The following is a 57,671-nucleotide window of genomic DNA, read 5'->3' as shown; positions in this document are numbered from 1 at the left end:
GACGTGCAGCCGGACCCAACGATACTTTAGCAACGTCCTTAATTTTTATAGGCGTAAAATCTTTTGAAGTCACCACGGCGTCTTCGATATCGGCAATAGACTTCACATAGCCCAAACCACGCACTAAATATTCAGCTTGATTAATTTCTAAAGTCTGAGCTCCAATATCTCTGTTACTTTCTTTAACGGCTTTTACAAGCCGCTGTAATCCGATATTATATTGGCGCATTAATTCTGGATTAACATCCACCTGATATTCCTGAACATAACCCCCAATAGAAGCGACTTCGGAGACTCCACTCGCTGATGACAAGGCATATTTCACGTAATAATCCTGAATGCTTCTTAATTCCTGTAAATCCCAACCGGCGGTAACATTACCCTCCTGATCGCGACCTTCAAGCGTATACCAGAATATTTGCCCTAAACCAGTAGCATCAGGGCCTAAAGCCGGACTAACACCTTCTGGTAACAAACCGCTTGGTAAGGCGTTTAATTTCTCCAGAATACGACTTCGACTCCAGTAAAACTCAATATCTTCTTCAAAAATGATGTAGATACTTGAAAACCCAAACATAGACGAACTACGAATAGTTTTCACTCCGGGAATTCCCAATAAAGATGTGGTTAAAGGATAGGTAATCTGATCTTCAATATCCTGTGGCGAACGGCCGTCCCACTTGGTAAATACGATTTGTTGATTCTCTCCAATATCAGGTATAGCATCGACTGCAACTGGATTACTTGGCAAAAATCCTGTATTCCAGTTAAAAGGTGCATTTACTGTACCCCAACCTATAAAAAGGACGAGTAACAGAACGGCTACCAGTTTATTTTCTATTAAAAACTTAATGCTTTTATTCAGCATGGTTTTGAAATTTTAGTAATTAAAATAGTGTATACAAAAACGTTGAGCCTTTTTAAAAAATGCTCAAAAACACGACAAGGCTACAACACCAAAAGGTATTATAACCGTTTTACTAAAATCAAATTAAATAGGTCTCGACCAGCTTGTAGATTTGCCTGCTGACGAGTGGTGGCTTGTAAGCCGTATAAAAATTATCAAGTTGTTCTTCCCCTTCAAAAAGATTGATATAGGTGTAAACAAAAGAGGTTACAAACAATTGTTGATGGAATGCTATTTTTTCTAAAGTTTGCTGAAGTTCGTCTTGCCCCTCAACAACCACCTGTTTATCATCACAACAATTTTTCTTTGTAATCGTACATGCATCAGTTGATGGCATATCCATTTGCATTCCGCAATCTTTAGCGTCATGAAATACCGCCATATCTACTAAAGTATCTCCGCAATAATGCATATCAACAGTAAACGACATTGTTGTGAATAACACGACAAATGCCATTGAAATTGCCATTATTTTTAGAAATATACTTTTCATGATTAAAACAAAGTTACAAAATTTTAATTATGAGTATTCTATTTAACAGAAGTTTAGATTATTCTTCATACAATTCTAACACAAAACAAAAAAGGTTCCTAAAACAGGAACCTTTTATCTATTATTATTTTTCTTCTGCTAGACTATGCTTAGCATAATTTAAATTCATGGCTTTATAGCGTTCTATTAAATTAGGAAGTCTTAATTCAAAATCACTCCAGTCTCGCTGGTCTTGGGCTGACCAAACCACCTCACTTAAAGCAGTCATTCTTGGCAAAATCATGTACTCCACATAATCGGTTGTTTCCATGTATTCTGTCCATACATTTCCCTGAGCACCTAAAATATACTTCTTCTCTTCTGCTGTTAATTCTTCCGGCTCCGGATTATAAAAATACACCTTTTCCACAGTTGTAAAACCACCAATAGCCAAAGGTTCACTGTCTTTATCTTTAGACTGATAATGGTCGAAATAACAATGAGAACCCGGTGTCATAATGACATCATGATGTTGTTTTGCAGCTTCAATGCCGCCTTTAGTTCCTCGCCATGACATTACGGTCGCATTTGGTGCTAAACCGCCTTCCAAAATTTCATCCCAACCAATAATTTGTTTGCCTTTTGCATTAACAAACTTTTCTATACGTTGAATAAAATAACTCTGCAACTCATGCTCATCATGCAAACCAAGAGCCTTGATTTTACTTTGACAATTTGAACAACGTTTCCAGTTTCCTTTCGGACATTCATCTCCACCAATATGAATATATTTTGAAGGGAATAATGGCAATACTTCAGATAATACATCTTCTAAAAACTTAAAGGTATGTTCTTGACCTGCACAATACACATCGCCAGTTACACCCCAAGTTTCATAAACCACTTTAGCCGTTCCGTTAGCTTGAAGCTCCTTGCTTTTTTCAGACATTGGACTTTTACCTAAATCGGTTGGCTCCTCAGGAAAACAGCTTAATTCAGGATAGGCTGCAATGGCCGCTGCACTATGACCTGGCAATTCTATTTCAGGAACAACTGTAACATGTTTACTTGCTGCATACGCAACAACTTCTTTAATTTCCTCTTGAGTATAAAATCCGCCATAAACTTTCTGGTCGTTAGATGTTCCCGGATGATGCCCAACAATAGTTCCGTTTCTGAAAGCCCCTACTTCTGTAAGTTTTGGGTATTTTTTAATTTCAATTCTCCACCCTTGATCTTCGGTTAAATGCCAATGGAAAGTATTCATTTTATGCATCGCAATTAAATCGATGTATTGTTTGATGAAACTTACTGGAAAGAAATGACGCCCAACATCAAGATGCATTCCTCTGTAAACAAACCGTGGTTGATCTTTTACAATAACCGCAGGAATCGTGAAAGCACTTGCTATTTTGGCAGCTATTTCAATTTCAGAAGGCATTAACTGTTTCAACGTTTGAATACCATAAAATACCCCCGTGCTAGTTTTTCCTGAAATAACAATTTCATTAGTATTAACCACCAATTCGTAACCTTCAGCATTCTCAATAGCATCATCTAATTTTAAAACAATAGCTCCCTTTTCGGCTTTAGTTTCAATTTTTAATGTTTTCCCTATTGCAGCACCTAAAATCTCAGACAAATAACTAGCTTCCTTATTAAGTTCTTCATTATAAACTATTTTTGTTTTTTTATCAACCTTAAATGTTCCCTCTAAAATTTCCTGAAAAGCAGGCTTGGGAATGATTTGATAATCGCTTGCCTTGTTTGCTGTTTGACCAAAAAGACTGGTATTGAACAAGATTAAGATAACAAATAGCATTAATGCTGAAGATTGAAGTTTCATGTTTTATGTTTTAGTTTGACCGACAAGGTATTTGAATTCTCCAATTTTCAAAAAAAGTTTAGACGGAAGTAGTTATTTTAATAATGAACGACATGTTTTCATAAAAAAAGGCCTCCAATTACCTAAACTGAAAGCCTTTTAAACAACTAATTACACTATTCGAGCAAACGTTTTTGTTTACCTTCTTTTATGACACCTTTTACAAGTTCGAACAACTCTTTTTTAAGTGCACGATACTCATTTAAAAAGGCGTTTACTTTTATAATAAGCTTACGATGTTCGTCTCGATAGGCTTCCTCTTCTTCGTATTGATCTAATCCGTCGACCATAATTTCCAATCCATTTTCATGACGTTTTACTTCTTCAAGTAAATCGGTAATTTCATTATGAACTTTACTAATTTCCTCAGACATTTTTTTACCATCTTCAAAATGTTTGGATTCAATTAACTGAAGGGTGTATGACTTGATTAAATCATTAAAAAACAATTGTTCGTCTTTTGCAAATTCTAACTCAGACACCCATTTAAGAGTACTTTCATGCATATTTTCGGAGTTTAGCCATATGCGATACCCTTTAACTTCTTGTGTTTTCATCTTTAATGCTGTTTTTATATCTCTTATTTAGTTTTTAGTTTAAATATTTCTCCTTCTATTCTGAAAGAGAATACATTTCAATTATTTCTTCATCAAACAACTTTGGAATCGTGGCATTCCAACCAAAAGTGCTCTTTAATTTTAGTCGTAAGGCATCTAAAGCTGTAGGTTCGCCATGTATTAAAAACACCTTTTCAGGAACATTCATAATATTGTTCATCCAGTCCAGTAATTCATATTGGTCGGCATGTGCCGATAGACTATCTATACTTTTTACGGTCGCTTTTACCGGATAGTATTTCCCGTAGAATTTTAGTTCGTGTGCCCCTTCTTTTAAAAGACGCCCACGAGTACCTTCAGCCTGATAGCCTACCAATAAAATAGTTGTTGAACGCTGATCGATAAGTTGCTGCAAATACGTTAGTACGCGACCACCGGTTACCATACCACTACCGGCAATAATTATTTTAGGCCGATTATCATCAATGGTTTCCCAGGTTTCTTTGTACGACTGAATAATATTCACATGATTACACATGGCTTCGTACTCTGCATCAGATAGTTTATGCCACTTGTTGTATTGCTTAAAGACCTTGAGCACGTTGGTTCCCATAGGGCTATCAACAAAAATGGGAATGTTAGGAATTTTGTTTTTCTTGTACAGTTTCCAAAGTAAAAACACCAAGGTTTGTAACCGTTCTACCGCAAAGCTTGGAATAATTAAATTGCCATTTTTGCGAATGGTTTCATTAATAATTTCAGACAGTTCCTCTTCAACATCATCTTTTGGATGCAGTTTATCGCCATAAGTACTTTCAACAAATAAATAGTCGGCCCACTCCGGTTTTTTAGGTGGTTCCAACAAATAATCTTTAATTCGCCCCACATCGCCAGAGAAGACAAAACGTTTACCATTAATATCTATTTCTATAAAAGTTGACCCTAAAATATGGCCATTAGATTGAAAACGATACGAGATGTTATCGGACAGGTAAATCCATTTGTTTGGCATTTCAACCTGAAACTTTCTAATAATGCGTTCAACATCTAATTTGGTATAAAACGGCAAGGCCGGATGGTGCTCGGTATAATCTTCCTTGTTCGCCTTTTCGGCATCTTCTTCATGTATTTTGGCGCTATCTAAAAGCACAATTTCAGCAATAGATAAAGTAGGTGCTGTTCCAACAATTGTTCCTTTAAAACCTTGTTTTAACAGTCTTGGTAAATAACCCACATGATCGAAATGTCCGTGGGTAAGTAAAATAACATCTACAGTACTTAAATCTATAGGTAAATCGTTCCAGTTTTGTAACCTTAACTCTTTTAAACCTTGAAACATTCCGCAATCTACCATGATATTTTTTTCGGCTGTTTCAATAAAAAATTTTGAGCCTGTAACGGTTCCTGATGCACCTAAAAATGTTATTTTAACAGAATCGTCCATAATTATTGATGACATAACATGTTTATTTCGTTTAATATTTTTTCTTTTCTTTTTTCTGAAATCCCTAAATGGTCGAGATAAAAGGCATCTCCAACCAATTGCCGGCATAACACCACATCGCGACTCAACAAAAATTGCTTTTCTCGTTGCGTTAATAAAGTAGAAACGGTTATGGGATACAACCCCAATCGATCAATCCGGTCCTTTAACCCATTATTTCCAGGATAATCCCAACTTAGCAAATACAAATTGACACATTGTCCATATTTTAGGGCATCCTCTGTAAACCGGGTATTTGTAACCACCCAGCCTTCGGTTAAATCAGAGGTGTTTTTGGGATTTTTATCCCAATGCGTTTTTATATCGTTATATCGGGAATTGATATACAGAGGCACTTTTACATTGCATTTAAAATTCTTCTCGCTATGAAACTTACACTCTACAATAGTGGTTGAATTATTCTTTGTCGCAACAACATCTACCTCATGTGAAATGCAATGTCCCTGCAGTACTTTATCGACTTCGGTAGTGTAACCCGAATACATTAAAATTGCACTTATGAATCGTTCAAACGGAAAACCAGTTGGACCCAATTCATAAATGGCGCGTTTCAGTTTATACTTTGAAGCCAAATAACTTTTCTCCTTTCTCAGCAAAGCAAAAGCTCTATTATAAATTTCCTTGGTAGAAATATTTTCATATAACTCCCCAACTACAATATCAACAATCTCATCTACCGTGGCCTGTTTAGCTCCACTTCTAAGCAAAGATTTCCTTAATTTATCTATTGAAAACTTCACCTTTTCACCAGAAGATTTTATGATATCGACAGTCGTTTTCATATTTTAATAGTTAGCTTCGAACTTTTAAAATTAAAAAACCTGTTACCCTCTTGCTATGATATTTATCAGTTTACTTTCTTCTTAAAAAGTCTTTTCATTTTTACTATCTTAGGTTCTTAACTTGTTACAAACACTTTCATGAAACTTCTAATATCCAAATCATTATCATGTTGCTTCATCATTTTTTCTTATTTCAACGTTTATGCGCAAACCTATGCTAAAAACGGCATGGTGGTATCGAGCAGTAAAATAGCTTCGGCTGTTGGTGTGGATATTTTAAAACAAGGAGGAAATGCTGTAGATGCTTCCGTTGCTACGGCTTTTGCTTTAGCGGTAACACACCCATCTGCAGGCAATATTGGTGGTGGTGGTTTTTTAGTTTATTTAGACACAACCGGCTTCTCTACAGCCATCGATTTCCGAGAAAAAGCGCCTTTAAAAGCAGGTCCTGAAATGTTTTTGACCAAAGAAGGTGACTTACCTAAAGGGATAAATTTATATGGAAAAGAATCAACAATAAATCACATCGGATTAAAGTCTGTTGGAGTTCCGGGAACCGTTTCCGGTTTATATCTGGCACATGGTAAATATGGAAAATTACCTTGGAAAAAATTGGTACAACCAGCCATTGATCTGGCCGAAAACGGCTTTGCTCTTCCTTATTCCATTGCTCAGTTTGCCATTTACACTAATGATAATTCTGATATTCAGTTTTTAAAAGATTATTTTAAAAATGAAAAAGGTGAACTGGTAAAGTTTGGTGAACTTTGGAAACAACCTGCTTTAGCGCATACTTTAAAATTAATTAGAGACAAAGGTAAAGACGGATTTTACAAAGGAGAAGTTGCCAACGACATTGAAAATTTCATGAAAAACAATGGTGGCATCATCACTAAAAAGGATTTAAAAAAGTACGAAGCTATAGAGCGAAAACCTGTAAAAGGAACTTTTAAAGGATACGAAATCTATTCCATGCCGCCGCCAAGTTCAGGTGGGGTTGCCCTTCTTGAAATGATGAATATAATGGAACAGGCCAATTTAGAAACCATTGAATTTAACTCAACCGAATACATACATCTTTTAGCTGAAGTCATGCGCCGAACCTTTGCAGATCGCGCCGAATTTCTTGGTGATCCAGACTTTAACCCGGATATTCCTTTAGATAAACTAACTTCTAAAACATTTGCAAAAACACGTTTTGAAAATATTGATATGACGCATGCTTCACCCAGTAATCCTGCTCAATTCGGACAAATTTACGACGGAGAAAACACAACCCATTTTTCGGTGGTAGATAAAGACGGAAATGCTGTTGCCCTAACCTACACACTTGAACATTCTTATGGTTCTGGGATGGGTTCAAAAAAACTTGGTTTTATATTCAACAATGAAATGGGCGATTTTAATGCGAAACCCAATGTTACAAACGAAGAAGGTTTAATCGGTTCTAACCCAAACATCATACAACCTGAAAAACGTATGTTGTCGAGCATGACACCAACAATTGTTGCTAAAAACGGTAAACCTTATTTACTTATTGGAAGTCCCGGAGGAAAAACGATTATTAATACTGTTTTTCAAACCGTATTAAATGTTTTAGGATACAATATGCCTGTGGACAAAGCTATTGAAGCGATGAAAATTCATCACCAGTGGTTACCCGACAGCATTACTTACGAAGCCGATAAATTATCTCCCGATACCAAGAAAAATCTTGAATTCATGGGACACCGATTAACACCAACTAATCGTTTGGGTGAATTAATGGGTATTCAAATAGATAACGAAAACCACATTCTTATAGGCGCATCAGATTCATCGAGTGCTGAAGGTGCTGCTGTAGGCTACTAATAGCTTAAGGCACAAAATACTTTAAACAAAAAAGAGCAACGTGTAGTTGCTCTTTTTTGTTTATTATCAATAATCTTAATTTCCTTTTTTTATCAGTTCTGTAAGCGCTGAAACAGGAATGGTAGCTTTCAATACCATTTGTGTTTTAGTTGCATCGTCGGAATGCTGAAGTGTTTTTGTATAAGACACGGTTCCTATAACATTTCCAAATTGATCAATAATGGCCGAGCCACTTGAACCAGCAGCAAAATCGGCAGAAATAGCCATAATATTTCTATAACCTCCAATATTAATTTCACTAAACTTATCGGTTACCATTCCCGAAGAAAAGGCATAATAATACCCTTTAGGATGACTAACAATAAAAACCGGATCACCAATTTCAGCATCTTTAGTTGCTATTGGTAATACAGGAAGTTCTCTACCTTTAGTATCTATTTTTAAAATCGCCAAATCGTTTTTTTGATCTGCAGATAATATAGCTTCGACAGGAAAAATTGTACCATCTTTAAGCATTACCACCATAACATCTCTGGCATCTTTGTTATACTTCGTTATATAACTATTAGCAACATGATAGTTGGTTACGATAATTCCTTTTGAATCGATAATATAACCCGATGCTGGGTAGGTATGCACCTTATCACATGCTTTACCCTTCTCATCAACCTCGCCACATCGACCTGCAGGAGAAACAATAACAATAGATTCAGAAACACGATTATACAGTTCACTTGGTTTCAGACTTTTTTTCTTTGGTGATTTCAGGTTTACTTCTACCGGAGCATACCCCTTATTTTTAAAAGAAGGACTAAGAGAATCGGCTGAAATCACATGACCTGCATCAATGAGTTTCCCTGCCTTTATTGCTAATGGCACTTTATAATGACGAATGTTACTTTTATAATTCTGAGCCTGAACTGCTACTGTAAACGCACATAATACCAAAACAATTTTCAATACGTATTTCATGATATAAAATGATAATTTGTCTGAATTCGACAACTAATAATAATTAAAGTTTAAGAGCTCAAAGGTACATTTTTAGTACTAAAGCTTTCTTAGAGCTTTGTTAAAACTGAATTTTAAAACTAATATCACTAAATTAAAGAATAAAAAAGAGAACCTATTTCTAGATTCTCTTGCTTCGTCGCGGGAACAGGACTCGAACCTATGACCTTCAGGTTAAGAGTTCATCATCAAACTTATTCACAACACAAAATAAGGGCTTCCCCGATGCTATATTTTAAATTCGTGTTCCAAAACGTGTTCAGTTTTGTGTTCACTTTGTTATTTAAATTTCTAATGCAATAGAACAAAAAATGAAATACTCAATTTTAGAATTTTGAATCCAAAGTTTTGCCCCACTTTTCTATTAATATTTTCGTTTCCAATTCTGTAATTGGAATAACTGTTCCATGTCTTGGGTGAAAATCCATTGAAACACTTTCATCTACAATTTTGAAATTGATTAGGTCTTTGGTTTTTGTAAATTGGTATTTACCCTGATTATAAACATCGTACATTAAAATATAGTCATCAGAACCAATTAACTTAAATATACTTGAGCCTTCTACAGCTTCATCGGTTTGATCCATAAAACCATCTACCTCTTCATATCCTTCTGTTAAACTATTGGAAACTGCCTGCATAATACCCTTTTTTCCTTCATCTTCATTTTTAAAAAACAAGTGATATTTACCATCTTTATATATAATATCTCCATCGATACAAGCACTATTTGTAGGACTGAAATATAATTGTTCTGGCGTCGTTTCTAAACCTGTAAAATCTGCATTAGCATAGGCATAATATATTTTATCTGGCCCAGATTCACCTAACATAGACCAATAAATCATATACTTTTTAGCCTTATTATCATAAATGGTTTGCGGCGCCCACACTCTTACAATATCTACAAACTCATTTGGAAAAGTCCTTGGAATATTAACCACTGTCGATGTCCAATGAATTAAGTCTGTAGATTTCATTAAAACCATAGCTCGGTTAGAACTCCATCCATTAGCTGAAACCATATCGGTTACAACCATATAGAACGTTTTCCCATCATGGCCACGTAATATATGAGGATCACGAACACCACCTGTAGAGCTTATGTCTCCAGAATCTATAATAGGTTCATTATTGTTAAGTGCATAGTAATTAAAACCATCACGACTTAGTGCAAATCTTATAGACTCCTCTTCTGGACCATTACCCACAAAATATGCAAATAGGTAATTTTTAAACTCACTTTGAGTTTCTAAATTTTCATTACAAGAAACAAGTATCACAAAAAAGCAAGCTATCAATAACCTATATATCTTTTCAATATTTTTCATTCTTTGTTCTTATTTATTATAATACTGTTCATCTGTAACAAATTTTACAATTAATGATTAACTATAATTTTTTTAGTAATATTTCCTGTATCGCTTGTCATTTTAAGAATATATAACCCCGACGTTAAACCCGAAACATCTAATTGTAGATTATTTGAAAAGTGGGACTGTTTTTCAATTAACAGCTTTCCATTCAAACTATACAAAAACAATTTATAATTTGCCAAATGTGATTTTTCTGAAGTCGTAATATTTAAAAAGTCATCTGCAGGTACAGGCCACAAGTTAATCTTGTTAGCTATTAGTTTATCATCTTCTACAGACAGCGCATTATAAATTGCACCAACTGTACCCGGAGTCATTTGATAATTATAAATTCTGAAATCATCAACAAGTCCTTCAAAATATTTTTTATTACCTGTGTTTACACCTAAATAATTCAAAAAAGGCATAATATCAATCGGTCGTATGGAAGCGATTTCTGATTGTGCAACCACTTGCCCATTTATGTAAAGAAACATTCCTAAATCTCCTATCGTTATAGCAACATGAGCCCATTCTCCTGCTGGCAATGCAGCCGCATTTAATTTTTGTTCCACGCCATTGTGCTTTATTGCAAATTCGGTAAACCCGGAAATAGAAGGAGATAAATAAAAATACTCATCACTACCATTACTAAACTCAAATAGATACTGTCCCACATTAAACCCCGCCCATTTTACCCAAGTTGAAATGGTTAATTCTTCATAACTAGCTATATCTGAAGACAATTGCATAAAATCTGAACTTCCGTTTAAAGACACGGCTCCTTCGCCGTTTATTCCTGAAACAAAGCTCCCTCCATTAATAGCTGCATGATTTAAATTTACAGTACTATCCTTAGTGTCACTATCTAAATTAAGACGAACAACCATATCATTTGCGCCGTTTACACTTGTAGTGACCTCATTTGAAAAATTTGACTGATTTAAAGATTGGTCAACTGCCTTTATTACATAAAAATAAGTTTCTCCCGCAAGCACTGTATTATCTACAAACTCGGTTGTAACCACGCTTCTTGATATGGTATTGTAAGCACCTCCCATTGTTTGAGATCGAAGAATATCATAGCCTAAAACATCAGATTCCGGACTCGCACTCCAACTAAGTTTTACCGATGTCGGTCGACTTTCTGCAACTAAATTGGTTGGTATGCTGGGTGCATCGAATTCTATAGGAGCATCAACAGGAAGAAAACGCCACTGCTGGTTTTGTGAATTAGATTTTTCTCCTTGAACCAAATTACCAGAACCATTTATTTCTGCGCAATAAGAACTTTCTCTGCTTCTAATATAAAACCATCCATCTTCAGCGTAATCTAAATACCATTGCTGATTTCCATAGGGCCCATTATCCCAAATACTAACCTTCCCTCCTGGCTCTAATGAATACCCGTACAAATCCAATCTTCTATTGGCACTTGACACAGGTTTAATTCGATAGTAACTAAAATCGCCTCCTACTCTGGAGTCTACAGGAAACACTTCCCACTGCTGTGTTAGTTTCCCTGAATAATTACCTTGATAAACACCTGCTTCGTTAAAATCGCCTGCAACTTCAAGTACTTGTCCTGTAGCTCTGTTTACCAATTTATAGGTTCCGTTTATTACTGGTTGTATATCGTCTCCCCAAGAGATGTTTATAACGCGCTCTGCATTGGTTTGACCTTGACCGTATCCTGTGCCTCCTGGCAACTCCAAAACAAAGCTTCGTTGTGGCCCATAACCATCATAATAAACTACCCTATCTTTTGATAAATAATTATATGTTGTCGTTACGGCCTGGCGTTCTGATGTTCCTCCGAAGGCCTGAACTTTCCCTTCTGGATTTCTGTACACGGCTGCTGCTGTCCAGTTAGATCGATGTTCTGAATACCCTAATCGCTCGCCATCAAAAGCCTTCACCATTTCCCCACTGGCCAGATCGATATCTGCCCACCAAATACCAGTTTGCATACCATATTCATAGCCAACCAAAGCTTCTACAATATTATGAAGTTCATCAAGTGTTGCATGATGTCCATTGGCTCTAACATTTTGAAGAAAGCTGGCAAACCCATTAAAACTGCCAGCTAACTGATGTGTATTCCCCTCATCAACACCCGCAGGCACTAAATAATCATACCATCCCTGAGCTTCATCACAATTTAAAGTATTACCTCCGGAAAGCCTAATCGCATCATAAAATGAATTATTGTTCATTAGATTAGTAATATCATACATATCTTGAGCAGATCCCTGACCCCAGCCATAATCCGGCTCATTAAATGCTCCTATGGTAACGATAGAATGCCCTGCATCGATAAACTTTTGCGCCGTAGTTCTAATTAATTGTTCCCAACGTGCCGGATTCCCGACATACCAATTATCTACCCAAGGATGATCGCAATTAAGCGCCAGGTTTGTTTTAGGCCCCACATAAGTATTAATCAAATTCAACCGATTATTAAGATCGTTAATTTGCTCTGTTGTAAGATCTGTCTCGTTGACCAAAGGATAGGTTGGCTGAAAAGATGCTCGAACAATATCAATTTGATCCAACCCCATAAAAAGGATATTACGACGAAAGTTTTGCATATCGGCCCAAGCTAAATCAGGACCAAATTCTATAGTTTTTGAAATTCCGTTTGCGGACAAATTAAAAGGTACTTTTCTATCAGCGATTGGCACGACTACCAAATTATCACTTGCACTAGCTATTTGCGCATATATACATTGTATTTCAATACTAGAAAGTAATATCAATACAATTAAAAGTTTAGTTGTTTTCATGATTTGCAATTAAAAGTTTCTATGCTCTTTTACTCTGCAAGGTTTACTATTAAAGACGCTTCAGTTAAACCAGAAGAAATGGCTTTAAGTTTAATTTCACCAGCTTCCTTTCCTCCTTTTATAACGACTAAAGCTCTCCCTTTCCAAACTTTATGAGTATGTACATTATATGCTGTTTCGTCCTTTAAATTTGCATTACCAACCCCTATAATTTTACCAGGACCAGTTATAGTAAATGATACACTATTATCTGCATTGGACACCAATTGACCATCGCTATCTGTTACCTCAACGGTTACGAATGTTAAATCCTGACCATTTGATTTTATAGTATTTCTGTCTGCAGTTAACTTTATTTGTGAAGCCTCTTTTTCAGTTTTAAGTATACACGATTCTAATTCCTGATTATCCTGAACTCCAACTGCTTTTAAAATTCCTTTTTTATAAGGTAATGTAAAGACCGCTTTATACTCTTGATCTAGTCCTGTTTTTTGCTCTGCAATTAGTTCATTGTCTAGGTAAAGACGTACACTTGGATATTTAGAATAGACCTCAACTTCAATAGGCTTTCCTTCATATCCAGGCCAATTCCAGCTTTCCCAAGTTGGCCACACAGCCCACATGGTTGTTTTTATTTCGCCTTCACTTGGATTTGGCTCACGAACTGCCATATAAATCTTTTCGGTATTATTCCAAAGAAGATCTCTATAGTGAGAAATAGGTTTACGCCATCCTATTAAATCAATATCACCACAATAAGCCCCGTGCCAAGGGTAAAAATCCTGCTTCCAATGTTGTCCTTCAGGTTCTCCTGGATAATAGTAGCGTCCAATACTTGATTCCCCTAAATAATCCATAGCTGTCCAGACAAAATCTCCTATAATGTAAGAGTGATCTTGAACCATTTTCCAATTATAAAAGGCATCTTTAGGGTAAGACTCGGTTTGAACGATAACCCGTGAAGGATCTCTTTCATGATCGCCCTCTGATTCATGCATCATATAATTATACCCGCAAATATCATGCTCGGCCATTAATGGATCGAAAATATCCCAACCCTGATCCCATGACGTCATAGCCGAAGTTACAGGTCTTGTTGGATCAAGTTCTCTAATATAGCTATTAAGCAGTCTAGCTGTTTCTACGGCTTCGGGTTTTGTTCGCTCTATAATTTCATTACCACTACTCCACATAACAATTGATGGATGATTACGATCACGTAAAACCATAGCCTCTATATCTCGTTGCCACCATTCATCAAAAATACTAGCATAATCGTGTGTTGTTTTTTTCTCACGCCACCCATCAAACGCCTCATCAATAACCAATAAACCCAGTCGATCACAAGCTTCTAAAAAGGCTTCTGAGGGCGGATTATGTGCAGTTCTAACCGAATTATATCCAGCAGCTTTTAATAATTCAACTTTTCGTTCTTCAGCTCTATCGTATGCTGCCGCACCTAAAATTCCATTATCATGATGAACACAACCTCCATTTAATTTAATAGACTCTCCATTTAAGATAAAGCCCTTATCGGCTGAATATTCAATTGATCGTATACCAAAGCTATTTTCCTCTTGATCAATATTTTCTCCTCTCTTTTTTAATGTAGATGTTGCTACATATAAATCTGGGTAATCAGGGCTCCATAACTTCGGATTGGTCACCTCTACATTTTGTGTAACCACTTGTTTGCCATTAGGCTTGAGCTCTATCTCCTGTTCTTCTTTTCCTGCAATTTCTCCGCTAGAATTTGAAATTTCAGTAATCAACTGAAGACTTTGTGTTTTATTCGTTTCGTTTTGAATGGTCGTATTAACTTGAACAGTGGCCTTTTCGCTGGAAATCTCAGGTGTTGATATTCCTACGCCCCAATTAGCTATATGCAAAGGCGAATTAACTTTTAACCAAACATGACGGTAAATTCCCGAACCACTATACCAGCGACAATTTTTTTGCTGTGAATTATCTACGCGAACAGCTAATGTATTTTTATTTCCATATTGAATGTAAGGACTTAAATCATGTTCAAAAGAGGTATACCCATATGGATGAACACCCAAAGACTTTCCGTTGATAAAGACTTCTGCATTCATATAAACACCTTCAAAATATATGCTTATTTTATTTCCTTCTAGTTCTTTTGAGATATCGAAATCTTTACGATACCAACCTATGCCAGCGGGAAAATACCCACCGTCATTTCCAGTAGCGTTTTCTGGACTGATCTGACCTTCAATACTCCAGTCATGAGGTATATCAAGAGTTCTCCAATTTTCATCGTCAAAATTTAAATTGGCAGCCATGGGAAAGTCTCCCAATTTAAATTTCCAATTGAAATCGAAATTTTGTTTTCCAAATACATTCTCATTTTGTTGTTCTTTGTTGTAAGAACAAGCGAATATTGAAATACTTAAAAGAACAAGAAAATTGATTTTTAAATAGTGTTTCATGATAGTTAAGCTCTAAATTTTAATCTTTTATTTGATTATTTTACTTTAAATGTATTTAAGGAATGTGGTGGCAATGCTACATTTAAAAATTTTCCCTCTAATTTTACTGATATGGTTTTACTTTGCTCATTAAAGTTACCTGCAAAAACTAAATCTTCTCCATTGGGGTTCGTAGCTAACATTACCGGCAACCTATCTTCCTTACCTGGTTTAAATGCTTTTATTATACTACCAGGAGTTAGGTACCGGGTATAATGCTTTACTGCAAAATATTCTGGTGTATAAGTTGCTTTTCGTGTTTTAGAATCGACACGAATTAATGCATTTTGCTTCCACCCCCAGCCACTTACACCTTCATCGTATAAAATAGCATTCCAAAACGTATATTCCTCACAACCATTACCTAAGTAATGATTTATTAAATTAAAGGTGTATTCAGCTGCGCCCCAATCAAAAGCGCCCCAACCACATTCACTTTCTGTTTGAACATATTTATATTTTGGATATTTTTCACGAATGCGTGATAAAATTTGCCCGCCTTCCCATTGAAAACCAATTCCGCTAAATGTTTCTGGTTGAGTTAAATTGGACAAAACCTCATCAATTACTTCATAATGATTAGTATTTATTGTTCCAAAATATAAATCTACATTAGGATGCTGTTCTTTTAATGTTGGCCCCAAATACTCCTCGTTAAAACGAATTATCCCTTCGGGTGTCCAAGCACAACCTGGATAAGGCGTATAACTCCAAGGTTCATTTTGAAACATAACCATTTTAATAGGAATCCCTTCCTCTTGATAAGCTGTTATGAACTTACTAAAATAATTGGCATAGGTTTGTAAATAGCGTGGATCTTGAATAAAATAGTCATTAACTGCCAATTTCTGAGGAAACTGATTTTCATATTTTTTATCATTTCCTTCAAATAGCAAATAATCTAACTTTGGGTTTAGCTCATTATACTCTTCATTACTAACAACCGAATAATAATTATTAATTTTCATCCAAGATGGAGGTGACCAAGGCGAAATCCAAAACATTAAATCAGGATTGTATTCCTGTGCTGCCTTTATAAAAGGGATTAAAGTTGTTTTATCTCGATCTATATTAAAGTATTTTAGCTGAAAATCACCATTAACTTCATCGCAGCTATACCAATCGCGAGCATAATCGTTTGCATTCATAGAAAAACGTCCCATAGTAAATCTTAAATCACCTTCCGGAGAAAACAACTGACTTAAAATTTTTTCCTGATTAGTACGTGATAACATATTAATTGCATCCCATCCACGCTCATTAAAACAAGTTCCCCAAGCTTTAAAAACTAAACCCTTATAATCATCGTTAATCTCCAGAGTAGGAGTTTTTGTTCCTGTTTTTTCCAACTTAGAAGTTAAGTATTCATACATATTTTCTTCTGTGCTGCATACCCACTCCACTGCTTGCCCATTCATTTTAATCGTGGATATCACAAAAAACACAAGCATAAAACATTTAAAATACATCTATTTATTTTTTTTCAATTTGAGGATTAACTTTTATTCTAATTTAAAAGAAAGACGTAGGGACACCAACTCCTACGTCCTTCCAACTACAATAAAACTAAATAATAATCTATTTTGCCATTAATACAATATCATCAAATCCGGTCCAGCCATCACCTCCATCAGCAGCTGCCGTATTAATTTCTATTCCTAATCTTGCTCCTACAGATTCTGCTGTAGCAGACGCACTTAATTCGATAGGGTTCCATTGAGATGAGACAAGATCTACTGTTTGTGTTTCAATAACATTTCGAACGCCATCGCCATTATTATAATACAGCGTTACTGTAAACTTGGCTCCATTCCAAATATCAAAAGCATCGACAGTTAATAGAAACTCTTCTCCCTCTGAAATAATATGATTCGTTAAATTATAAACCGGTGCATCTCCACTAAACTTATACCCCGCATAATCACTATTATCTGAGCTCATCCACCAAGCAGATGCTTCTACTCCAGAATCTACTGCCCCAGTATCACTACTCCATCCTGGAACATTTGCCCAATTCGTATATTTCGAATCACCTGGTAATTCAAAATCTGAATTTTCAACAACTACCGCCTCAAAAACAGGAGCATTAAACTCTACCATAATGTCTTTTGAGACCATAGCAGGTGTAGAACCTTCCATTCCATTTACTGTTAATGACACTGTATAAGTCCCATAATCGGTATAAGTATGGACAGGGTTTTCTTCGGTAGACGTTTGACCATCCCCAAAATCCCAAGAAAATGATTCTGAAGCGGTAGTTGTACTTGTAAACATTACCGTTAAATCTTCAATAGTTGCTGTGAATTTTGCCGTTGGATTTTCAATAACCGTTACTGATTTTGTAACTACAGCAGGCGTAGATCCTTCTTCTCCATAAACTGTTAACTTTACCGAATATGTTCCTGCAGAAGGAAATGTATAATCTGCACTTTTAGCAATTGATAATCCCCCATCTCCAAACTCCCATGACAGTGTTTTTCCATTCGTAGCTGTAGCTTCGAAAGAAACCAATAACGGATTCTCTGAATCAACTTCATAAGTAAAATCTGCTGTTGGATCCATAACATTTTCGTCACTACACCCCACAACAAACACAGACATTAGCATAGCTAAAGCTAAAAATCTTAAATTATATCTATTAATTATTTTCATTTTTAATTCGTTTAAAAATTATCTTATCTATGTTAGATTTGGCAGCCCTCTTCACTTTGTTATGCTCCAAGGGCCTACCAACTAAAATTTAGTAACCAGGATTCTGGATCAACTCATTATTTCTATTCAACTCATCCAATAAAATTGGAAGGAAATACGATTTATTATCATTCCATGCTCTCCCTTGAACATTATCAAGAACAGAATATGTTGGGGTGCTACTTCCGTAAGGATATACAATTTTAATACCCTCGGCTGGAGTAATTACATCTGGAGCAATCATCCATCGTCTTATATCAAAATAACGATGTTGTTCGTATGATAACTCGATACGGCGTTCGTTTCTGTAACGTTCCATTAAATCTACTCCTGTTTCACTTACCGGAACATCTGGCATGCCTGCGCGGTTACGTATCATGTTTAAATACGTTTTAGCCTCACCTTCTTCTCCTAACTCTATACATGCCTCAGCATAATTCAATAATACTTCGGCATATCGCATTTGTCTCCAAGGATATTTTTGCATGTTGGTAGCCGTATGATTTACTGCAGGATCTATAAACTTTCTCAAGTAATATCCCGTATACGTACCATTCCAGTCTTGCACCGGTCCCTGACGGGTATCTAGACCCGGGATGGTTGTGCCATCTGCCTGAACATATGATCCTGTTTGTACTCTTCCGGTAGGATCAGTTCCTGCTGTAGACTCCGGACGTGGTTTCCAATATGCGCCATCGTAAAGAATATTAGCATAAAATCTTGGATCTCGATTTTCATAAGGTGCAGCTGCCTGATCTGGATTGCTCCAATCAAAATAAGTTCCGTCTGCCATCTCATAATCGTCAACCAATTGTCCAATTGGTGTATTTCCTCCCCAGTTTTCCCAGCCGTTAGGTCCGTTAAACAAACCAACGTTTGGATTATCCCAGTTATTAGCATTATTAGCGTGATCAAAGAAGCTTAAGAAAATATCTTCTTCATTTCCATTGTTCAAGAAAATATTGATGTAATTCTGTGTAGCTGCCTCTTGAGAATCAAAACTTGTACCCCCATAAAGACTATACACTCCCAGGTTAATAACAGCTTTAGCAGCATCTTTAGCCGCTTTCCAACGATCCATTTGACTTCCACTGGTATAACTGATTAATTCAGGATTTCCATAACCATTAGTCCATGATGCTGAAGCAAACAAATCACTAGCTGCGTATAATAAAATCTTAGACTTTAAAGTTAAAGCAGCTCCTTTTGTAGCTCTTGCTTTATCTCCAGATGCAGGCAACATCGCTGCAGCTGCATCGCAATCTGCAACAATGAAATTCACAGTCTCTTCCAGCGTATTTCGAGGCACTAAAAACTCATCTGTTGGTGTATATGCCTTATCTATTATTGGAACACCTCCGTAAAAGCTCATTAACCACCCATAGAAATAACCTCTTAAAAAGTGAACTTCACCTTTTAACTTATCGATATCGTCACCTTCTAAACCTGATTTTTCAATATTTTCAAAAAACAGATTACAAGCTCTAATATTTTTATAGAGACTATTCCAGGTTAGATTATAGTAATCTCCTGTCCAATGCCAAGGGCTCAGTACACCTAAATAACTATCACTAATTTCACTGTTTAAAATTGGTTTTGCTTCCCAATCCCAAACGTCCATAGATTCATCACTTAGCGAGGACATCATTTCTGTTTGAAACGCATGATGTTGCCCCATGTAAATATTATCTACGTAAGCGGTTATTAAAGCCGGATCTGACCACACTGCCGAATCTGAAAATCGATCTAGCGGTGCTACTTCAAGAAAATCATCATTACAACCTGTTATCAACAAGATTAGTAATAATATATATATGTTTTTTATACGATTCATGATACTAAAAATTTAAAAGGTTACATTCAATCCTAGGTTAATAGCTTTATTCAACGGATAACTGTATCCTGCATAACCAGTTTGAACCATCTCAGGGTCGAAGTCCTTCATATCAGGACTGTGCGTCCATAAATTGAATCCATTTACATACATTCTTAGGTTATCAATCTTAATTTTATCGGTAACCGATTTAGGTAAAGAATACCCTAATTCTATTGTTTTTAAACGCACATAATCTGTTTTATGCAACCAATAAGTATTTGGTTGATTTACCCAGTATTCACCTGTTCTGTTATAAGTTCTTGGATGCTCTGTACTAGGATCTAACTCTGTCCAGCGGTTGTCGTAAAAACTCTTAAGATAATTACCGAACTCACCTGATTCTGTTCCTTGATAGAACACACCTCCAAGAGCTCCTTGAAATAATAGGTTTAAATCGAAACCTTTAAATCCGAAATTCATATTTAAACCTCCGGTAAATAATGGCGTGCGGCTTTTATCGTATCGCACCATATCTTTGCCGTCTAAAACACCATCTTCGTTGTAATCTTCAAAAATGATATCTCCAGGTCTTGCTCCTGCTAAATGCGGATACGCATCTATTTCATCTTGATTTTGGAATATTCCAATCGCATTATAATATAAAGAAGCTCCTAGTGGTCTTCCTGTTGATTGTTGGTATACAGGTGCTCCAGGCGGTTCATCCCAGAAAAGTACTTTGTTTTTAGCATATACTCCGTTTACCCCAACACTATAAGTGAAAGCCGATGAATTATTACTGTACACTACATTAAAATCGAAACCTTTATTCTCGAATTCTCCTATGTTTTCATCTGGCAAGCTTAAACCTGTAGAGTTAGGTACTGAAGCATTTCTGCGAGCAAGAATATCGGTACGCGTATTTTCAAAATAATCGGCAGTAAGCGTTAATTTTCCATCAAAGAAATGTAAATCAACACCAACATCTTTTTGTGTAGCCGACTCCCAGGTTACCCCTGTATTTGGAACCACACCTTCATAAAGTACTTTATTGAATTGTGTTCCTCCATTAGAAACAAACGATAATCCTCCAAAAGAATATGATGACAAGTATTGATATGGAGAAATTAAATCGTTACCTGTTTGACCCCAAGATGCTCTGAATTTAGCAAAATTGATAAACGGAATGTTTTTTTGCCAAAAACCTTCTTTAGAAATGACATACCCTAAAGATACCCCTGGGAAAAACCCATAGCGACTGGATTGCTCAAAAATATAAGAAGCCTGATATCTCCAAACAAACTCAGCCAAATACTTATCCTTATAACCATAATTGGCTCTACCAAAATAGTTTAAACGTGTTTCTTCATATGCAGAACCACCGTTATTTATATCTTCTAAACCTCCGGCGAATAATTGATCGACCGCTGTTGACACAAAGTTTCTTCTAAAAGCCCAGAAGTCACTTCCTTTACCTTCAATTCGTTCTACACCTCCCATTAATTTTAAGCTGTGATCATCTGAAAAACTACTTTCATAATTAATCATTCCTCTGGTAAGTATATTTTGATTATCCCTTGCAGATTGACGTAATCTTGGGTCATCAAGACCTTGTTCAGAACCCACCAATAACGGATCGCCATTATCATCATAACTTACATTATCCCAAGAATACACAGTCCATGGTGTACTCCAGTTCTTAACAAAATTGAATGACTTATCTAAAGAGGCGTTTAAATTTACCGATAAACCTTTTACACCAGGAATATCGATATTCAATTGAAAATCGGAGTTTAAAACATACCATCTATCTTTTGAATATCCCGTATCATCTGTAACTAAAACCACAGGGTTATCTCCTCCTTCCATACCAGGTCCTGGTAAACCATTTGGCCAATAAGCTGGAATGATAGGCTTAGACCTCATAAGTTTATTAAATATCTCAGGAGCGCCACGTTGCGGAAAGTTTCTATCTTCATATCTTCCTGAAGTGTTCATTCTAAAATTGATATAATCATTAATTTTTATATCAAGGTTAGATCGCATGTCATATTGCTCAAATTTAGTTGAACTATTTCTGTAGAATGCGTCTTGAGACTTAGATGAAAGACTCACAAAATACTTAGTATTTTCAGTCCCTCCACTAATAGAAAGGTTGTTATAAGTTTGTGCCGACCAAGGTTTTAAAGTCTCTTTAATATAATCGCTATTAGGATAATTCCAAGGATCAGATCCATCTCTGAACTTCTGAATTTCATCTGGTGAATATCTTGGTCCTCGTCCTGCATAAAGATCGATTTCATTTAACAAAGTCGCATACTCTGCTGAATTAGTTAATTCAGGCATTACAGTCGGACGAGTTAAACCGTAATTCGTAGTAAAGTCTATTTTTGGCTTACCTGGCGTACCACGTTTGGTTGTGATCAGAATAACTCCATTCGCCGCCTGTGCTCCATAAATAGCTGCAGAAGCATCTTTAAGTACAGACATACTTTCGATAGTACTTGGATCTATTCTTTCTAAAGATCTTCCAGGCACTCCATCAACAACTATTAATGGTGAAGCATTTCCAAAAGTATTAACACCACGAATAAGAATTGACACTCCGTCATAACCTGGTTCACCACCATTGGACACTGCAACAACACCAGGTAATCTTCCTGATAACCCCTGACTAACATTGGTTACAGGAATACTTTTTAATTCTTTACCTTTTACTGAAGAAACAGCTCCCGTTAATGTTGTTTTCTTTTGTGTTCCAAAACCTACTACAACTACCTCATCTAATTGTGCGGTATCTTCCTCCATGGTTACATTAATGGTGGACGTTCCTGCTACCGTTACTTCTTGTTGTTTCATACCTACATATGAAAATAGAAGTATATCTCCTTCCTTTACATCTGAAATAGTGTACTGTCCGTCAAAATCTGTGGCAGTACCGTTAGAAGTTCCTTTTACTATAATGGTAACTCCCGGAACCGGCATACCTGCACCATCTACAACAGTACCGGATATTGATTTCTGCTGCTCAAGTGCAAATGTTGCACAAACAGACATTAAAATTAAAATAACTGTTAGCCAGTTGGCCTTAGTTACTTTTTGCAAACACGGTTTGAAACCGTGAAAACATCGCTTTTCATTCATAATTAGTTTAGTTTAAGTTGCTTTTTATTTTTTATGAAGTAGAAATATTACTACTATAATCTCCTCTTAATTTTTATCACTTGCTCTTATTCCTTATCATCTCATTGTTTAATTTATGTTGTACTTCCTTTTGTTTCCACTAAAGTATTTCGAAGTAAATAATTCAAGAATCTCAAATCAGTCAAATAGTGTCTGTATTTCACAACCCTCTATTTTTCAGCAAAAAAACAGTCTTATATTTACTTTATTCGGGCCCATGTATTAGTTTGGATAGAATCCTTTACAACCAGCCAAACGTGGTTGTAAATACCAAAACTGTCACTATAAATACCATTAGATTGTTTATTCTTACTCAATTTTACCAAAACAACATTCTCCCCTTCACTTTGCAAATAAGACGTTATGTCGCTTTCGAAAATTTCTGATGTATTATGATTAACACTAAGACATTTCCCGTTTATATAGATTTCATAAGGATTCGAAATCCCCTGAAACTTAATCCATATATTTTTACCATTCCATGATTCTGGGATATCAAAATGCTTTCTGTAACAGACTACTTTCGTTTCACCTGAAGGAATCCTTGTTATTGTGTGCGATTTTAAAAGACCGTAGTCTTTATTGCAGTCGTGAGGTAAGTCTAAATTTCTCCAAACCTTATCATTAATATCCTCTGGAATATTAGTATTCCCATAATAAAATTTCCAGTTTAAATCGAAAAGCTGAGTTTTAACCACTTCTTTTTCCTGGGTATCACACCTTGAAAAACATGCCAAAACCACCAGATAGATTAACAAATATGTTATAGTATTTTTCAAAATAAAATTTGATTACAACGTACAAAGAGCCATTTAAAATTTAACTCTGAGTAAAACTACCAATACGTAGTTCCGGAAGACATCGTTAATTCGTCAATCGTAGCTTGAAAACTCGTCAAACTATAATTCTGTTAAAAAGGACACGTGGAGGGCTTGTCTATTTTATTTAAATTTACATATCGACTAAACATTTCAAGCACGCTATACAAATGAATTATTGTAAACTATTTGCCATTATTTCTTTTTTTATTATTAGTTCTTTCGTAACTGCTCAAGAAATTCAAATTGAAAAATTAGGAATAGAAAAAGGACTTTCTAACAGCAACATATCCTGTATTACTCAAGACAGAGAAGGTTTTATATGGATTAGCACAAAAGATGGTTTAAATAGATTCGACGGGAGTAATTTTAAAATTTTTAAAACAACTGACAATGAAGAAAACTCCATTTGCAGTAACATTCTCAACCATGTTTATGCTGATGAATTTGATGACGTCGTGTGGATTGGTTCAGAAAAAAATGGTGTCGATGCCTACAATTATAAAACCCATACATTTAAACATTTTGAACATAATTATGATTCACCTGAAGAAAATTCTATTAGTGCCAATGGAATCACCCATATTGATGCTGATGAAGCAGGCAATATTTGGTTCGCAACTTACGATGGCGGCATAAATGTATTAGATAAATCAAATAATAAGTTTACCTATTACAATACAGATAATACTAAAGGCTTAGGATCAAACTTCAATTGGTGTCTTTACTATGATGACCCTGAAAACATATACATAGGCCATGTTAATGAAGGTTTTAGCATATTAAATTCAAAAACGAAAACGGCCATAAACTACAGACACGACCCGGAAAACCCTTCTTCACTTGTTAATAACACAGTCACTTCGATCACTAAAGATTTTAAAGGGCGTATTTGGATAGGTACCCGAGAAGGCCTCACATTATATGATCCGGCTAGTACGAAAATGATTAATTTTCAGCACGATCCAAAAAATCCAAATTCGCTATCAAACAACTTTGTTCAACAAGTCATTGAAACAAAAGAACATAAACTTTACATTGGTACTGAGGGAGGCGGATTAAATATTTTAGATTTAAACGACTTAACCTTTAACTTTAATCTATCCGATTTAAAATTTAGCCACATACTGGAATCAGACACTTCCAATGGATTATCCAGTTTATCCGTTCAAACCATTGCCCAGGATTCTTTTGGAAATATTTGGCTTGGTGGGCAAGGAAGTAATTTAAATTTTATTTCAAGCAAGCCAAATCAATTTAACAAAATCACCTATCTGCCATATATTTCAAACCATAATAGCTTGAACAATTCGTGGGCGCATAGCCTTTGCTTTGATGAAGACCAAAATATTTGGGTTGCAAATGGCTCAGGTGGTCTGGCTATCTATAAAAATGAAAATAAAATTAGACAATACGATTATATAGATATCAATTTTAAAAATGAAAACATTATAAGTACTTACCAAGGACAGCAATACACCTGGATAGGAACATCAGACGGCAGAATTTATTACTACGATAAACAACAAAATAAATTTAACAGACTAGCCTGTTTTAGCGACATAGAAAACACGCCGGTATACTCCTTTTTTGAAGATTCTAAAAATAACATATGGATAGCTACCGATAAAGGCTTACATAAATATAATACCGAACTAAAAACCTGTGATATTTACACCGATAAGAATTCTGAGTTGCCAGATAATATCATTAGGGCTATTTCCGAAGACGGCGAGGGTAATTTATGGGTGGGAACCTATATTGGAAACTTAAGTGTTTTTAATGAAGCCTTCAATTTAATTAAAGAATACAATCCTTCGTATGCCTTTTATGCAATTAATTGCATTTATAAAGATTCTAAAAACCGCATGTGGATTGGTAGTCAAAACGACCTGTTCTTAATTAAAAACCATAACGACGACTCCATTTTACGAATAGGTGAAATTTCGGGTTTGGCCGAATCAAATATAAGAGCCATTACCGAAGGCAAAAACGAAAATACAATCTGGTTTAGCACGATTAATGGAATTAGCAAAATTGAGATTAATACCATGCATGTTACCAACTACAGTTTTAATGATGGAATTGTACATGGTGAATACCTATACAGATCTGTAGCAAAAACTAACGATGGCAATCTGTTTTTCGGGTCTCAAAATGGAATTACCTGGTTTAATCAAGACATTGAAATTCCCTCTTTCGAATCACCAAAACCAAGTATTACAAGTATTTTAACCCCAATCAACAAAAACAACCTCAATCAATTTAAGGCTATACCTTTTAACCAAAAACTAAAACTAAACCACAACCAAAATACACTTCAAATAAAATTTAATATTCTTGATTATGCATTAACCGATATGGCTGAATTTGCTTATGAAATGAAAGGCCTCGATCAAGGATGGTTTCTATTAAAAAACGAGAGAGAAGTTACCTTTAGAAATTTAAAACCAGGAAACTATGTTTTCAATCTAAAATCGAAAATAAAAAACAGTGAATGGTCAGATCAGCTAAACACCATATTTATAGAAATCGATCCTCCTATCTGGCTTTCCTGGTGGATGAAACTTATTTATTTAATTGTTTTTTCGGCAATCTTTATTTTAGTTTCCAGATTTTACCAAAGAAAATTAAAAGTTGAAAACGCACTGATTTTAGAGAAAAAAAGCAGACAACAGGAGCATGATTTAAATGAAGACAAGCTTAAATTCTTCACAAACATCACCCATGAACTAAGAAGCCCAATGACGCTAATTCTGGGGCCTTTAGAAGACTTGATTTCTGAAAACTCCTTGACAGAAGACCAGTCGAAAAAACTTCAAATGATTCAGCGAATTGCCAATCGATTATTGAACATTGTAAACCAGATTCTTGAATTTAGAAAATCTGAAAATAAAAACAGAAAACTTAGTGTTATAAAAGACGACTTAAACCAATACATTCATGAAATTGGTATAAAATATAAAGACCTCAATCAAAACAAAGCCATTGATATTCAAATTAATGAGCCTAAACAAAAAACAGAAATGTTTTTCGACCCTAACGTGGTTACAATTATTATTGACAATCTTATTTCAAACGCTCTAAAATACACGCAAAAAGGCTCGATTACTGTAGATTTCAACAATTACTTAGAGGATAATATCGATTATACAGAAATAACCATTTCAGACACTGGTTATGGCATTTCTAAAGAAGATTTACCCCATATTTTTGACCGATACTACCAAGCCAAGAATGTTTCTCACCCGGTTAAAGGTACCGGAATAGGTTTAGCTTTAGTGAAAAATATGGTCGAATTACATGAAGCTAATATTGAAGTTTCCAGTGAGTTGAACCAAGGCACCACATTTAAAATTAAATTCTTAACCAATAACAGCTACCCCGATGCCATACATTATTACCCGGAAGAACCAGAAAATGAAGAAGATGACAAAAATGTTGTTTTAATTGTAGATGACGATCAGGATATCATTCAATATATAAAAGAATCACTAAGCGATACTTATAATATCATTTCTGCCGAAAATGGTAAAGTTGGTCTCGAATTGGCTAAAGAATCGATTCCTGATATCATTATTAGTGATGTCATGATGCCAATTATGGACGGTATAGACATGTGTAAACACCTAAAACAAGATATCGACACGAGTCATATTCCTGTTGTTTTATTAACTGCTAAAGTGTCTTTACATGATCAAAAAGTGGGTTACGATGTGGGGGCAGATTCCTATTTAACAAAACCGTTTAGTAGTAACCTTTTAAAAAGCAGACTCAAAAACATCATAGATACCAGAAAACAATATTCTTTAACCAGTGTTTCTAAATTTAAACAAAAACAACAACTGCTAAATGAATCGGTAGGTGAATTGGATAAGGAGTTTTTAAATAAATTAACTGAAGTAATTGAGGAAAACTTAGAAGATGAAAAAATGAACATTTCCTATGTTGCTGCACAGTTAAACATGAGCCATTCCACGTTATATAGAAAAATTAAAGCCTTAACAGATTTAACTGCCAACGAATTCATTAGAAAAGTTCGCATTAACTACGCAGAACAACTTTTAATGACCGGGCAGTTTAATATTTCTGAAATCATGTATCAGGTTGGGATTAATAGTAGTAGCTATTTCAGGCAATGTTTCAAGGAAGAATTTGGAACCAACCCAAGCGAATATCTACAAAAGCTAAAAGACAGCTAAACTAAATTTCCTTTTCTAACCTTTTGTAAAGCCGTATGAACATATCTCATTCGGCTTTTTTTATTCCTCCTTTATAAATGACCAATTACTAATTCCTTCTTGGCGAATTTCAGATGCTCTTTCGATTTATATTTCCTTACAATTGATACGCATGTAAATTTTCAATTCAACTAACTATTTAATAATTAAAATATGAAACTATTAAAACTAATTATCACCCCTATTGTCTTACTGATATTCCAGTCTACCATAGGGCAAAATTATAAGCAAGACCACTTATATTACGGCGTTGCTTATTACGACGAATACATGCCATACGAACGTTTACAAAAAGACATTGACATGATGAAAGATGCCAATATCAATTTCGTTCGTATTGCAGAATCCACCTGGAGCACCGTTGAACCTCAGGATGGCGTTTATGATTTTTCCAGTATCGACAGAGTATTAGATGCCATGTATAAAAATGGCATTGGTGTCATCTTCGGAACACCTTCTTACGCCATCCCTGCGTGGTTAGCACATAAACATCCCGAAATTTTGGCCACTACACCAGATGGAAATACAAACGTTTACGGGCCACGTCAAAACATGGATATATCACATGAAACTTATCGTTTTTATGTAGAACGCGTTATTCGTAAAATGATGGAGCATGTAAAAGATCATCCGGGTATTATAGGATATCAGGTAGACAATGAAACCAAACACTTTAATACCGCTGGAGAACCAGTTCAAGAAAAATTTGTCGCTTATATGAAAGACAAATTTAAATCTTTAGATAGCATTAACGCAAAATATGGTTTAGACTATTGGAGTAACCGCATAAATTCCTGGGAAGAGTTTCCTTCGGTTAACGGCACCATAAATGCCAGTTTAAGATCGGAATTTGAACATTTTCAACGCTTGTTAGTTACAGATTTCCTTACCTGGCAAGCTAATATTGTACGTGAATATTCAAAACCAAATCAATTTGTGACACATAATCATGACTTGGAATGGCGAGGCTACTCATTTGGTATGCAACCCGATGCCGACCATTTTGAAATTGACCAAGCCATGGATGTTGTTGGTATTGATATTTACCATCCAACTCAAGACCATTTAACAGGCATTGAAATCTCGTTTGGCGGCGATATGGCACGCTCCTTTAAAAACGGGAACAGTTACTTTGTTATTGAAACAGAAGCTCAAGGTTTTGCAAAATGGACTCCCTATCCGGGGCAATTGCGTTTACAGGCCTTCAGCCATTTAGCCTCAGGAGCTTCCATGGTTGGGTACTGGCATTGGCACTCCTTACACAACGCCATTGAAACCTACTGGAAAGGGTTATTAAGTCACGATTTTGAACCCAACCCAACATATAACGAAGCTAAAACTATTGGGGCAGACTTTAAACGTTTAAATGACCATCTTCTAGGATTAAAAAAGAAAAATGATGTTGCTTTTTTTGTGAGTAATGAAGCTATGACGGGGTTTGACGACTTTAGCTTTGGCTGGTTCAGTTCTGAAAAATACAACGACATTGTGCGTCCGTTTTATGATGCGCTTTATAAAATGAACGTTGGCGTTGATTTTGTAGACCCTTCAACCATTGAAAAGCTAAGCAATTATAAAATGATTGTCGTTCCAGTCTTATATGCTGCCTCTAATGATATCCTGAATGCCTTGAATAAGTATGTTGAAAATGGAGGTCGCATTGTATATACTTTTAAATCTGGTTTTTCTGATGAAAATGTAAAAGTTCGGCATACCAAACAACCCGGAATAATAAGAAAGGCTACAGGAAATTACTATAGTCAATTTGCCAGACCTGAACATGTATCTATTAAAGGTGACAACTACGGATTAAACGAAAACGATGAAGAAGTTAAATACTTCATGGAGCTTCTTACCACCGACGACAACACGCAAGTATTAGCCTATTACGACCACCCTTTCTGGGGTCAATATGCTGCAATTACCGAAAACCAATACGGAAATGGTGTTGCTACGTATATTGGATTTATGCCTGGTGACAAACTCATAACCGAAATTTTAACAGACCAGCTTAAAAAAGCTAATCTTTGGGGCATTGATCAGGAATTGGAATATCCTCTTATTACAAAGTCTGGAACTAACAGACAGGGTAAAACGATTCGATATTTCCTTAATTATTCTCAAGAAAAACAATCGTTTAAATATCAATATAGAAAAGGAATAGAGCTTCTTTACGGAGCAAAAATTCAACATAATCAAACTTTAGATCTCGAACCCTGGGGTGTTAAAATTATAGAAGAAAACTAAAATCTAGTTCCATTAAAAAAAGCTGCATGAATTACCATGCAGCTTTTTTATTTTCTTTTATTTTCTAATTACTTTTTTATAATCTTTTTTGTTACCTGTGATTCTTCGGTCGTTACATGTAACAAATAAATTCCTGAATTCAGTTGACTCATATCCAATTCATAAGTATTGGCTCCTAAAGCCGTTTTACTTACAAATATTAGCCTACCATTTAAGTCCATTATATTTATTCCTGATGGCTCTTTACTAAACTTAACAGTTAATCTACCTGATGTAGGATTAGGAAAAACAGACAAGTCTAAAAGTGCTGTTGTATCTTCTTCTAAACTTAAAGTCTTTGTGTTTACAGATGATTTTGCACTACTTGAACAATTATAAGTCATTTGAGAATCATTATATGCTAAACTACTATGAGTGGCATCACTAATACAAAAGTTAACAACTACACCTCCTTTGGCGGTAGATGATGTTTGAAAGCTAACAACACCATTAGAACCTGAAATTCCAGTTACGGATTCATTCCATGTGCCTGAAAAATATCCAGTTACAGTGGCTCCAACAACAGGATTAGATAAATCATCTACTAACACAACCTCTGCAGAACCATACTTACTTCCTTTTCCTGCTCCTATAGTTCCTGTAACAACAGATTGCACACTAAACGTAGTCGCCTCACCAACTGTAATTCCTGCCAAATCTGCAATTTCAGTAGCAGACAACGGATAATTGTAAACTCTAAAATCATCCACTGAAGCATTTAATGCCGGATCTGGATACTGACTTCTTCCTATATAATTTTGGATGGGTTTAAAATCATTAGGACTCAAAACAAAGCCTGCATTGCTATCAACCAAACCTCCATTAACATACAAAGCGGCTCCATCTGCACCTAAAGTTACTGCTACATGCGTCCACTCTCCTGTTGCGATACTTGGGCCATAAAGATTTTCTTCGGCGCCATTATACTTAATTCCATATTGAATACCTCCTGTCCATGAATCTGGCGTTAAAAACATATATTCATCTGTACCATTTCCGAAATCAAAAACACGTTGCCATTGGCCACCACCATTATAGTAAATCCAAGTGGCAACTGTAATTTCCTGATGACTGGCAATATCTGCAGGAAGCTGAACAAAATCTTCAGCACCATCTAAATTAATTGATCCAGATCCCTCTTTTCCAGCACCATATGAAGGTTCGCCATAAGTTGCACCGTGATTTAGGTTAACCGAGCTATCTAAAGTATTTCCATCAAAACTAATTTCTGTAACAATGTTATTCGCTCCAGTTGCCGTAGCCGAAACCTGATTTGAATAATCCGAACGGTTTAACGAACCATCAATCGCCTTAATTTGATAAAAATATGGCACCCCTTCTAATGCAGCATTATCGACAAATGAGGTTGCAGTTACATTTCTGGCTATGGTATTGTAAGCGCCATTGGCACTTTCAGCTCTAAAAATAGTGTACCCTGCAACATCACTTTCTGAATTGGCTGTCCAATCTAGTTTAATTGAAGAGCCCTGAGCTGTTGCTACTAAATTAGCTGGCGCATTAGGCGGATTAAATTCAATAGGAGCACCAACAGGAAGGAAACGCCATTGCTGATCATAACTACCATCTTTACCCCATTGTACCACATTAGTTCCTTCAATATCAAGACATTTTGAACTTTCTCTGCTTCGAATGTAAAACCAGCCATCTTCAGCATAATCTAAATACCATTGCTGATTTCCATATTGCCCGGCAGACCATTGGTGAATATTACCCCCATCATCCAGACTAAAGCCACTAAGATCTAAATACTTTGTACTACTTGAAGCCGGTTGAAATTTAAAATAACTAAAATCACCCCCTACTCGGCTATCTACAGGCGTTACATCCCACTGTTGTGATGTTGCTCCTGAATAACTTAACAGGCCTACATTCGATCCGTCCTGAGCAGCATTACCTTCAATACTCATGACCTGTTCGTTTGCTCTGTTTACCAAAACATAACGTCCATCGATTACAGGTTGAATGTCGTCTCCCCAGGTAATATTTATAACGCGTTCTGCGTTGGTTTGACCATTACCATAACTTCCAGGTGCCCCTCCAGGCATTTCCAATACAAATTCACGTTGTGGTCCATAACCATCATAATAAACTGCTCGATCTTTAGATATGTAATTGAATGTTGTTGTTACGGCCTGTCTTTCGGAAGTTCCTCCAAAAGCCTGTATTTTCCCTTCCGGTGAACGATATACCGCAGCAGCAGTCCAGTTTGCTCTATGTTCTGCATACCCTAAACGCTGACCATCAAAAGCCTTTACCATCTCACCACTAGCTAAGTCAATATCTGCCCACCAAATTCCAGTTTGCATACCATATTCATAGCCAACTAAAGCTTCAACAATATTGTGTAGTTCATCAAGAGAAGCATGATGTCCATTAGACCTAACACTTTGTAAAAAACTAGCATAACCATCAAAACTCCCCGCCAACTGATGCGTATTTCCTTCATCAACACCTGCAGGTATTAAATAATCATACCAGCCTTGTGCTTCATCACAGTTTAAAGTATTCCCTCCAGAAAGACGTACATTATTAAAAAGAGGATTACTATTCAATAAGGCAGTAATGTCATACATATCTTGAGCAGAACCTTGTCCCCATCCATAATCTGGTTCATTAAATGCGCCTACGGTTATAACATTGTGCCCTGCATCTAAATACCTTTGTGTTGATACCTCAATTAACTTTTCCCATCGTGCCGGGTATCCCACATAATATGGATCGACAGAAGGATGATCACAATTCAACGCCAAATCTGTGTTTGGACCAACGTAGGTATTTATTAGATATAGTCGATAATTTAAATCGTCAATCTGTTCTTGAGTTAAATCGGTATCATTCACCAAGGGAAAGGTTGGTTGAAATGAAGCCCTCACAATATCGATTTGATCTAAACCCATAAAAAGAATATTACGACGAAAGGCTTGTTCATTTGCCCAGGCCAAATCTGCACCAAACTCCACAGTTTTTGATATACCTGTATCGGTAATATCGAAAGGAACTGAGCGATCTGCAGCAGGTTGGGCAACGAGATTATCACTCGAACTTGCCGTTTGAGCATGAATCTTTGAAATTGAAATTTCTAGCAATGTTAGAACCGCAAAAAACGCGATTTTCTTAAATGTAATTTGTTTTAACATAATTAATTAGTTTAGTTTAGTTTAGTTCTTTCCTAAAAGGGATTTCCTTTTACGGCACTTTACAAAGTTGGCTAGATACTGAACAAAACAGCGACACGAATCGTTCAATTTAACATCACAAATTCTTCAATCTATTGAACAACAAGTATTATCCAGAGATGAAGTTGTAATTTCGTTCTTGTAAACATCAAACTAAATAAACTTTAGACATCCTATTATTTGAAATGAAAAACTTAATAATTACCATCTCGCTCATCATTAGCATAACCTCATGTAAAGATCAAACTCAAAAAAAGCCAGACACAAATACATTTGAACCGAACTGGAGCTCCTTACAACACTATGAAACTCCTGAATGGTTTAGAGATGCCAAATTTGGAATATGGGCACATTGGGGACCTCAATGTCAGCCTGAATCGGGAGATTGGTATGGCAGACACATGTATAGCCAGGGACATTGGCAATATAATTCGCATATTAAACAATATGGACATCCGTCTAAATTTGGTTTTAAAGATGTTATCAATGAATGGAAAGCAGAAAAATGGAATCCAGAAAAACTGGTTGCTCTTTATAAGCGTGCTGGTGCTCGTTACTTTTTTGCTATGGGAAACCATCATGATAACCTAGATTTATGGGATAGTAAATACCAAAAATGGAATTCTGTTGCTGTAGGCCCTAAAAAAGATATCCTAACAGGATGGAAACAAGCCGCTAAAAATAATGGATTACCTTTTGGTGTTAGCATCCATTCATCCCATGCCTGGAGATGGTATGAAACATCTCAAATGAGCGACAGCGAAGGGAAATATAAAGGAATCCCTTATGACGGAACCCTAACAAAAGAAGATGGCATAGGGCAATGGTGGGAAGGTCTTGACCCACAAAACCTTTATGCTCAAAATCATGATTTAAGCACAAACAGTGAAGACTTAAACAGCATTATGGAACAGTGGGATTGGAATCATGGATCTAGTATACCTACAAAAGAGTATTGCACAAATTTTTACAATCGTACCATAGATATGATAGACCAATTTCAACCCGATTTAATCTATTTTGATGATACTGCACTCCCCCTATGGCCCTTTAGCAATGTTGGTTTAGATATTGCTGCCCATTATTATAACTCAAACATGAAACAACATCAAGGTAAATTAGAAGCTGTTTTATTTGGTAAAATCTTAAGCGATCAACAAAAAGAATGCATGGTTTGGGACGTAGAACGTGGTGCTCCGAATGATATTCAGGATAAGCCATGGCAAACCTGTACTTGCATCGGGGCATGGCATTACGACAGAGAGATATATAATCGTAATAGCTATAAATCAGCCAAAACAGTAACCCAAATGCTGGTTGATATTGTTAGTAAAAACGGAAATCTTCTGTTAAGTATACCTATAAGAGGAGATGGATCCATCGACGAACATGAATTAAAAATTGTAGAAGATATTACAAAATGGATGGATATTAATAGTGAATGCATTTATGACACCAGACCATGGCATATTTATGGAGAAGGTCCAAAAACTGAACGTTCTAATCCATTAAAAGAACAAGGCTTCAATGAAGAACAAGGCATTCCCTATACAGATAAGGATGTTAGATTTACTAAAAAAGGTGATGCCCTGTTTGCCATTATTATGGAACTACCCGAAAACAATACCCCTGTAAAAATCAAATCACTAACCACCAAAAATCCGTATTTACAAATTAATAATCGAAATGTACAACTTCTTGGAGGGGATCTTAAATCCTTTAATTTCTCTTCAGATGGATTAATTATTGAATTAACTGAAAACCAAAAATTAATAGCGCCTTTGGTATTTAAAATTCAATAGCATATTGTAAACAACTAATCATTTAATTTCCTTTGACCTAAACCCTCATATCATAAAAGATAGAGGGTTTTCATTTTTCCATTCCTTGCTTAACCTATTATGTTAAACCTTGCATAAAAATTACACCACCCCTTTAAAAATCCATTTGACCGATTTGTAAATCTCTCTTGATGAATTTTAGACGGTCCTTTCAAGAATCTAATACTAATATTGAGAAAATGTTTCAGGTCAAAGGGAAATGAGCAATTAATTTATAAGAATGCTTTCAATATGAAAATAATAATGTTTGAATGGGATATTGCAAAAGGGAAAAAGTTGAATGGCAAGAATTTAATGATTGGACAACATCTGCCTAATCAAGAAACAAAACATTCAGTTTCAAAAGAAATTTATGGAATATCTATTGACTTAGTTGATGACTCGAAAAAAAACAAACTTAAAAGATTTTCATGTTCAGACAAGTACATTACCGGTAAGCCAGCAGAAATTTCAAAAAAGGAAGCAAGAACATTACTCATTAAGGAAATAGACAAAGCACTCGATTTAATGTTTGATAACCAACATATAGCCAACACAAACCGAGACTTAAACATTTGCAATTTAGAAGAAGATAAAGATGAAACTGAATTCGTGTTATAACCCCAATTTACCAGACCAAACTAAACCTAATAAGTGTAAAAATGGAGAACTAAACAATCTATTAACTATTTAAATTTTAATTATTATGAAAAAACAATTACACAAACTCATTATCCACCTTACTAAGATTGCAACGGTTGGATGCGTTACCCTTGGTGCTACATTTTTAAATGCACAAACCCCGATAACCGTTACAAATGGTGATTTTGAACTTCCAAACACAACAAAACAGCAAAATTGGAGTAATGTTCCTGGATGGAATTCAGATACTGCCGCTAGTGATTCAGGTGTTGAAGGGAGTGCAGGAAGCTGGACAGCTTTCATTATGAATAGTGACCCTTCAGTTTACAATCTAACAGATCATAATATTTCAGATGGTGAAGAATTTCAAATTAATGTTAACGTTTGGGATATTTGGAATGGACCTAAATTTATTGTAACACTCTACTATGATAACGGTAATGGAGTAAGAACTGTTTTGGGGACACAAACATTTGATATCGCACCAAGTACTACAGTACCTGTTTCATTTAGCGCTACAGCAACAGCGTCATCAGCAGGTTCTAAATTAGGGATTGAGTTTGACAACCTTTCCGGAGATGGTGGTGCAGGTTGGACAGGTTTTGACGATGTCACTTTAACAGTGTCATCAACTCTAGGAAATAAAGATTTTAAAACTGATGGCTTAAGCCTATATCCAAACCCTTCTAAAGACGGTTATTTTAATATCTCACTTAAAACCATTGATACTTCTGTTAATATAAAAGCCTATACCATTTTAGGAAAAGAAGTGTTTAATAAAAATTTCGCTCCTACTTCTAAAATAGTTGAAGTAAAACATAACTTAAAAGCTGGGATATACCTTATAAAAGTTAACGATTCTTCTACTTCTAAATTGATTGTAAAATAACATCCCTTTATAAATAAAGTTAACATTGCACATTTTAAAACTCCTCAATTATTTTGAGATTGAGGAGTTTTTATCTCCAAAAAATGATGAAAATCTCTAAGAAATTATCAAAAATAGTTTACCTTACCATTATCTTCCTTTTAGTTTCATACCTATCGACACAAGCTCAAACTAACAGTCTTCCTGTTACCGAAATTACTATAAACACCACCCCTGCCCAAAATATTGATACGTCGTGGAAGCAATTATTTAACTTTGAATGGAAATTTCAATTAGGTGATTTTCAAATTGATGAATCCACTCCTATTAATGATGCAGCGTGGAGGGCTGTTAATTTACCACACGATTATAGTATTGAAGGAAAAACGTCTGCAGGCAACCCTATGGGCAATGATGGCGGTTATTTTCCAGCCGGCATAGGTTGGTATCAGAAACATTTTCAAGTTCCAGCAGAGTGGCAAAACAAACAAATTGCTATCTACTTTGAAGGCGTTTACATGAACTCTGATGTCTATATTAATGGTGTTTCCTTAGGAAACCGTCCTTACGGATACTCTTCATTCTATTACGACCTTACCCCCTACCTTAACATAACCGGAAACAATACGATATCTGTTCGTGTTGACAATTCACAACACAAAAACAGCCGCTGGTATAGTGGTTCTGGTATTTATAGAAATGTTTGGCTTTTAGCAAAAGGAGATGTTCAAGTCCCTCACTGGGGATCTTCAATCAAAACAACTAATGTAAGTACTTCTCAAGCAACAGTAAATATAAAAGCATTAGTAAAAAATACCATGAACACTACAAAAAACGTTGTTTTATCATCTCAAATTGAAGGTGAAGGTTCAACTGAAAGTAATATACAAATAGCGGCAAATTCTGAGCAAACTGTAGAACAAACTATAGTCGTTAATAATCCGTTTTTATGGTCTACAGATGATCCCAATTTATACAAAGCCACTATACAAGTCCTTGAAAACAATGTCGTTATAGACGAAACAAAACACACCTTTGGTATACGTTCTATTGACTTTAGTGTTGAAAATGGATTTTTACTTAATGGCGAACCTATGTTAATTAACGGCGGCTGCGTACATCATGACAACGGCTGTTTAGGTGCCAAAGCTTATAATAGAGCTGAAGAACGAAAAGCAGAATTACTAAAATCTGCCGGATTTAATGCCGTTCGTACAGCACACAACCTGCCTTCCGAGGCTTTTCTCGACGCATGTGATCGTATTGGCTTACTGGTTATTGACGAATCTTTTGATGGCTGGCGTGTAAGTAAAACCACTTACGATTACGCTATGTATTTTGACCAATGGGCTATTCAAGATGTACAAGATATGGTGCGTCGCGACCAAAACCACCCATCCATTATCATGTGGAGTATTGGTAATGAAATTATTGAACGAACGTCTTCTGATGCTGTAAACACAGCCAGAATGTTATCAAATGCAGTCAAAGAAATTGATATCACACGCCCCGTAACCTCAGCTATGACAACTTGGGGACAAGGCTGGGAAATATTTGACCCACTTATGGCAGAGCATGATGTATGCGGTTACAATTACCAGATGCACGAAGCAGAATCAGACCATCAACGTGTTCCAAATAGAATCATCTTTCAATCAGAATCTTACCCTAAAGATGCGTTTTACAACTGGAATATGTCACAGCAACACAGCTATATTCTAGGTGATTTTGTTTGGACAGCGATGGATTACCTCGGCGAATCCGGTATTGGTCGTTACTACTATACGGGAGATACTCCTGGAGAACATTGGGATGCGAATCACTTTCCCTGGCATGGTGCCTATTGTGGGGATATTGACCTTATTGGTCATAGAAAACCTATTTCCTATTACCGCGAAATGTTATATAATGATAACAGAAAATTATATATGGCTGTTAAGGAACCAGCTCCTCTAGACGGTAGAGAGATTCACGAAACCTCTTGGTCTGTTTGGCCTACTTGGGAAAGTTGGACTTGGGATGGTTACGAAGGACTAAATATTGATGTGGAAATCTATTCAAAATACCCTAAGGTACGTTTATACTTAAACGATGTCCTTATTGGAGAAAAAAACACAAGTATTAATGAAGAATTTAAAACAGTATTTACACTACCTTATCAAGCCGGTACATTAAAAGCTATAGGTGTTGAGGATGGTAACGAAGTTGAGACAACCATTTTAAAAACCGCTGGTAAAGCTACCCAAATTAAACTTACTGCCGATAGACCTGGTATACAGGCCGATGGACAAGATCTAGTTTATATAACCGTAGAATTAACAGATGCTGAAGGAAATATTCAACCTAATACAGATGAAAGACTAGCTTTCGTAGTTGAAGGCGGCGGAGAAATTATTGGTGTTGACAATGCCAATTTACAAGACACCGATTATTACATGGCTTCAACAAGGAAAACCTGGAAAGGTCGAGCTTTGGTTGTTGTTAAAAGTGATGGAAACGGTAGTGATATTACCCTAAATGTAGGCTCTGCAGAATTAATGGCTGCAACCTTAGATAATATAGAACTTTCTGTATCAGCTCTAGATCCTATTTTTGATCCTGAAATAAAAGAATATACCGTTTATGTCGCTCAAGGTACAACTAGTATTGATGTAACAGGCATACCAACAGCTTCAAGTGCTACAGTATTAGGAAACGGTACAGCTACTTTAGTAAACGGTGTTGCCAACGTTAATCTAGAAGTTACATCCCCTGATGGAAATACAACCGAAACTTATATTGTTAATATACAAGAAGTAGATGGTACCAACTTTGCCATGTATTTACCTGGAGGCAATGGTTATAATAGTAACATCAAAATTTCAGGGCTAGAACTCAATTCTTTGCCTTTTACTATGGAAGTCTGGTTTAAACCCGAAGGCTCACAAACCTCTCGTTCTGGATTATTATTTGGAAGAAATCCTGCCAACAATGACAATGGAGGTATTCAGTATCTGGATAATAATAACATCATAGGTATGAGTAATTCTTCTGATGATTGGGATGGTATAAGTGCCGGGCAAGCAGCACCCGACCAATGGCATCATATCGCGTTTGTTGTAAATAATAATTCACGTCGCATTTATTTAGATGGTATTGAAACCTCACAAAATGATGTTAATATTGCGGTAGATTATTCTGCGAGCAATCTCTATATAGGATTCGACAATGTTGGTAATGATCGTGCATTTAAAGGTATAATTGATGAAGTACGTGTATGGAATACAGAACTTACCTATGAAACGATAGAGGCTAATGCCCTTAAAGTTTTAAAAGGTGACGAAGCCAACCTTATTGGGTATTGGCATTTCGATTTACCCAATAAGTCTCAAGCCATTGACATGACCAATAACAACCACGGTGTTATAACAGGAGGGATCTATGTGCCTTCATTCAAGCGTAACAATTTAAACTTAACAAGCCTTTCTATATCAGACGAAAATGGTTTTGTTAAGCAATTCGATCCAAGTTTAACTGAGCATCATGTTTTATTACCTGTAGGCACAACTTCAGTCAATATTGATGCTACAGCCGAAGACCCAAACACTAACTTATCCGGAATAGGAACCATCAATATAGAAGATCATGGAACCCTAACTATAACCGTAAACTCTGAGGACGGGGTTGAATCGAGTGAACATACTATTAAATATATTGTTGATGTTGATAATTGTACACTAATACATTCATACCCTTTTAATGACGGGACCGCTAATGACACTGTCGGCAATGCAGATGGAGTAATTTTTGGCGGAGCAATTGAAAATGGATTATACACAACTTATAATCAAGGAGATTTTATTAATCTACCTGGTAATGATATTGAAATAAACACATACCCTTCCATTACTATTGAATCTTTCGTTACTGCAGGATTAAATAATGCTGCATTCACCATGTTAAGCTATTTTGGAAATACAACCGGGTCTTTTGGAACCAATCATTATTATACCACTCTGATTAACGGAGGGCAAAGTAGTACGGCTATATCTTGTGGTAATTTCAATGCACCCTGGAACAATGAAACTAGAGTAAATGGAGCTGTACTGAACGATGGAAAAACATATCATTTAATTAGTACGATTGACCAAAATAACATCTCTTGGTATATTAACGGTATATTAATTGATCTAAAAACTCTGGCATCCCATAATTCCATTCAATTACTCGATAATACCTTAGTCTATTTATGCAAAAGTGGATATGCCAATGATGCGACATGGATTGGTTCTATTGATGAATTTAATATTTATAAAGGCATCATGACTGCCGAAACTATAGCCTTCAGAGCCAATAACGGACCATTGTCAACTACAACATGGAATCCTGATTTTTTAATTTATCCTACAGTATCTCAATCTGGAAAATTCACTATTAAAACCAATGGCACATTAACCCAAATTAGTGTTTACGATCTGGTTGGAAGAAAAATAAAACAATTTTCGAGTAGGTCAAATGAAATAATATTAAATTTATACACCTCACAAATGTACCTTGTTAAAGTCCAATCTGAAGGTTTTACAAAACTTTTTAAAATATTTAAGATCTAATATTACTTGAGGCTCAAATAATATCTATGAAACATATTATTATATTAATTCTAACCCTATTAAGCTATTCTTCTACTTATAGTCAAAATGAAAAGCCAAGAGTTATTATAACTACTGATGGAGAAGCTGATGACAGAGCTTCTATGGTTCGGTTTTTATTAACTTCCAACGAGTTTGACATTGAAGGCATAATAAATAGTAGTTCGCAATTCCATTGGGTTGGTGGTGAAGGATGGCACGCGTTTCATGATGTTAATTGGATAAAGGATTACATTGATTTATATGCGAAAGTATACGATAACCTTATATTACATGACTCAAATTATCCTAGCCCAGAATACCTTTTAAGCAAATGGAAAGTTGGTAACATTAATGAGATTGGAGAAGACTACCTTCGTACCGATGGCGCCAAACTAATAGCCAGTGTTTTACTAGACAACACCGATAAACGCCCCATATGGCTCCAGGCATGGGGAGGTTGCAATACGATTTCCAGAGCATTAAAAATAATTCAGGAAGACCACCCGGAGCGCATGAGCGAAATCGCTAAAAAAACACGTCTTTTTCTAATTTGGGAGCAAGATGAAACTTATCAGAACTACATTAGGCCTAACTGGGAACATTTAAAGATAACCACTATAATTTCAGATCAATTTGATTGTATGGCTTACATATGGCATAAAGTACTTCCCGATGACATAAAATCCTATTTCGAATCAAAATGGATGGAAGAAAACATTTTAACCAATCACGGTGCTTTATGTGATGCCTATGAAAACAACCATGGCGCTTTTAATGCCGAAGGAGATACCCCTGCATTTCTCCATAATATACCGAACGGACTCAGAAGCACCGAGTCTCCAGACTTTGGTGGTTGGGGAGGTCGTTATACGAAAGTAAGGAATAATGTTTGGATGGACCTCCTACCCGATTCTGAAATAACATATCCTGAAGGACAAAGAAGTATACATAACAGTTGGTCTAAAAAAATGGAGCATGACACAGTTTCAAATAAGGTAACTATAAGAAACAAATATTTTAAACCCTTATGGATGTGGCTAGAACATGTTCAAAATGATTTTGCCGCAAGGGCCGATTGGTGTGTGAACGATTATAATTCTGCAAATCACCATCCTATAGTAAATTTAAAAAACACCCCTTTAAACATTACTACTAAAGCGGGGTCCAAAATAAAACTAGATGCATCCAAATCCTTCGATCCTGATAATGATGATCTCCATATAACCTGGTGGAATTACAAAGAAGCGAATACATATTCTGGTCAAGAAATTATTCCAAAAACTCAATCTTCAATTACAAAATTTATCTTACCAAAGGACGCACAATCCGGCGATACATTTCATATGATTTGTGAGGTTACCGATTCGGGCTCCCCTTCATTAACGAGATACAAAAGGGTAATTATTACTATTTCTGAATAAAATTATTTCTAGTTAGTATTTATTATCACAAAATTTCAGCATAAAAAAACGGGTACAACTACTTAAAGCACCTCCTAAAATGCATTTAAATAGCGGTTATTGACTACAATTGTGATCTACACCACCCTAATTTATTTTTATCTAATATATAACGTATTGATAGTTTATTTGAATTCATAACTTTAATTATTTGATTGATTTAATGGAATATGAAATACCACCTTTTTAGAGTCCTTTTATTGAAGATTTAATATAATTTATGAAATGAAGAATTTCTGAAACACTTGAATTTATTGCAAAAAAAAGAGAACCTATTTCTAGATTCTCTTGCTTCGTAGCGGGAACAGGACTCGAACCTGTGACCTTCGGGTTATGAGTTCATCACCTGACAAATTCATAACACAAAATAAGGACTTCCCGGATGCCATATTTTAAATTCGTGTTCCAAAACGTGTTCAGTTTTGTGTTCACTTTGTTATTTAAATTTTAACAAAAATAACGATTTAAATGATAGTTAATTTAACTCTAAATTTATTTATTTTCTCTGTAAAAAAATGACTAACTCTTAACACTTTAAAAAGTATGTCGTTAGAGTGTATTGCTACAAATGGAGAGCCAAAACTGAAATTATAGAAGAATTAAGGCTTCTACAACTATTAAAAGAGAATAATCTTTCTATTTCGTTTCCAATTTCAGATAAATAAAACAATCTAATTCAAGAAATTTATTCGCCTGAAGGACTTCGCTACATTGTTCTATTTTCATATGCTGAAGGCGAAAAAATGCGATTTATGAATAATTATAATTGTTTTGAAATGGGTTCGCTAATGGCTAGATTTCACGACATAACATCACATAAAAAAATTGATAGAACAAACTATAATTCAGAATTACTTTTAAGTGATTCTTACAAACAATTAATGCAATTTTTCTCGGAGGATTTAGACGAAATGAAATATCTAAAAAAAATAGGAATGGAATTCTCTAAAACCTTTCAGGGGCTAGAACAAACCAAATTTCAAAAAGGAATAGTTCATCTTGATATTTGGCATGATAATGTTAGCGTCAAAAATGACAAGGAAATAACAATTTTTGACTTTGATAATTGCGGAAATGGGTTTTTGTTTTTAGACATTGGATATTTCTTTATTCAATTGTTTTATATAGAGTCGGACAAAGAAGTTTATGAATCAAAAGTAAAAAGTTTTCTTAGTGGTTATCGTAAAGTAAGAGAACTTTCAGAACAGGAAACCAAATTAATTCCAGAAGCTGGAGCCTCTATTTTTGCTTTTTATCTTGGTGTACAAGCGCAAAGGTTTGATTGGTCGAATATATTTTTAACAGAAAACTATCTTAAAATGTTTGTTGGAAGAATAAAATCTTGGATGGAATACAATAAAGAAAAGAATACATACAGCTAATACTGATAGACATTACAAAAGCCTGTGATTTATTTTTTTCAAATATGATACACAAACAGCCATTGTAAGTGCGCTTGTTGTTTTCAGAAAGTTTTATAATATAATTTCACATAATTATATCGACTTGTAATATCATCTATGACTGCCCTAAAAACATAAAAGACTAAGATTACCTACTTATTTTGACTTCATTTAAAAACTATAATCTATTCCTTTTAATACTCTTCCTTATCTAATTTACTATAATAATAACACTTTTAAACAGTTCCGTTTTTAGGGAAGCTTACACATAAACATATTAAATTAATTGACCAGCTCTTAAATTTAAAGATGAGATCCATCAATAGATTTTTCAAACATGATTCCTCCTTTATACATTCCTTTGAGGAAAGGATGAATATCTTTACCAAGTTCAGTTATACTATATTCAACACGAGGGGGAACTTCTGGAAAAACAGTTCGATTTACTAATCCATCTAATTCCAATTCTTTTAGTTGTTTAGTAAGCATTCGTTCACTGATATCAGTTAATAGTTTAACCAATTCGCTATACCTTTTATCTCCTTGAAAAAGGTGTAAAATAATCGTTGCTTTTCGTTTTCCCTTAATAACATTTATAAATGTATCAATCGGACAATAACTTTTTTTCATTTTTTTCTTCCCTTAAAGCCCTTAAAAACACTCAAAATGGAAATAAATGTTCGTACACCAACCATCTGTAAGTTCTTGTTTAACAGAATATTTATCCTGAAATTTACACAAAAGTAAGTAAAATAAAATTCAAACGATGAAACAGAAGGATTCTACATTTAAAGCTTTTCGAATTGAAGATATTAATGGTAATTATCAAGGCTCTATTAAAGAAATGGAATTTGGCATATTGAATAATAATGAGATTTTAGTAAAAGTACACTATAGTTCATTGAATTATAAAGATGCATTATCTGCTTCAGGGAATAAGGGAGTAACGAAAAATTATCCACACACACCAGGTATTGATGCGGTAGGCACGATAGTAAAATCTAACAGTGATTTATTTAATTTTGGAGAAAAAGTAATTGTAACCAGTTATGATTTAGGAATGAATACTGACGGTGGATTTGCTGAGTATGTTCAGGTTCCATCAGAATGGGCCTTAAAATTACCCGAAAAAATGACCATGAAAGAGGCAATGATATATGGTACTGCCGGGTTAACAGCGGGAATATCGGTTTTAAGACTTACCGAATTGGTAAAGCCAAAGGATGGAAAAATAGTGGTTTCAGGCGCAACAGGTGGCGTTGGGGCATTGAGTGTTTCTATTTTAAGTAAGTTGGGGTATTCGGTGATTGCAATAACAGGTAAGGAAACAGAACAAGACTATTTAATTAGTCTTGGAGCTGATGAAGTGCTATTTCGAAGTGATATTGAAAATTTTGACAAAAAGCCATTGTTAAAACCTTTGTTTGCAGGTGCTATTGATACTGTAGGTGGTGTAATTCTTGAAAATATAATTAAATCGACTAATTCAACTGGTGCTGTAACTTGCTGCGGAAACGTTGCTTCTCCAAAACTTGATTTAACCGTTTTTCCTTTTATCCTAAGGGGTGTTTCACTTATAGGAATAGATTCTCAAAATTATCCAATGGAACTCAGAAAAAAAGTATGGAATAAGTTAGCTCATAAATGGAAACCTAAAAATTTAGATTTTGCTTTTAATGAAATAAAACTAGAAGATATAGCTGAAAAAATTGAATTAATGCTAAAAGGAAATTTAAAAGGTAGAATAGTATTATCTTTTACAGAATAAAAAAGCTATACAAGAATTTTCACAATGTTAAGTTAACTTTAACATTTCTAATCTGCCATAATTCAAATCAATGCCGATTTGGAATAATCAACAAGTAATTTGTAACTACATATTCGTTTTACTACAACCCTAAAATATGCACAGATGCAACTATTTATCCTAGTGAAAAAACACATTAGTTTCAATTTACATCATGATTTTAAAAAACTTTCAATTACAAGGCATAATAGAATTTGGAAATATCCTAATTAAATAAAAATTTTATAGTTTGAACACATCCAATAAAGGCATATTAACAAAGCTCGATTCTTTATAAAAAGCATTGATTTAATATATGCTTACTAAAATTTAGCTATGCCCTATTTTTCGCCCTAGGCTATTCTCTATTTTTATTTTTCGATAGATTCTCGATTAAAAACATGTGAATTTTAAAAATAAGCCTTTTAAGTATAAAATAAGTACCAATAATTATTGATCTATCAGATATTTTACAACCCAATGAAGGCAACCTTTCATCTAAAATTGATTTAAACTAGTAGCTTGATATTCCTATTTTAATTTTAGCAAATGAAAAAAGCGATTTGATAATCCCAAACCGCTTTTCCCACTTAAAAATCAATAACCAAAAATCAACCTTCAATTAATTTTTTTACTGAGCTAACTGGAACAGCTATTTTAATAACCATTTGCCATTCAGGGTTATTACTATCTCCTGCATAAATAGAATTTGTAGATGATACTATCGCTACCAAATTTCCAAAGTCATCAAAAATGGGCCCTCCACTAGATCCCTTTGCATAATCAGCTGTAATATCGCATCTGTTTTCCCAAGGGTTATTTACAAAACTGGAGTTTCTTGCAACAATACCTTTGGTATAATAATATGCTCGCTGATTTGGATGAGTCATGGTATGCACAGTAGACCCAACCTCTAAATCATTACCTAAAGCAACAGGAGTTAATTTTTCTCCTCTTGTATCTATCTTAAATGTCGCTAAGTCAGCAGACTTACTGTAATTTAAAACTTTAGTTATTGGATACACCTTTCCTTTTGAATCTGCTGCAAAAAACAAGCTATCTTGCGGCATTATACTTTGCCCCTGATTTATGATAGATTCAAAAACATGATAATTAGAAACACATAAACCATCTTCACTAAGAACTGCTGCCGAAGCACCTATAATTACAAAGTCTTTATGAATACCAAACCCTCTTTTTAATTTACAAATCATTAATGATGTTGGCCTGATACTTTTCACTAATTTTTGAGGTGTTAACTGTTTTTTATTGGCTTTTGGCAACTTCGGATATTCGATAGCAGTTTCATTTTCAGCCGATACACTATTATTTTTAAGTTGTTCTATAGATATAAAATGTGCATTCTTTTGAGTTTCAACTATTGAATCGTAGAGCCTGTTAGGTAAATCTTCCCAATTAGAATAACTCACTTCCTGAGCTTTTAAAACTAGAGAAAAACTAGAGAAAACAGCTACTAAAACTAAAATATTCTTCATTTTCCCTTTTTATATATTATTTAAAATTTCGTCTAGCTTTTGATCTAAGTCTGCCCCTCTTAAATTTTTAGCGATGATAACTCCGTTAGGATCAATTAAAAAGTTCGCAGGTACAGCGTTAATACCATATAACTTAACAGCCATACTTTGCCATCCAGCTAAATCTGAAATTTGATTCCAAACTAACTGATCTTTCTCGATTGCCTCTGTCCATTTTCTTAAAGCATCATTTCCTCCATCCAAAGAATACCCTAAAATGGTAAAGTTTTTATTCTTAAAGGAATTGTATGTTTTAACTAAATTTGGATTTTCTCTTCTACATGGCCCACACCAAGACGCCCAGAAATCTAAAAGCACATATTGTCCTCTTAAAGAACGTAAACTTAAATTTTCTCCATTTGGTTGTTTAGCACTAATATCCGGGGCTTCAGAGCCTATATCTGCTCCTTTAGTTTGATTTAATATATTGTTATAGATTACACCTGCAGCCGATGTTTTTACGTCATCCGTCATTTGAGAAAACAATTCTTTTGCTAAATTTTTCTCTTGAATGATATTTACATTTCTTCTTAACCAGTCCAAACTAACGGCAGAATTTAAGTGACTTAAAAAAAATGCTTTCTCAGCTTCCTTTTTCTCTGCCATTAAAACTGCATAGTCCTTCTCTATTACAGCCACTTTTTCAACATTATTTGCCGATGAAGCTTCTTCATAAGCATCATTTAATGCATTTATTTTTAAATCGAAAGCTTTCCCTACCATAGCCAATTCCTGATAGTCTGTATTTAAAGGCGTTCCTTCTACAGTTGCTGTTAAAATGGAGTCTTTCCCAGTAATTCTTAATTCTCCTTCTTCTAGGTATACAGGCATTCCATCTGCATTATTGGGAGGAACCGTTGGATCTATTTTATGGTGTAGTAAGGTTAAAAAACCTCGTTCTACCGCAGGAATATCTCCAGAAAATATAAATTCATTATTTGAATTAACATATACCGTATCAATTATTACTCTAGAGTTTTCTTTTATCAATAATAAAGCGGGGGCTTCCTTAATAACATTTTCCATTTTCACCACAATTTTATATTGTGCATTTTGCTCTTGTGCATTAGTATTCCAGCCAAACACTGATACCAGCACCCCTAAAATCATTAGATTTGTTTTCATTTTGTTCATAGTTTATTTTATGTTTAATAATTTTTCTAAATACACTTTTGTTTCAGGTTTGTCTGGCTTTGTCATAAAATTTTCAATAATGTAACCCTTCTTGTCCAATAGGATATATCTAGGTATATATTTGATTCCAAACCTATCCTCAAAGTCTTTGTTTAGTACTCTCCATTGTTCTCCCTTCATATGTAGATTAGAAACATCTCCTAACCACCTAAAATCCCTTTCATCGAGGTTTACTCCTAAAAAAACAATATCTTGTCCTTTGAAATCCTCTTTAAGTTCTTCAAAAAAAGGCATTTGTTTACGACATGGATAACACCAAGATGCCCACACATCAATAAGCACATACTTCCCTCTTAAATCGGATAATTTAGCTTCCGTTCTCTCTAAATTTTCCATTTTAAAATCTGGACATAAATCACCTATCTTAAGAGTATCTATTTCTTTATTCTTTAACACAAAAGGAGCTTGCATTAAAACATCTCTTTTTTCAATTGCGATAGCCAAACTTGTTGTTATTAAAACTATAATAACCATTAATATTCTATTTGTTCTCATTTGTTTTTTATTTTGATTAATAATTAGAATTGAATCATTTCATTTTAACATTAGGACATAGTTCTCCTGTGACCGATACAAATTCATTAAAATTTGCACCAGTCACTAGAACTTTTAATTGTTATTTATTTAATTAATTATATTGATAGAGTTGACTAGACCATGAATAAGACGAAGCCGATACATAAAGTACATCGGACACCTTACCTGGCCCTGTTTTTATATCATCCTGAAGTTCGACTGTACTTAAACCATTTAACTGATAACGATAAATTTTATAGGTATCGGTTCCCGATTGATACGTAGCAACCACTAAACCAGTAAAATTAGGATCTAAAGAAGAAAAGTTTGTATTAATATATTTCAAATAAGTAATCTCCTCTCCTGCTGGAATATTTTTTATAAACGCCGGATTATAAGTATCACTATCTATATTATAAAGCCCAATACTACTGGAATTCGCAAAGTATAATATGTTATTACCTTTATTCATGGCATAAAATCCTGCAGATGTTAACATAGAGTATTCTGCATGAGATAACCTTTTTTCGAATGTAATGGGATTATTTCTCCCTGCTTTATACAATGTATAATTACTATAATCTCCTGGATTGGGATAGTAATAATAAAAACCTTCTACAAACTTATCATAATCGAAACCATATAGGAATAATGCGTCTTGATCATCATGCTTTCTAAACAAAGAATAAGCATAAGTTGTAGAACTATAACCAGATCCACGCTGTGTGTTTTCTAAAAATATAGCCTGACCATTCATATTATTTACTGGAATTTCAAGACCATTATTGAAATCGGTATACTGATCTTTAAAAAATCCAATAGTATCTGATGTTGAATAGCCTGCAGAACCAAACATAATGTATCTCTCATTTTTAGAATCGAAAGCCAATGTATTACCATACGATCCTTTGGTTGCCAAGCCTTCCACACTATAATCACCTTCAATTGCCGGAAAAAAGGCTGGATTTCCATCATTCATGGAATAAACTTTAGCTCCTTTACTCATGAAAACCTTGTCTCCACTAATCATAACTGATTTAATTTGACCCTCTTGATCTTCTGGGTTTAAAAAGAACATATCTTCAAGCGTTGATAATGTTCTTGCATTATTTACATTATAAGCCAAACCATCTTCCTCACTAAATGCTACCAAGGCAGGTGCAGAACTGTAATACACATCATCTTCTGATGGTTTCCATTTATAATAAGGTGAAAAAGCAAAACCAACAGGCATACCTTCTAAGGGAGCTCCTAAAGTCTTTTCTACAAGGTTATAATTCGGAATTTCTGAACTCACATAAAACCCGTCAATTTCTGTATTACCAGCAGCGGTTTGCTTCATAACATACCACCCTTGACTAGACACAGATTCGACATTAATTTGGAAAGTTGTGGACTGAATTACATTTGTGGTATTGTTGGTTACTTTTAAATTAAAATTCATTACGCCAATGGAATCTAAAAGGTATTCTAAAGTTTTATTTTCAGAAACTGAAATCAATTCATTTTCACTAAATAAATCCCATTGATAAGAGAAGTCTAAGTTTTCTCCGGTTTCTTCACCATACGTAATAGTAGGATCGATAACCAATGTTTCATTATAATAATAAACATTTTTAATATCTTCTACCTGAATATTAATATCTGGAAACTGTTCTACAAAATCTGAATTGTCTGAACAGGATGCTACAACCACTACCGATAAAACACCGGTAATCATAGCTTTTATAAATGTATTTATATTTTTCATGATGTTGTGCTTTATCTTAATATGTTCTATCAAAGGTCACTACTGTGCCATCGGCCTCTCTTAAAGGGCCGTTTACTCCTAATTCTTCGTTATACTTTTTTAAATCTTCTTTAAACTTGTATACGTAGTAAGCTAAAAGGAAAGAGTCACTTAAAACTATTTCCATATCATCTTCAGTCCATCTTAAGTCTGAATGGTTGATCATAAAATCCAATTTTACATCACCGTAAATTCCAAAATACCAGAAATCCCAGTTACTTGGTCTTGAAATTTTGTCTGCTATGTAAACAACCACACGATTTTCATCATTATCTGCAACCTTGGCATTTTCCATTTCCGCTAATCTGAATGTTAATCTAAAGGTAGTTTCTTTTAAACTTTCATCCCTCAATAAGATAATAGGAATAGAATCTTCCATTACGTTAGCTTTATACTTTAAAAGATTTATCATTTCTTGTGACTCGAACGGCACATAGTGTACACCCGGAACAGCATTCTCAGTAGCACTATCTATGCGCTCTGGAAAAGACAAGGTATCACTATTAAAGGCTTCTAATTTCACTGCTACTTCTTCCTTTGGAATTGCTCCAAAAGCATTTAATGGTACATAAATGGTATCTCTATCAACACCCTCTTGTCCATAATAATAAAAGTTATTAAAATGTTGCTGAACATAAATATTATAACCATGATCATCGGTTGGAAAAATCAAGTAAGGGTCGCCTTCAAATGTTGCCGGGTAATCTTCACTGCAAGACATTACCATAAGGCAAGTGGCTAATATTATTAAAAATCTATATTTCATTGTATTCTTTTTAGTCGATTTGTTTTATCAAAATCCAATAGTCTGATTACTATAAATCACTATTGGTTTCTCCTGATGGTATTGCAATTTTATACTTGTCGGTGTTCATTTCCTGTCCAGAGAATGGTAATGATGTTAAGCTTAAACGCTTGTAAGTATAAAATATCTGCCCTTCTGCCCAAAATTCTCTGGTATACTGATTTAATATGTTTTCCTGTAAATTCCCTTCGGTAAGGGTTACATTTTCATCAAATCTGGAATTAGCAAACGTATCGTAATAAGTTTGGGCTTCTGCAATTGTAGGTGCAGTTTCTACCAAAATCAAATACATTTCAGACACTCTAATAATGGGGAAATTTTTATAAGCACTAGCGTCGTTTTCTGACATTAAACTATACTTTAGACTAATCTGAGCATTATAAACTAATGCATTACTTGTTAATGTTGTAAACAAATTCATCTTTCTAATGTCTGATGACGATGGATAAACTTGGTTTAAAACATATTCTGAATTAACGCAATGTGCAGTATACGAAGAATACGAAGTATCATCATAACCTAAAGTTTCAACCCCAAACAACTGTTCTACAAATAATGCTAAATCGGTGTTTCCCATATCTGTAGATGTACCTAAACGAAACTTGCGGGTTCCATCTTCATTCTGGGCATCGACTACCTCTTTTGCATATTCATAAGCTTGCTCTTTGTTTCCCATCCATAATTGAACACGAGCTAAAGCACCTAAGGTTGCATAATAATTAAAACGATTTTGTCTGTTATACCAACCTAAATCTTCATACTCTTCAATACTTCCTTCGACGTTTAACAATTCATTGCTATAATAAATAATGGGATCAGAAAAACTCAACATGTCTTTCGCTTGTTCTAAATCTGACAGAATATTTGCGAAATAATCATTGTAATTTAAATACGGAATAAATTCGTTTGACACCTCTAAAGAATACGGCAATATCAAGTTTGATGTCCCCGCGTTATCGTCTGGTGCTGTTCCATAAATTCTCCAGATATCGAAATGCAAAAAACCTCGTAATGCTCTTGCTTCACCTTCTACAAAGTTTTTCTGTTCAGCGGTTAAAACTTCTGTTGTTTCAATACTACTTAAAATTACATTTAAGTTGGTAATTGCTTTATACATCTGTAAAAAAGCAGCCCCAGAACTATTATCATAAGAAGTATCCGAAAAATTATAATTGTAAGCACTGTTTAAACTTTGAGAAAAGCCTATACTTGGTTCTGTATAAATATTAGCAAAAGTATCTACACCACTTCCCATTACAAAACCTCCCGGATTGTAAACGTTTTGCAATATTTGATAAACGCCAACTAAAGCAGAAGTATAGCCCTCTGGAGTTGTTAGGGCCTTATCTACTGTTACCATATCTTTTGGTTCCACAGTTAACCAATCATCGCATGATGAAAAAAGGCTAATCGCTGCAAACAAAAAGGTTATATATATTTTTTTCATAATCATTTAATTAAAAGGTTACTGATAAGTTTAACTGAGGTCTTATCGAATACGGGTAGTCTGTTCCACGTTCTGTGCTAATATTAGACAGGTAAAACACATCTGAAATTGAACTGGTTAGACTTAACTGTTTCACTTTAAAATAGTCTAATACCTTTTGCGGGAATTGGTAACTCAAATTAACCGAGCTTAAAGCAAATGCTCGTTCAGTGAAAACAAATCGATCATTTGGATAAGTTGATTCATCACTGGAAATACTCTTAAAAGCTGTTATGTCTCCTGGTTGCTGCCATCGTGTTCCTAAAACTCTGGCATCCATGTTATTTGCAACATACGCATTTTCTACACGCAACAATGAATTATTTAACTTTTTGGCTCCTAATCTATAAGAAAAACCTATATCCATCATCCAACCCTTATAACGCAAAGAAGAGGTTATTCTACCATTAATTTTTGGAAGTGTGTTGCCTACCGAAATTTTTCTCAAACCTTCCTGAACCGAAGTGTAAACATTCCCTGTTTCTGGATCTTCGTAAAGTACCTGACCTGTAAGGGGGTCTACACCTGGCGATTTCAAAACATAAAGTGCATCTGTAGATTCCCCTTCTCTATATTGATAAAACGTGCCATTACTATAGTTTTGACCCTCCCATTGCTCATTAGCTTCTTTAATAGCATCAGATAATTTCACTAAAGTGTTTTTATTACTGTACACCCCAGTTGTTACATACCATGAGAATTGATTGTCTAAATCTCTTACTACATTAACACTTAAATTAGCATCATACCCAACGTTTCTAACCGTACCAAAGTTTTCTGTGTAAGATGTATATCCATTAGAATAAGGTAGAGACGCTTCTCCAATAAGGTTATGAGTATTAATTCTATAATAATTCACAGTCATACCAATTCTATTATCAAAAGCTTGAAAATCTAAACCAAAGTTGTGTTGCTTAGTATTTTGCCACTCTAAATTAGGGTTTCCTAAAGCCAATAAAGTCATTCCTGTAATATTAGAATATTGCGACGTCGTATCGTAAGAATAGGTTGATAATGCCTGATATGCTGAGAAGTTTAATGAACCTGTAACTCCGTAAGAATATCTAAACTTGATTCTATCTATTTTAGAGATATTTTCCTTAATAAATTTCTCCTGACCTAAATCCCAGGCAGCTCCAAATGAATAAAAAGGCGCATATCTACTTTCTAATCCAAATGATGACGCTCCATCCAATCTCGCCGATCCTTCAACAAAATATCTATTGTCGTAATTATAGTTTAGGGTTCCTGTTAAACCTACACTACGAACCGTAGATTCTCTTCTTGACGGACGTTGACCGGTATAAGAAATACCATTAGAAATATCATTTAGCTTTTCATTGGTAAACCCGCGAACCGAAAGCGTCGTTGACTCATTTTGATTTTGAATCAACTGTCCGTTACCTCCCAAGTACAACATATGTTTACCAAAAGTCTTTCCATAACTTATTGTTGAAGATATTTGATAGGAACGTTCTTCTCTAAATGTTTGTGTATAGATACCTCTATCTAATGGGGCTATACCTGCAATAAAATTACTCGAGTTTAGTGGTGAACTAAAATAATCAGATCCTCCTTTTAATAATGTAACACCTAAACTGGTATCCCATTTTAAATTTTGATTAAAATTTACACTTACCGCTGTCTGATTACGAATGTTATTGTAATCTGTAGTTGAAAAACTAGCTAAAGACGAATCATATAACGGATTATACTTAACTTGATTATTAAATGTATCATAAGACATTACAGGGTCTCCGTTTTCATCGTAAGGTCTCCAATACGGATTCATATAATAATAGTCTGAAAATCTTCCGTAAGGACTATTGGTTCCTTTGTTAAACCCTAGTTCTAACTGGTTAGAAAATCTAACTTTTTTAAACTGGTACTGTAAATTTAAACTGGCATTGACATTGTCTCTTTTTGAGCCTTTCATAGCTCCCGTTATACCGTTGTATGACACATTAAACCCATATCTAAACTCTTTATCTCCACCACCAAGTCTTAAGCTATGATATTGACCAACTCCTACCTGCGTTGGTTCTTTAAGCCAATTCGTGTTAACACCTTCCTGAACGGCTTTATTATTCTGGTTATAAAGGTTATCTAGTAATATTTGCTCATTTACCGTTTCTCCGGTATACAAACCTGCTATACTCTCGATTTGCAGTTTTTGTCTTGCATCAAGTAAATCGTAAGATGATAAGTTTGGAATTTCAAAATTCAACCCCGAAGTGTAAGATACTCTTAATTTTCCTCTTGGCGGATTAGAAGACGTTATTACTACAACACCGTTAGCACCTCGTGAACCATAAATGGCTGTGGCACTGGCGTCTTTTAAGATTACGACCGATTCTACATCATTTTGATTCATATCCAAAACACGTTCTACGCTAACTTCAAACCCATCTAAAAGGAATAACGGCGTATTTAACTGTCCTCGTGATTGGTTTTGTAAATTGCTTACATCTGTTATAGATTTTGCACCACGAATTTCTATTGAAAGCGTTGTATTATTGGGATCGGAACCAAAAGCGTTTTGTTCCTGAATATCCAATGACGGATCAATATTTGCTAAGGTTCTAAGTAAGTTTCTGTTACCAAAAGATTTAATTTGCTCTTTAGTGATTACAGAAGCTGCTCCGGTAAAACTGGTTTTAGGTCTATTGAAAATACCAGTAGAAATAATTTCTACGGCATCTAACTCTTCAATATCTTCTTCCAGAGTTACATCAATTCTCTTACTTCTTCCTACTAGAACTTCTTTCATTTTAAAGCCTAAAGCCTGAAATATTAAGACATTTTCTGGACTTGAAACAGAAATTGCATAATTCCCATCAAAATCTGAAGACACACCTTGTTTTGTCCCTTTTATAACAACAGATACACCATAAATGGGATCACCGTTAACATCCAAAACCCTACCTGAAACAAATTGCTGTTGACCATCTTCTTTAGGTTTAATTATAATTTGATTATTTGTAGAAAGAACAACATTAAAATCCTTTGACCCTAAACTGTAGCTCAATAATTTAAACACATCAATTTCTCCCTTTTTAATCTGTACCTTAGGGTAGTTCTCAAATAATTCCTGAGGATACATAAAGTGATAATGTGTCTGTTTATTTATTATATCGAAAACCTCATCGATTGACACCAATTTATCTTCGCTAATAGTTACCTTATCCTGAGCGAAAGAATTATTAGTACTAATACCAAAGACTGCAGTACATAATAAAAAGATGAATGTTCTCATAATCATTAGAAGGAACCGTTTTCGCGTATGCGAACGGATCTTAATTAATTTTTGCATAAATTTGTTTTGTGTTAGTTAGACATTTGTTTTAATTAATACATCGAATTGAAAGAGACGAAGTTTGTTCACCGCCAAATGATAGGACTTCGATCTCTTTTTTATTTTAAAATTACTTGCTTGTTTCTTATTTCATAGTTTTTAATCACTCCGAAACTTTTAATATTCTCTAATATTTGTTCTATAGGTTGCTCCTTTCCTAAAGATCCATTGAATCCTCTTTGCTTTAATTCTTCATTTTCAAAAACTACATCCATATCATACCATCTTGATAAAATGGTCATAATGTCTTCTAAAGTCATTCGCTTGAAACTAAAAATGCCCTCTTTCCAAGATATTTGTCTGTAAACATCTACCGCCTCAACAGATAAGGTATTGACATTCTTATTTAACCTAGATTGTTCTCCTGGTTTTAAAATATGCTGTTCCTTACTCGAAGATATTTCAACTTTACCTTCCACTAATGTTGTATAAACTTCATCTTCGTCATTATAGGCCTTCACATTAAATTCGGTTCCAAGAACATGAACTAATTGGTTATCATTTATTACTTCGAAACTAGCTCCTTTATGTTCTGTACTTGGTGAAACATCAAAATATGCTTCACCATATA

Annotated in this window: 35 protein-coding genes (2 of these 35 running past the window's edge); 10 read left to right on the top strand and 25 right to left on the bottom strand. The window is 34.9% G+C overall.

Going from position 1 to position 57,671, the window contains the following annotated elements:
* The 6 genes from R1X58_RS08940 to R1X58_RS08915 all read right to left on the bottom strand — a co-directional run.
* A protein-coding gene (locus R1X58_RS08940; RefSeq protein ID WP_240573524.1) for an efflux RND transporter permease subunit crosses the window boundary here: on the bottom strand, positions 1 to 868 show its 5' portion. Its footprint begins 2,858 nt before the window's first position; 868 of the gene's 3,726 nt are visible here — the first part of the coding sequence; the start codon lies at positions 866 to 868; its stop codon lies off the left edge, out of view.
* Positions 869 to 986: 118 nt separating this feature from the next.
* A complete protein-coding gene (locus R1X58_RS08935) occupies positions 987 to 1,400 on the bottom strand; it encodes an HYC_CC_PP family protein (protein ID WP_317292967.1) in 414 nt (137 codons plus the stop codon).
* Between the two features lie 124 nt (positions 1,401 to 1,524).
* Positions 1,525 to 3,225 (bottom strand): beta-N-acetylhexosaminidase, encoded by a 1,701-nt coding sequence (locus R1X58_RS08930; protein ID WP_240573526.1) that lies wholly within the window; start codon positions 3,223 to 3,225, stop codon positions 1,525 to 1,527.
* Between the two features lie 155 nt (positions 3,226 to 3,380).
* Positions 3,381 to 3,821 (bottom strand): hypothetical protein, encoded by a 441-nt coding sequence (locus tag R1X58_RS08925; protein WP_240573527.1) that lies wholly within the window; start codon positions 3,819 to 3,821, stop codon positions 3,381 to 3,383.
* A 55-nt stretch (positions 3,822 to 3,876) separates the two neighbouring features.
* On the bottom strand, positions 3,877 to 5,265 hold the full coding sequence (locus R1X58_RS08920) for an MBL fold metallo-hydrolase RNA specificity domain-containing protein (protein WP_240573834.1): 1,389 nt from the start codon (positions 5,263 to 5,265) through the stop codon (positions 3,877 to 3,879).
* 2 nt (positions 5,266 to 5,267) lie between these two features.
* A complete protein-coding gene (locus R1X58_RS08915; protein WP_240573528.1) occupies positions 5,268 to 6,107 on the bottom strand; it encodes an ATP cone domain-containing protein in 840 nt (279 codons plus the stop codon).
* A gap of 138 nt (positions 6,108 to 6,245) precedes the next feature.
* On the opposite strand from R1X58_RS08915, the gene ggt reads away from it, so the two are divergent.
* Positions 6,246 to 7,958, top strand: coding sequence for a gamma-glutamyltransferase (ggt, locus tag R1X58_RS08910; protein WP_240573529.1), 1,713 nt, complete (start codon positions 6,246 to 6,248; stop codon positions 7,956 to 7,958).
* 75 nt (positions 7,959 to 8,033) lie between these two features.
* Here the strand turns inward: ggt and R1X58_RS08905 are convergent, their stop codons facing one another.
* From R1X58_RS08905 to R1X58_RS08865, 9 genes are all read right to left on the bottom strand, one after another.
* A complete protein-coding gene (locus R1X58_RS08905) occupies positions 8,034 to 8,930 on the bottom strand; it encodes a S1 family peptidase (protein WP_240573530.1) in 897 nt (298 codons plus the stop codon).
* A 365-nt stretch (positions 8,931 to 9,295) separates the two neighbouring features.
* The gene (locus tag R1X58_RS08900; RefSeq protein ID WP_240573531.1) at positions 9,296 to 10,300 is read right to left on the bottom strand and encodes a glycoside hydrolase family 43 protein; all 1,005 of its coding nucleotides are present in this window, start codon (positions 10,298 to 10,300) and stop codon (positions 9,296 to 9,298) included.
* Between the two features lie 50 nt (positions 10,301 to 10,350).
* Positions 10,351 to 13,110, bottom strand: a complete 2,760-nt coding sequence (locus R1X58_RS08895; protein WP_240573532.1) for a LamG-like jellyroll fold domain-containing protein — start codon at positions 13,108 to 13,110, stop codon at positions 10,351 to 10,353.
* A gap of 29 nt (positions 13,111 to 13,139) precedes the next feature.
* Positions 13,140 to 15,563, bottom strand: coding sequence for a sugar-binding domain-containing protein (locus R1X58_RS08890; RefSeq protein ID WP_240573533.1), 2,424 nt, complete (start codon positions 15,561 to 15,563; stop codon positions 13,140 to 13,142).
* A gap of 35 nt (positions 15,564 to 15,598) precedes the next feature.
* A complete protein-coding gene (locus R1X58_RS08885) occupies positions 15,599 to 17,020 on the bottom strand; it encodes a glycoside hydrolase family 30 protein (protein WP_240573534.1) in 1,422 nt (473 codons plus the stop codon).
* 160 nt (positions 17,021 to 17,180) lie between these two features.
* Positions 17,181 to 18,254: a PKD domain-containing protein gene (locus tag R1X58_RS08880; RefSeq protein ID WP_304653876.1), complete on the bottom strand. Its 1,074-nt coding sequence runs from the start codon at positions 18,252 to 18,254 to the stop codon at positions 17,181 to 17,183.
* A gap of 88 nt (positions 18,255 to 18,342) precedes the next feature.
* Complete coding sequence (locus tag R1X58_RS08875) at positions 18,343 to 20,127, bottom strand: RagB/SusD family nutrient uptake outer membrane protein (protein ID WP_240573535.1); 1,785 nt, start codon at positions 20,125 to 20,127, stop codon at positions 18,343 to 18,345.
* 12 nt (positions 20,128 to 20,139) lie between these two features.
* A complete protein-coding gene (locus R1X58_RS08870; protein ID WP_240573536.1) occupies positions 20,140 to 23,250 on the bottom strand; it encodes a SusC/RagA family TonB-linked outer membrane protein in 3,111 nt (1,036 codons plus the stop codon).
* A 239-nt stretch (positions 23,251 to 23,489) separates the two neighbouring features.
* The gene (locus tag R1X58_RS08865; RefSeq protein WP_240573537.1) at positions 23,490 to 24,068 is read right to left on the bottom strand and encodes a sugar-binding domain-containing protein; all 579 of its coding nucleotides are present in this window, start codon (positions 24,066 to 24,068) and stop codon (positions 23,490 to 23,492) included.
* A 209-nt stretch (positions 24,069 to 24,277) separates the two neighbouring features.
* Here R1X58_RS08865 and R1X58_RS08860 point away from each other — a divergent pair, with 209 nt between their 5' ends.
* On the top strand, positions 24,278 to 28,309 hold the full coding sequence (locus R1X58_RS08860; protein WP_240573538.1) for a hybrid sensor histidine kinase/response regulator transcription factor: 4,032 nt from the start codon (positions 24,278 to 24,280) through the stop codon (positions 28,307 to 28,309).
* Between the two features lie 192 nt (positions 28,310 to 28,501).
* Positions 28,502 to 30,595, top strand: a complete 2,094-nt coding sequence (locus R1X58_RS08855) for a beta-galactosidase (RefSeq protein ID WP_240573539.1) — start codon at positions 28,502 to 28,504, stop codon at positions 30,593 to 30,595.
* Between the two features lie 68 nt (positions 30,596 to 30,663).
* Here the strand turns inward: R1X58_RS08855 and R1X58_RS08850 are convergent, their stop codons facing one another.
* Positions 30,664 to 33,792: an RICIN domain-containing protein gene (locus R1X58_RS08850; protein ID WP_240573540.1), complete on the bottom strand. Its 3,129-nt coding sequence runs from the start codon at positions 33,790 to 33,792 to the stop codon at positions 30,664 to 30,666.
* 224 nt (positions 33,793 to 34,016) lie between these two features.
* On the opposite strand from R1X58_RS08850, the gene R1X58_RS08845 reads away from it, so the two are divergent.
* The 6 genes from R1X58_RS08845 (at position 34,017) to R1X58_RS08820 (ending at position 44,613) form a co-directional block, all read left to right on the top strand.
* Positions 34,017 to 35,633, top strand: a complete 1,617-nt coding sequence (locus tag R1X58_RS08845) for an alpha-L-fucosidase (RefSeq protein WP_240573541.1) — start codon at positions 34,017 to 34,019, stop codon at positions 35,631 to 35,633.
* 270 nt (positions 35,634 to 35,903) lie between these two features.
* Positions 35,904 to 36,272, top strand: coding sequence for a hypothetical protein (locus R1X58_RS08840; RefSeq protein WP_240573542.1), 369 nt, complete (start codon positions 35,904 to 35,906; stop codon positions 36,270 to 36,272).
* An 85-nt stretch (positions 36,273 to 36,357) separates the two neighbouring features.
* Positions 36,358 to 37,182, top strand: coding sequence for a T9SS type A sorting domain-containing protein (locus R1X58_RS08835; RefSeq protein ID WP_240573543.1), 825 nt, complete (start codon positions 36,358 to 36,360; stop codon positions 37,180 to 37,182).
* A gap of 83 nt (positions 37,183 to 37,265) precedes the next feature.
* Entirely contained in the window at positions 37,266 to 41,750 is a 4,485-nt protein-coding gene (locus R1X58_RS08830) for a LamG-like jellyroll fold domain-containing protein (RefSeq protein WP_240573544.1), read from the top strand.
* 26 nt (positions 41,751 to 41,776) lie between these two features.
* Positions 41,777 to 43,192: a DUF1593 domain-containing protein gene (locus R1X58_RS08825; RefSeq protein ID WP_240573545.1), complete on the top strand. Its 1,416-nt coding sequence runs from the start codon at positions 41,777 to 41,779 to the stop codon at positions 43,190 to 43,192.
* Between the two features lie 791 nt (positions 43,193 to 43,983).
* Positions 43,984 to 44,613: a phosphotransferase gene (locus R1X58_RS08820; RefSeq protein WP_240573546.1), complete on the top strand. Its 630-nt coding sequence runs from the start codon at positions 43,984 to 43,986 to the stop codon at positions 44,611 to 44,613.
* Positions 44,614 to 44,937: 324 nt separating this feature from the next.
* Here R1X58_RS08820 and R1X58_RS08815 read toward each other — a convergent pair whose 3' ends face one another.
* Positions 44,938 to 45,264, bottom strand: coding sequence for a winged helix-turn-helix transcriptional regulator (locus tag R1X58_RS08815; protein ID WP_240573547.1), 327 nt, complete (start codon positions 45,262 to 45,264; stop codon positions 44,938 to 44,940).
* A 136-nt stretch (positions 45,265 to 45,400) separates the two neighbouring features.
* Between R1X58_RS08815 and R1X58_RS08810 the strand changes: the two genes are divergently transcribed.
* Positions 45,401 to 46,402: a YhdH/YhfP family quinone oxidoreductase gene (locus R1X58_RS08810; protein ID WP_240573548.1), complete on the top strand. Its 1,002-nt coding sequence runs from the start codon at positions 45,401 to 45,403 to the stop codon at positions 46,400 to 46,402.
* A 629-nt stretch (positions 46,403 to 47,031) separates the two neighbouring features.
* On the opposite strand, the gene R1X58_RS08805 is transcribed toward R1X58_RS08810, so the two are convergent.
* The 8 genes from R1X58_RS08805 to R1X58_RS08770 form a co-directional block, all read right to left on the bottom strand.
* Positions 47,032 to 47,916: a S1 family peptidase gene (locus R1X58_RS08805; protein ID WP_240573549.1), complete on the bottom strand. Its 885-nt coding sequence runs from the start codon at positions 47,914 to 47,916 to the stop codon at positions 47,032 to 47,034.
* A 9-nt stretch (positions 47,917 to 47,925) separates the two neighbouring features.
* On the bottom strand, positions 47,926 to 49,080 hold the full coding sequence (locus tag R1X58_RS08800; protein ID WP_240573550.1) for a TlpA disulfide reductase family protein: 1,155 nt from the start codon (positions 49,078 to 49,080) through the stop codon (positions 47,926 to 47,928).
* A 12-nt stretch (positions 49,081 to 49,092) separates the two neighbouring features.
* Positions 49,093 to 49,644: a TlpA family protein disulfide reductase gene (locus tag R1X58_RS08795; protein WP_240573551.1), complete on the bottom strand. Its 552-nt coding sequence runs from the start codon at positions 49,642 to 49,644 to the stop codon at positions 49,093 to 49,095.
* Positions 49,645 to 49,777: 133 nt separating this feature from the next.
* Positions 49,778 to 51,415: a PKD-like family lipoprotein gene (locus tag R1X58_RS08790; RefSeq protein WP_240573552.1), complete on the bottom strand. Its 1,638-nt coding sequence runs from the start codon at positions 51,413 to 51,415 to the stop codon at positions 49,778 to 49,780.
* 16 nt (positions 51,416 to 51,431) lie between these two features.
* Complete coding sequence (locus R1X58_RS08785; protein ID WP_240573553.1) at positions 51,432 to 52,220, bottom strand: DUF4843 domain-containing protein; 789 nt, start codon at positions 52,218 to 52,220, stop codon at positions 51,432 to 51,434.
* Positions 52,221 to 52,269: 49 nt separating this feature from the next.
* On the bottom strand, positions 52,270 to 53,706 hold the full coding sequence (locus R1X58_RS08780; RefSeq protein WP_240573554.1) for a RagB/SusD family nutrient uptake outer membrane protein: 1,437 nt from the start codon (positions 53,704 to 53,706) through the stop codon (positions 52,270 to 52,272).
* Positions 53,707 to 53,716: 10 nt separating this feature from the next.
* Positions 53,717 to 57,007: a SusC/RagA family TonB-linked outer membrane protein gene (locus R1X58_RS08775; protein WP_317292966.1), complete on the bottom strand. Its 3,291-nt coding sequence runs from the start codon at positions 57,005 to 57,007 to the stop codon at positions 53,717 to 53,719.
* Between the two features lie 152 nt (positions 57,008 to 57,159).
* A protein-coding gene (locus tag R1X58_RS08770) for a FecR family protein (RefSeq protein WP_240573556.1) crosses the window boundary here: on the bottom strand, positions 57,160 to 57,671 show its final stretch. Its footprint extends 652 nt past the window's final position; only the last 512 of its 1,164 coding nucleotides appear in the window; its start codon lies off the right edge, out of view; it ends in the stop codon at positions 57,160 to 57,162.

Source organism: Aestuariibaculum lutulentum, assembly GCF_032926325.1.
Taxonomy (GTDB): domain Bacteria; phylum Bacteroidota; class Bacteroidia; order Flavobacteriales; family Flavobacteriaceae; genus Aestuariibaculum; species Aestuariibaculum lutulentum.
This window is presented reverse-complemented; position numbering and strand designations above follow the sequence as displayed.

What these genes read in the sequence shown, in the direction of transcription:
- R1X58_RS08835 (WP_240573543.1), top strand. Translation starts at nt 36,358, where the DNA reads ATGAAAAAACAATTACACAAACTCATTATCCACCTTACTAAGATTGCA.
- R1X58_RS08855 (WP_240573539.1), top strand. Translation starts at nt 28,502, where the DNA reads ATGAAACTATTAAAACTAATTATCACCCCTATTGTCTTACTGATATTC.
- ggt (WP_240573529.1), top strand. Translation starts at nt 6,246, where the DNA reads ATGAAACTTCTAATATCCAAATCATTATCATGTTGCTTCATCATTTTT.
- R1X58_RS08790 (WP_240573552.1), bottom strand. Translation starts at nt 51,415, where the DNA reads ATGAAAAATATAAATACATTTATAAAAGCTATGATTACCGGTGTTTTA.
- R1X58_RS08805 (WP_240573549.1), bottom strand. Translation starts at nt 47,916, where the DNA reads ATGAAGAATATTTTAGTTTTAGTAGCTGTTTTCTCTAGTTTTTCTCTA.
- R1X58_RS08820 (WP_240573546.1), top strand. Translation starts at nt 43,984, where the DNA reads ATGAATAATTATAATTGTTTTGAAATGGGTTCGCTAATGGCTAGATTT.
- R1X58_RS08850 (WP_240573540.1), bottom strand. Translation starts at nt 33,792, where the DNA reads ATGTTAAAACAAATTACATTTAAGAAAATCGCGTTTTTTGCGGTTCTA.
- R1X58_RS08885 (WP_240573534.1), bottom strand. Translation starts at nt 17,020, where the DNA reads ATGAATGGGCAAGCAGTGGAGTGGGTATGCAGCACAGAAGAAAATATG.
- R1X58_RS08880 (WP_304653876.1), bottom strand. Translation starts at nt 18,254, where the DNA reads ATGAAAATAATTAATAGATATAATTTAAGATTTTTAGCTTTAGCTATG.
- R1X58_RS08935 (WP_317292967.1), bottom strand. Translation starts at nt 1,400, where the DNA reads ATGAAAAGTATATTTCTAAAAATAATGGCAATTTCAATGGCATTTGTC.
- R1X58_RS08840 (WP_240573542.1), top strand. Translation starts at nt 35,904, where the DNA reads ATGAAAATAATAATGTTTGAATGGGATATTGCAAAAGGGAAAAAGTTG.
- R1X58_RS08825 (WP_240573545.1), top strand. Translation starts at nt 41,777, where the DNA reads ATGAAACATATTATTATATTAATTCTAACCCTATTAAGCTATTCTTCT.
- R1X58_RS08830 (WP_240573544.1), top strand. Translation starts at nt 37,266, where the DNA reads ATGATGAAAATCTCTAAGAAATTATCAAAAATAGTTTACCTTACCATT.
- R1X58_RS08785 (WP_240573553.1), bottom strand. Translation starts at nt 52,220, where the DNA reads ATGAAATATAGATTTTTAATAATATTAGCCACTTGCCTTATGGTAATG.
- R1X58_RS08815 (WP_240573547.1), bottom strand. Translation starts at nt 45,264, where the DNA reads ATGAAAAAAAGTTATTGTCCGATTGATACATTTATAAATGTTATTAAG.
- R1X58_RS08930 (WP_240573526.1), bottom strand. Translation starts at nt 3,225, where the DNA reads ATGAAACTTCAATCTTCAGCATTAATGCTATTTGTTATCTTAATCTTG.
- R1X58_RS08860 (WP_240573538.1), top strand. Translation starts at nt 24,278, where the DNA reads ATGAATTATTGTAAACTATTTGCCATTATTTCTTTTTTTATTATTAGT.
- R1X58_RS08795 (WP_240573551.1), bottom strand. Translation starts at nt 49,644, where the DNA reads ATGAGAACAAATAGAATATTAATGGTTATTATAGTTTTAATAACAACA.
- R1X58_RS08875 (WP_240573535.1), bottom strand. Translation starts at nt 20,127, where the DNA reads ATGAATCGTATAAAAAACATATATATATTATTACTAATCTTGTTGATA.
- R1X58_RS08890 (WP_240573533.1), bottom strand. Translation starts at nt 15,563, where the DNA reads ATGAAACACTATTTAAAAATCAATTTTCTTGTTCTTTTAAGTATTTCA.
- R1X58_RS08925 (WP_240573527.1), bottom strand. Translation starts at nt 3,821, where the DNA reads ATGAAAACACAAGAAGTTAAAGGGTATCGCATATGGCTAAACTCCGAA.
- R1X58_RS08905 (WP_240573530.1), bottom strand. Translation starts at nt 8,930, where the DNA reads ATGAAATACGTATTGAAAATTGTTTTGGTATTATGTGCGTTTACAGTA.
- R1X58_RS08800 (WP_240573550.1), bottom strand. Translation starts at nt 49,080, where the DNA reads ATGAAAACAAATCTAATGATTTTAGGGGTGCTGGTATCAGTGTTTGGC.
- R1X58_RS08780 (WP_240573554.1), bottom strand. Translation starts at nt 53,706, where the DNA reads ATGAAAAAAATATATATAACCTTTTTGTTTGCAGCGATTAGCCTTTTT.
- R1X58_RS08810 (WP_240573548.1), top strand. Translation starts at nt 45,401, where the DNA reads ATGAAACAGAAGGATTCTACATTTAAAGCTTTTCGAATTGAAGATATT.
- R1X58_RS08845 (WP_240573541.1), top strand. Translation starts at nt 34,017, where the DNA reads ATGAAAAACTTAATAATTACCATCTCGCTCATCATTAGCATAACCTCA.
- R1X58_RS08870 (WP_240573536.1), bottom strand. Translation starts at nt 23,250, where the DNA reads ATGAATGAAAAGCGATGTTTTCACGGTTTCAAACCGTGTTTGCAAAAA.
- R1X58_RS08895 (WP_240573532.1), bottom strand. Translation starts at nt 13,110, where the DNA reads ATGAAAACAACTAAACTTTTAATTGTATTGATATTACTTTCTAGTATT.
- R1X58_RS08920 (WP_240573834.1), bottom strand. Translation starts at nt 5,265, where the DNA reads ATGGACGATTCTGTTAAAATAACATTTTTAGGTGCATCAGGAACCGTT.
- R1X58_RS08775 (WP_317292966.1), bottom strand. Translation starts at nt 57,007, where the DNA reads ATGATTATGAGAACATTCATCTTTTTATTATGTACTGCAGTCTTTGGT.
- R1X58_RS08915 (WP_240573528.1), bottom strand. Translation starts at nt 6,107, where the DNA reads ATGAAAACGACTGTCGATATCATAAAATCTTCTGGTGAAAAGGTGAAG.
- R1X58_RS08900 (WP_240573531.1), bottom strand. Translation starts at nt 10,300, where the DNA reads ATGAAAAATATTGAAAAGATATATAGGTTATTGATAGCTTGCTTTTTT.